Source organism: Roseburia faecis (assembly GCF_001406815.1).
GTDB classification, from domain to species: Bacteria; Bacillota; Clostridia; order Lachnospirales; family Lachnospiraceae; genus Roseburia; species Roseburia faecis.
This window is the reverse complement of the sequence record NZ_CVRR01000014.1, coordinates 1-44,268: the sequence shown is the minus strand read 5'-3', so window position 1 is coordinate 44,268 and position 44,268 is coordinate 1. Positions and strand designations below refer to the sequence as shown.

Annotated in this window: 46 protein-coding genes and 1 tRNA gene; 2 read left to right on the top strand and 45 right to left on the bottom strand. The window is 42.6% G+C overall.

Features of this window, described 5'->3' with window-relative positions; all coding sequences use genetic code 11:
* Positions 1-521: 521 nt before the first annotated feature.
* The 9 genes from M72_RS06445 to M72_RS06405 all read right to left on the bottom strand — a co-directional run bounded on the left by M72_RS06445 (position 522) and on the right by M72_RS06405 (position 9,305).
* Positions 522-1,226 carry a CvpA family protein gene (locus M72_RS06445; protein ID WP_055067630.1) on the bottom strand — a complete coding sequence of 235 codons (705 nt, stop codon included), beginning with the start codon at positions 1,224-1,226 and terminating at the stop codon, positions 522-524.
* The gene (locus tag M72_RS06440; RefSeq protein WP_055067629.1) at positions 1,223-2,419 is read right to left on the bottom strand and encodes a DUF5711 family protein; all 1,197 of its coding nucleotides are present in this window, start codon (positions 2,417-2,419) and stop codon (positions 1,223-1,225) included. The genes M72_RS06445 and M72_RS06440 overlap by 4 nt, the downstream gene beginning before the upstream one ends.
* 53 nt (positions 2,420-2,472) lie before the next feature.
* Positions 2,473-3,618, bottom strand: coding sequence for a LysM peptidoglycan-binding domain-containing protein (locus M72_RS06435; RefSeq protein WP_055067628.1), 1,146 nt, complete (start codon positions 3,616-3,618; stop codon positions 2,473-2,475).
* Positions 3,619-3,795: 177 nt separating this feature from the next.
* Entirely contained in the window at positions 3,796-4,737 is a 942-nt protein-coding gene (locus tag M72_RS06430; RefSeq protein WP_055067627.1) for a transketolase family protein, read from the bottom strand.
* A complete protein-coding gene (locus tag M72_RS06425; RefSeq protein WP_055067626.1) occupies positions 4,725-5,561 on the bottom strand; it encodes a transketolase in 837 nt (278 codons plus the stop codon). Before M72_RS06425 ends, M72_RS06430 begins: the two co-directional genes overlap by 13 nt.
* A 35-nt stretch (positions 5,562-5,596) precedes the next feature.
* Entirely contained in the window at positions 5,597-6,193 is a 597-nt protein-coding gene (gene recR, locus M72_RS06420) for a recombination mediator RecR (RefSeq protein ID WP_022044977.1), read from the bottom strand.
* A 2-nt stretch (positions 6,194-6,195) separates the two neighbouring features.
* The gene (locus tag M72_RS06415) at positions 6,196-6,540 is read right to left on the bottom strand and encodes a YbaB/EbfC family nucleoid-associated protein (protein ID WP_022044976.1); all 345 of its coding nucleotides are present in this window, start codon (positions 6,538-6,540) and stop codon (positions 6,196-6,198) included.
* A gap of 64 nt (positions 6,541-6,604) precedes the next feature.
* Entirely contained in the window at positions 6,605-8,191 is a 1,587-nt protein-coding gene (dnaX, locus tag M72_RS06410; RefSeq protein WP_055067625.1) for a DNA polymerase III subunit gamma/tau, read from the bottom strand.
* Positions 8,192-8,231: 40 nt separating this feature from the next.
* Positions 8,232-9,305: a 6-phosphofructokinase gene (locus tag M72_RS06405; protein ID WP_055067624.1), complete on the bottom strand. Its 1,074-nt coding sequence runs from the start codon at positions 9,303-9,305 to the stop codon at positions 8,232-8,234.
* 279 nt (positions 9,306-9,584) lie between these two features.
* On the opposite strand from M72_RS06405, the gene M72_RS06400 reads away from it, so the two are divergent.
* A tRNA-Ser gene (locus M72_RS06400) sits at positions 9,585-9,674 on the top strand.
* A 60-nt stretch (positions 9,675-9,734) separates the two neighbouring features.
* On the opposite strand, the gene M72_RS17565 is transcribed toward M72_RS06400, so the two are convergent.
* Both M72_RS17565 and M72_RS06390 read right to left on the bottom strand, forming a co-directional pair.
* Entirely contained in the window at positions 9,735-10,091 is a 357-nt protein-coding gene (locus tag M72_RS17565) for a hypothetical protein (RefSeq protein WP_242853375.1), read from the bottom strand.
* Position 10,092: 1 nt separating this feature from the next.
* Positions 10,093-10,383, bottom strand: coding sequence for a CarD family transcriptional regulator (locus M72_RS06390; protein ID WP_022046504.1), 291 nt, complete (start codon positions 10,381-10,383; stop codon positions 10,093-10,095).
* A gap of 100 nt (positions 10,384-10,483) precedes the next feature.
* Here M72_RS06390 and M72_RS06385 point away from each other — a divergent pair, with 100 nt between their 5' ends.
* On the top strand, positions 10,484-11,350 hold the full coding sequence (locus M72_RS06385; RefSeq protein WP_055067623.1) for an EamA family transporter: 867 nt from the start codon (positions 10,484-10,486) through the stop codon (positions 11,348-11,350).
* Positions 11,351-11,359: 9 nt separating this feature from the next.
* Here the strand turns inward: M72_RS06385 and M72_RS06380 are convergent, their stop codons facing one another.
* The 34 genes from M72_RS06380 to fabZ form a co-directional block, all read right to left on the bottom strand.
* Entirely contained in the window at positions 11,360-12,097 is a 738-nt protein-coding gene (locus M72_RS06380) for an SWIM zinc finger family protein (protein ID WP_055067622.1), read from the bottom strand.
* 5 nt (positions 12,098-12,102) lie between these two features.
* A complete protein-coding gene (locus M72_RS06375) occupies positions 12,103-14,103 on the bottom strand; it encodes a DEAD/DEAH box helicase (RefSeq protein WP_261291794.1) in 2,001 nt (666 codons plus the stop codon).
* The gene (locus M72_RS17330; RefSeq protein WP_055067620.1) at positions 13,985-14,542 is read right to left on the bottom strand and encodes a hypothetical protein; all 558 of its coding nucleotides are present in this window, start codon (positions 14,540-14,542) and stop codon (positions 13,985-13,987) included. The genes M72_RS06375 and M72_RS17330 overlap by 119 nt, the downstream gene beginning before the upstream one ends.
* 238 nt (positions 14,543-14,780) lie before the next feature.
* Complete coding sequence (locus M72_RS06365) at positions 14,781-15,962, bottom strand: LegC family aminotransferase (protein WP_055067619.1); 1,182 nt, start codon at positions 15,960-15,962, stop codon at positions 14,781-14,783.
* Positions 15,963-15,991: 29 nt separating this feature from the next.
* Positions 15,992-16,972: an NAD-dependent 4,6-dehydratase LegB gene (locus M72_RS06360; RefSeq protein WP_055067618.1), complete on the bottom strand. Its 981-nt coding sequence runs from the start codon at positions 16,970-16,972 to the stop codon at positions 15,992-15,994.
* Positions 16,973-17,002: 30 nt separating this feature from the next.
* Entirely contained in the window at positions 17,003-18,076 is a 1,074-nt protein-coding gene (locus tag M72_RS06355) for a nucleotidyltransferase family protein (RefSeq protein WP_055067617.1), read from the bottom strand.
* Positions 18,077-18,180: 104 nt separating this feature from the next.
* On the bottom strand, positions 18,181-18,867 hold the full coding sequence (locus M72_RS06350; RefSeq protein ID WP_055067616.1) for an acylneuraminate cytidylyltransferase family protein: 687 nt from the start codon (positions 18,865-18,867) through the stop codon (positions 18,181-18,183).
* An 8-nt stretch (positions 18,868-18,875) separates the two neighbouring features.
* Positions 18,876-19,535, bottom strand: a complete 660-nt coding sequence (locus M72_RS06345; protein WP_055067615.1) for a PIG-L deacetylase family protein — start codon at positions 19,533-19,535, stop codon at positions 18,876-18,878.
* Positions 19,536-19,548: 13 nt separating this feature from the next.
* A complete protein-coding gene (locus M72_RS06340; protein WP_055067614.1) occupies positions 19,549-20,433 on the bottom strand; it encodes a formyltransferase family protein in 885 nt (294 codons plus the stop codon).
* 1 nt (position 20,434) lies between these two features.
* Positions 20,435-21,595 (bottom strand): UDP-N-acetylglucosamine 2-epimerase, encoded by a 1,161-nt coding sequence (gene neuC, locus M72_RS06335; RefSeq protein WP_055067613.1) that lies wholly within the window; start codon positions 21,593-21,595, stop codon positions 20,435-20,437.
* Positions 21,592-22,593 carry an N-acetylneuraminate synthase gene (gene neuB / locus M72_RS06330; protein WP_055067612.1) on the bottom strand — a complete coding sequence of 334 codons (1,002 nt, stop codon included), beginning with the start codon at positions 22,591-22,593 and terminating at the stop codon, positions 21,592-21,594. The genes neuC and neuB overlap by 4 nt, the downstream gene beginning before the upstream one ends.
* 15 nt (positions 22,594-22,608) lie before the next feature.
* Positions 22,609-23,370, bottom strand: coding sequence for a hypothetical protein (locus M72_RS06325; RefSeq protein ID WP_141652706.1), 762 nt, complete (start codon positions 23,368-23,370; stop codon positions 22,609-22,611).
* 16 nt (positions 23,371-23,386) lie between these two features.
* Entirely contained in the window at positions 23,387-24,355 is a 969-nt protein-coding gene (locus M72_RS06320) for an AAA family ATPase (RefSeq protein ID WP_055067610.1), read from the bottom strand.
* Positions 24,330-25,499 (bottom strand): GmrSD restriction endonuclease domain-containing protein, encoded by a 1,170-nt coding sequence (locus M72_RS06315; RefSeq protein WP_055067609.1) that lies wholly within the window; start codon positions 25,497-25,499, stop codon positions 24,330-24,332. Before M72_RS06315 ends, M72_RS06320 begins: the two co-directional genes overlap by 26 nt.
* 81 nt (positions 25,500-25,580) lie before the next feature.
* A complete protein-coding gene (locus tag M72_RS06310; protein ID WP_055067608.1) occupies positions 25,581-26,207 on the bottom strand; it encodes a NeuD/PglB/VioB family sugar acetyltransferase in 627 nt (208 codons plus the stop codon).
* Positions 26,204-27,556: a lipopolysaccharide biosynthesis protein RfbH gene (gene rfbH / locus M72_RS06305; protein ID WP_334291987.1), complete on the bottom strand. Its 1,353-nt coding sequence runs from the start codon at positions 27,554-27,556 to the stop codon at positions 26,204-26,206. Before rfbH ends, M72_RS06310 begins: the two co-directional genes overlap by 4 nt.
* A 23-nt stretch (positions 27,557-27,579) precedes the next feature.
* Entirely contained in the window at positions 27,580-28,350 is a 771-nt protein-coding gene (gene rfbF, locus M72_RS06300; RefSeq protein ID WP_055067607.1) for a glucose-1-phosphate cytidylyltransferase, read from the bottom strand.
* A 1-nt stretch (position 28,351) separates the two neighbouring features.
* Complete coding sequence (gene rfbG, locus M72_RS06295; protein ID WP_176694769.1) at positions 28,352-29,425, bottom strand: CDP-glucose 4,6-dehydratase; 1,074 nt, start codon at positions 29,423-29,425, stop codon at positions 28,352-28,354.
* 48 nt (positions 29,426-29,473) lie between these two features.
* Entirely contained in the window at positions 29,474-30,253 is a 780-nt protein-coding gene (locus M72_RS06290) for a sugar phosphate nucleotidyltransferase (RefSeq protein ID WP_055067605.1), read from the bottom strand.
* Entirely contained in the window at positions 30,250-31,869 is a 1,620-nt protein-coding gene (locus M72_RS06285) for an aldolase catalytic domain-containing protein (protein WP_055067604.1), read from the bottom strand. The genes M72_RS06290 and M72_RS06285 overlap by 4 nt, the downstream gene beginning before the upstream one ends.
* A 55-nt stretch (positions 31,870-31,924) precedes the next feature.
* Complete coding sequence (locus M72_RS06280; RefSeq protein ID WP_055067603.1) at positions 31,925-33,007, bottom strand: FkbM family methyltransferase; 1,083 nt, start codon at positions 33,005-33,007, stop codon at positions 31,925-31,927.
* A gap of 11 nt (positions 33,008-33,018) precedes the next feature.
* Positions 33,019-34,146 carry a class I SAM-dependent methyltransferase gene (locus M72_RS06275; RefSeq protein ID WP_055067602.1) on the bottom strand — a complete coding sequence of 376 codons (1,128 nt, stop codon included), beginning with the start codon at positions 34,144-34,146 and terminating at the stop codon, positions 33,019-33,021.
* Between the two features lie 11 nt (positions 34,147-34,157).
* Entirely contained in the window at positions 34,158-35,270 is a 1,113-nt protein-coding gene (locus M72_RS06270) for a D-alanyl-lipoteichoic acid biosynthesis protein DltD (protein ID WP_055067601.1), read from the bottom strand.
* A 21-nt stretch (positions 35,271-35,291) separates the two neighbouring features.
* Positions 35,292-36,200, bottom strand: coding sequence for a TylF/MycF/NovP-related O-methyltransferase (locus tag M72_RS06265; protein ID WP_206541812.1), 909 nt, complete (start codon positions 36,198-36,200; stop codon positions 35,292-35,294).
* 76 nt (positions 36,201-36,276) lie between these two features.
* Positions 36,277-37,197 carry an NAD-dependent epimerase/dehydratase family protein gene (locus M72_RS06260; RefSeq protein WP_082413813.1) on the bottom strand — a complete coding sequence of 307 codons (921 nt, stop codon included), beginning with the start codon at positions 37,195-37,197 and terminating at the stop codon, positions 36,277-36,279.
* An 8-nt stretch (positions 37,198-37,205) separates the two neighbouring features.
* The gene (locus M72_RS06255) at positions 37,206-38,102 is read right to left on the bottom strand and encodes a transketolase C-terminal domain-containing protein (protein WP_055067598.1); all 897 of its coding nucleotides are present in this window, start codon (positions 38,100-38,102) and stop codon (positions 37,206-37,208) included.
* Between the two features lie 2 nt (positions 38,103-38,104).
* Entirely contained in the window at positions 38,105-38,872 is a 768-nt protein-coding gene (locus M72_RS06250; RefSeq protein ID WP_055067597.1) for a transketolase, read from the bottom strand.
* A complete protein-coding gene (locus M72_RS06245) occupies positions 38,865-39,839 on the bottom strand; it encodes a radical SAM/SPASM domain-containing protein (protein WP_082413812.1) in 975 nt (324 codons plus the stop codon). The genes M72_RS06250 and M72_RS06245 overlap by 8 nt, the downstream gene beginning before the upstream one ends.
* A gap of 31 nt (positions 39,840-39,870) precedes the next feature.
* The gene (locus tag M72_RS06240) at positions 39,871-40,110 is read right to left on the bottom strand and encodes an acyl carrier protein (protein ID WP_055067595.1); all 240 of its coding nucleotides are present in this window, start codon (positions 40,108-40,110) and stop codon (positions 39,871-39,873) included.
* Between the two features lie 17 nt (positions 40,111-40,127).
* Positions 40,128-41,159 (bottom strand): radical SAM protein, encoded by a 1,032-nt coding sequence (locus M72_RS06235; RefSeq protein WP_055067594.1) that lies wholly within the window; start codon positions 41,157-41,159, stop codon positions 40,128-40,130.
* Between the two features lie 9 nt (positions 41,160-41,168).
* Positions 41,169-41,915: an SDR family NAD(P)-dependent oxidoreductase gene (locus M72_RS06230; protein WP_055067632.1), complete on the bottom strand. Its 747-nt coding sequence runs from the start codon at positions 41,913-41,915 to the stop codon at positions 41,169-41,171.
* A complete protein-coding gene (locus M72_RS06225; protein ID WP_055067593.1) occupies positions 41,902-42,864 on the bottom strand; it encodes a transketolase family protein in 963 nt (320 codons plus the stop codon). The genes M72_RS06230 and M72_RS06225 overlap by 14 nt, the downstream gene beginning before the upstream one ends.
* A gap of 4 nt (positions 42,865-42,868) precedes the next feature.
* Entirely contained in the window at positions 42,869-43,675 is an 807-nt protein-coding gene (locus M72_RS06220) for a transketolase (protein WP_055067592.1), read from the bottom strand.
* 12 nt (positions 43,676-43,687) lie between these two features.
* Positions 43,688-44,155 carry a 3-hydroxyacyl-ACP dehydratase FabZ gene (gene fabZ, locus M72_RS06215; protein ID WP_206541811.1) on the bottom strand — a complete coding sequence of 156 codons (468 nt, stop codon included), beginning with the start codon at positions 44,153-44,155 and terminating at the stop codon, positions 43,688-43,690.
* Positions 44,156-44,268 lie beyond the last annotated feature (113 nt).

Here is a 44,268-nt window from a genome sequence, read left to right as displayed (position 1 = left end):
GCACGCCGCCAGCGTTCATCCTGAGCCAGGATCAAACTCTCATGTTAAAAAGTTTTGTCCTGCCAGAATTAAATCTGGCTTTAATCAGAAACAATGTCCTGATTTACTGTTTTAAGGTTGCTTCTTTATAGAAGCGTTCTTGAATTATTCTCAAAATCTTTCAAGGTTTTTCACTGTTCAGTTATCAATGTTCGTTGTTGTTATTTTCAACAGCTTGTATATTTTATCATATCTTCAAGTCGTTGTCAACAACTTTTTTATTTTCTTTGTTGTCTCTCAAACGCGACAACTCTGATATCTTATCATGTTTGTCATTGTTTGTCAACAACTTTTTTCATCATCATGACCACCAACCATCACTCAGCTTCCTGCCAGTGCCTGTATCAGTGTCCTCGTCACGAGTCAGCTTAGATATAATATCACGCAGACAACCTAAAGTCAACAAAAACTTTACATTTTATTTGCAAAAATATAAGCACCACAAGATATTGTTCCCTGGGTGCTTACAAACCACAATTCAATCATAAAAACGAAAGCAGAATCGTCAGTATTAAATTATTTTCGTATAGCCATTGCAGAATTTCCGACTGATATACCGCATCAATCACAACACTCCCGGCTTCTGTCGCTGCCCCCATTGCTGCAAACGCAAATACCAGCCATACCAGCAACAGTCCTTTGATCAATCCGGCAATTCCCCCAAGCATATGATTTACTTCTCCTATTATGGGCAGTTTTGCCACCAGATCAATCGCAGTGGCAATCAGATGAAAGGCGATCACCGTAATCAGCATAACAATAACAAATGCAATCGCTTTCATGGCAAGGGATGATGCTTTTGACGCAATCGTATTATACAGTCCGCTTTGTTCCATCCAGCCATCCGCAAGTTTATGTGTGTCCCCTATCTGGTTCCATACGTTTGCCGGCAGTTTCATTCCCAGACCGCTGAGATCTTTCTGCTCCTGCGTGTTTTGTTCTTCTGTACTTTTTTCTTCCCCTGCCACGGCATTTTGCAATTTCTCTTTGCAATTCTTTTCAATTCTGGTATCCAGACCTGTGTGTTCTGTCATCCAGTCTGCAACATACGGCGTTGCAAACGTAACAAAAAACAGAATCAGTATCCAGGCAGCCATTGAATAAACCACACGCAGGAAACCACGGAAGAATCCCCAGACAATATTTCCGGCAACAAGTAATACAACCAGTATCAATAACCAGTTCATTGTAATCGTACCTCTTCTATTTCTCCGTTTAATACCAATGTATAATTCTGACCATCCAATCCCGACAATACGTTATAAAGCTGCCGGTCAAACGTATAACGGAATTTACGGATGCTGTGTATGGTAAACAATTCACAGTTATAATCATCCCGGACACATATTTCATTATTATCGAGGAGCTCGATTCTGTTGTATGCGATCTCTGTATCATTCTCCATGACCGTTTTACCATTCATGTCATAGACTTTTATGTGCCAGCTGTTTTCTTTTTTGGTATCGCTGTATGAAATACCGACATATTTATTATTATAGAAGACACTCTGTATCTCCCGTTTAAACTTTATCTGTTTTTTCGGCGCAGGTTTTTGTGCTCCGTCAAACCAGATCAGTCCGGCATCGCTGATCGCGAGAAGTTTTCCGGATTCGGTATAAACCAGTTCCGATATCATCGTATTTTTGTAACTGTACGTTCCCACATTGTTGTCGATTTCATTCTGCCCAACCGAACCAAAGTTATAGAAAGTAACCGTGGAACAGGTTTTGCCCTTTGTCACGTCGAGCATATCTACTGCCAGTTTCTGCGCATCCGGAGCCAGCGCAATATCTACAGGAAAACTTCCTTTTTCCTGATAAAATTCACCACTGGCAAGTTCCTGTCCCTTTTTGTCATAAAGCCGTACATACGAGACATCATCCTCCTTCATCAGCACAGCCACCGTTCCCTGACGGGCAACACATACACGTTCAATCGGTGTTGCCGTTTCGATTTTCTTTACCAGTCCGCGTTCCGACATGATATAAATAAATGTCCCTCCACGATCATAAACTGCAAGATACTGTTCACACACGGAAAGTTCCGGCGCAGTCATTTCATAAGACTGGTTCCAGATCAGCCGGTCATCTGTATCGTGACACACGATTCCGTCATTATCATATTCCAGTATTTTTCCCTGGAACATCTTATATCCCGTTGCCGCACTGTCCTTTCTCTCCGCCGATGCCTGCACCTCAAATCCTGAATATGTGCGAAGTGCAGACCAAAGTTCTACAAAAATCACTGCTGCTACAACAGTAATGATCACAAGTGCCGTTCTGCGGGCTATTTTATGCCTGTGTCTCCTGATTTTTTCTTCCAGTTCCTCCAGGTCTTCCTGACTTGTCTCTACGGTTTTAAATTCCGTTTTTTCAGCCACCGATTTTTCTCCTTTTCGCTTACGTTTCTATCATTATAGCATTGCAGTCCCCGTTACGGAAGTAATAATTTCTGTCCAACCCTGATATCATCCGAATCTTCCAGATCATTCGCCTTTTCAAGCTCTTTTAATTTTTTCATTGATCCGTATGCCTGTTTACAGATTCCGCTCAACGTATCCCCCTGTTGTACCACATAATAATTTTGTGTATTTTCTACCGCCACAGGTTTTTCTTTTTCCTCGGCCGGCTGTGTGGAAGGAGCCGCTTCCTCTGCCTTTTTCACCGCTCCCGCCGGAACCTCCTCAATCGGTATCAGCTGCATGGGTTCACTGATGGTTTCCGTACTCTTTGCGCTCTCCGTCGGTTCTTCCACTATATTTTTTTCAGTTCCCACCAGGACTTCTGCCGGTTGTGACACATGGCGGATTTTTTCCCCTATCGTCTCCACGGTCTGCTCCAGGCCCGGAATATGAATTCGCTGCTGCCAGATTCCGACCCCGGCCAGAACTAAAAGCAACGCGATTGCGGCAGCCATCGCATACGACGTTGGTTTGCGTTCGCTCTTTGAACTGCTGCATTCTTCTTTTTCGTTCTCTTTTTTGCTCTCCGTCAGAATCTCCGGAAGCATCTGCCGGGTTCCACGTCTCGGCAGTTCAATCGTCACATCCGGGATCCGTATCTCATGCAGTTCCCTTGCATAATAGATATAAAACCCGTTTTTCGGTTGCAGCCGGTTGCCTTTATGCAGATAAAAGTATTCTTCCCCCTCCATACTGTCCATAAGGAAAAGAACCTGATGTGCACCTCCGAACTGTTCTCTGTGGATAGCTTCCAGTTCTGCTGTCAGGCGTGGTGGATATCCTTTACAATCCAACGCCCATCCGACAATAATGGAATTCTCATAAGATCTCTTAATCTCACGGAATACATCCGACCACGCATGTGTTCCCCATCTCGGTAGATTCTGTGAAAACTCCATATCCCTTACCGGAATGGCAGCCTCTACAAAGGTCATATATACACCCTGCTCGCACTCTGTATGCCCCATAAAGATAAACACTCTCCGCTCCTCATAAGTTTCTTCATGCACCCTGGCATACGCCGCATTTTCTATGTAAATCCGATCCCCCTCTGCCGGTGTTCCGATCTGTCTGATATTTTTCAGGTCACGTCCCGGTCCTTCTGCAATATCTATCATATCCTGCCTCCTTATCCGTTTTTCCAGAATATAGTATCACCACCATCCGGTAGAATTTTGGAAAAACCTGACAGGCATGAAAAAAATCGTACGACACTACCGGACATATTTCCAGACTTCAGGCAAAAAAAGACTGCCATATCCTTCGATACGACAGCCTCCTTTGTACTTGCTGTATTATTTTGCAAAAGCTTTTACTTTTTTGTAAATTCCTTCTGCGTCCAGTTCGTATTTATGAATCAGCTCAACCGCCGGTCCGGATTCTCCAAACCGGTCATTCACGCCGATACGCATCATCTTTGTCGGTGCCTTTTCACACAATACTTCCGCTACCGCGCTTCCAAGTCCACCGATTACGGAATGTTCCTCAACGGTTACGACTTTCTTCGTCTTTGTTGCAGATGCAACAACCAGTTCCTCGTCAATCGGCTTGATGGTATGGATATTGATTACTTCTGCAGAAATTCCATCTTTCTCCAGCATCTTTGCAGCTTCTAAGGACTCTGACACTTCCAGTCCTGTCGCAAAAATGGTTACATCCGTACCTTCTTTTAATACGATTCCTTTTCCGATCTCAAACTTGTAATCCGGTCTGTCATTGATCACCGGCACTGCCAGACGTCCAAACCGAAGATACACCGGTCCCACATAATCATATGCTGCATGTACTGCTGCGCGTGCTTCCACATCATCCGACGGGTTGATCACTACCATACCAGGGATCTCACGCATCAGAGCCAGATCCTCCAGACACTGATGGGTAGCTCCGTCTTCTCCGACCGAAATTCCTGCATGGGTAGCTCCGATCTTTACATTCAGATGTGGATAGCCAATGGAGTTGCGAACCTGCTCGTAGTTACGTCCGGCTGCAAACATTGCAAAAGAACTGATAAACGGAACTTTCCCACAGGTAGATAATCCTGCAGCAATACCTGTCATGTTGCACTCTGCGATACCGCAGTCCCAATGGCGCTCCGGAAATTCTTTCTGGAAAATACAGGTTTTGGTAGCACCTGCCAGATCTGCGTCGAGCACGATGAGATTCTCATGCTCTTTTCCAAGTTCTACCAATGCGTTTCCATAGCTGTCTCTGGTTGCAATTTTCTTTACTTCTGACATAATGCTTCACCTGCTTTCTCAAGATCTTTCATAGCGATTTCGTACTGCTCGTCATTCGGAGCTTTTCCATGCCATCCGGCTTCATTCTCCATAAAGGAAACTCCCTTTCCTTTGATGGTCTTTGCAATAATGGCAGTCGGCTGACCCTTGGTCTTCTTCGCTTCCTCAAATGCTGCACGGATCTGGTCGAAATCATTTCCGTCAATCACGATCGTGTGGAAATTAAATGCCTCAAACTTCTTATCAATCGGATACGGAGAACATACTTTGTCAATCTCCCCATCAATCTGCAGATTATTATTGTCTACAATCACTACCAGATTGTCCAGCTTCCTGTGTCCTGCCCACATAGCAGCCTCCCAGATCTGTCCCTCCTGAATCTCACCATCTCCGGTCAGGGTGTATACACGATAGTCCTTGTGATCAAATTTTCCGGCTGCTGCCATACCTACTGCAGCAGAAACTCCCTGCCCCAAAGATCCACTGGACATATCAACGCCAGGAATATGCTTCATATCCGGATGGCCCTGCAGATACGAACCTGTATGGCGCAGTGTCACAAGATCTTCCTTCGGGAAAAATCCGCGCTCTGCAAGTGTGGAATAATAAGCCGGTGCTACATGTCCTTTGGACAATACAAAACGGTCACGATCCTCCATCTTCGGGTTCTTTGGATCAATATTCATCTCTTCGAAATACAGATATGTAAAAATATCTGCCGAAGACAGCGATCCGCCCGGATGACCGGATTTTGCGCTGTGCACTGCAGTTACAATGCTCTTGCGGATTTCATTCGCAAGTTTTTCCAATTCTAAATTATTCATTATTTATTCTTTCCTCCTCTTAAAATGGTGGTGTATTATAATTCCGTTCTTCCCTGCAATGCCCGCAGGAGAGTCACTTCGTCAATATATTCCAGATCTCCGCCAACCGGTACTCCACTGGCAATCCGTGTCACTTTAATCCCGGTCGGCTTGATCAGTTTACTGATATACATGGCTGTCGTCTCGCCTTCTAAGCTGGAATTTGTAGCAATAATCACTTCATCCACATCCTGCTCCAGACGAACCATGAGTTCTTTTAAGCGGATATCGTTCGGTCCGATTCCAAGCATCGGGGAAATAGCACCGTGCAGCACATGATAGACTCCATTGTATTTTCCGGTCTTTTCATATGCAACCAGATCACGGGTATTCTCCACTACCATAATCGTCTTGTGATCTCTGGAAGTATCACTGCAGATCGGACAGATTTCCTGATCTGTCAGGTTAAAACAGCACTTACAGTATTTTACGTTTTTCTTTGCCGAAACAATCGCCGAGGCCAGTGCATCCACGTGGTCCTGCGGCATATTTAAAATATGAAATGCCAGCCGCTGCGCAGATTTGGCTCCGATTCCGGGAAGTGCAGACAATTCCTCAATCAATTTCGCAATCTCATGACTGTAATAATCCATATTTAGAACGGAAGTCCTCCGCCCAATGCACCGGTAATCTGTGACATGGACTGCTGGGAAGCTTCATCGATTTTGCGCATTGCCTCGTTGGTTGCCGCCATGATGAGATCCTCAAGCATCTCAATATCATCCGGATCTACGACTTCCTCTGCAAGTTTTACCTTTGTCACCTCATGCTTGCCGGAAACGGTCACTTCTACCGCTCCACCGCCTGCTGTGGCTGTCACTTCCTGCTCCTCTAAGTTCTTCTGCGCTTCTTCCATCTGCTTTTGCATCTTCTGCGCCTGCTTCATAATATTTGCCATATTTCCCGGCATACCGCCAGGGAATCCACCTCTTTTTGCCATGTGGGGGTCCTCCTGCTATTTCATTTTCTCTGATGATTCAGAGTTGTCTTGTATTATCATACCATTAGAAGTTTTCTTCCTCAATATCAAAATTGATTAATTGCCGCAAATCCGGTACCGTATTGGCTGCGCTGCGTCCTCCTTCATTTAAGCGGAGCTGCACTTCTACCTGCTTTGCACACCGCTGTGTGATCATTTCTTTCAAATGGTCAATACACCCTGCCTTATTGTCATTCAGATAGGCAAATGCATTGGCATCATCAAACATCAGAAGTAATTCTCCTGCGGGTCCGAGTGTCGGCACCGCCTGATTTAAATACTGTCTGGTGATACCACCCATCTCCGAGATAACCGATCTCCAGTTTTGCATCACCTGTTTAATATCTTCCGGAATCGCTTTGGGAAGCTCCGGCTTCTCCGGTGTCCCGGTTCCCGCCCCATCGGCACCGCTGCTCACCGGCGAGACGGTACTCTGTGGTGCTGCCGAAACAAATGCTCCGCTTTCCAGTTTCTGTTCGATATCGTCCATACGCTCATTGAGCGCCGACAGATCCTTTTCCATCTGTGGCCGGCACAGCTTAATAATCGCAATCTCAAGCAAAATACGCTTCTGCGCCGCATACCGGATCTGGCTGGACAGTTCCGAAAAAATCCGGATATACCGGATCAGTGTTTCCGGCTCCACCATCTGCGCTTCTTCCTTTAAAGCTGCCAGATGCTCCGCCGACATATCCAGCACATCCTCCATATCATCCGCGCTCTGGATAAGCAAAAGATTCCTCATGTACCAGGTAAAATCGTTCACCATCTGTCCCAGTTCCCGTCCCTGATCTACCAGTTGATCCACGGTGAGGATTGCACCTGTCACATCTTTTGCCAGCACCTGACGCAGCAATGCCGAGAATACTTCTGTATCCACCGCGCCGAGCACTTCCAGCACATTTTCATAGGTAAGTTTCTCACCCAGGTGAAAGGCAATACATTGATCGAGCAGACTCAGCGCATCTCGCATGGAGCCATCTCCTGCCTTTGCCACATAACGCAGGGCGCGCTCCTCGACGTCCACCTGCTCCGTGCGCATCAGCTCCGCCAGACGGTCAGTAATCGTATCGATGGAAATCCGGTGAAAATCATATCGCTGACAGCGGGATAAAATCGTAATCGGGATCTTGTGTGCTTCCGTGGTCGCAAGGATAAAAATTACATATGCCGGTGGTTCTTCCAAAGTCTTAAGCAACGCATTGAACGCACCTGCCGAGAGCATATGCACCTCGTCGATAATATAAACCTTGTATTTGCCTTCCGTCGGGCGATAAGATACTTCTTCCCGAATCTGACGGATATTGTCGACACCATTGTTGGAAGCCGCATCAATCTCTATGACATTCATAGAAGTCCCAGCGGCAATACCCTGACATGCAGGGCATTTTCCACAGGGACTTCCGTCTACCGGGTGTTCACAATTTACTGCTTTTGCAAAAATCTTTGCAACTGTGGTTTTTCCGGTACCCCGGGTACCACAAAACAGATAAGCATGTCCTATGCGATCGGCTTTGATCTGGTTCTTTAATGTTGTAACAATATGTTCCTGTCCCTTGACATCTTCAAATTCCTGGGGACGGAACTTACGGTATAAAGCCGTGTAAGACATTTTTCTTCTCCTTCTTATCGGATATCAGATAGCCGAACGATTAATCTCCAAAACTGATACCGATCCGTTTTGCCTCCTGAATCATCTGACTATCCGGATCTACCGTCTTTAATTTGCCGGCTACATCTTCCAATGGCACACATTTGGTCTTGTTGTTGATCATCGCGATCATGTAACCAAACTTTCCATCCATGATGGCTTTGGCTGCCGCGGAACCCAGCCGTGTACATAACACTCTGTCGTATGGGCACGGACTTCCTCCACGCTGTGTATGGCCCGGAACTGCCACCCGGACTTCCACACCACACTTCTCCTGAATCTGATCTGCAATCTCATAAGAAACCGACGGATACTTACGGGATGCTACCTTTGCCTTGTACTGTTTCTTGGAAAGCTCTGCATCTTCTTTGGAGATTGCGCCCTCCGCAACAGCAAGAATCGTAAAGCCCTTTCCGTCTTTGGTGCGCTTGTGAATGGCCTCTACAACCTTGTCGATGTCGTATGGGATCTCCGGAAGCAGAATGATATCTGCTCCGCCTGCCACACCGGCATACAACGTAAGCCATCCCACTTTGTGTCCCATGACTTCTACGATAAACACGCGATTGTGGGAAGCTGCTGTTGTATGGATACAGTCAATGGTTTCTGTAGCTATATTAATTGCACTCTGAAAACCGAATGTCACGTCTGTTCCGTAAATATCATTGTCAATCGTCTTCGGAAGATGAATGATATTGAGCCCTTCCTCACGAAGCAGATTGGCAGTCTTTTGCGTACCATTTCCGCCAAGGATCACCAGACAGTCCAATCCAAGCTTACGGTATGTGGATTTCATTGCCTCTACCTTGTCCAGTCCGTTCTCGTCCGGTACACGCATCTGTTTGAATGGCTGGCGGGAAGATCCGAGAATCGTTCCGCCTCTGGTAAGAATTCCGGAAAAATCTGAGGCTGTAAGAATTCTGTACTGTTCATAGATCAGCCCTTTGTACCCATTTTCAAATCCATAAATCTCCAGTTCGTCTACATTCGTAGTAAGTCCTTTTACAACACCACGCATGGCTGCATTTAAAGCCTGGCAGTCTCCGCCGCTGGTAAGCATTCCGATCTTCATCATGCACGTTTCCTCCTGCATATTCTCTTATTGTGTACCAAATGTTTCACATACACATTTGTATTATAGTATAATTTTTGTCCGTTCACAAGATAAGCGACTTGAAAAATGTATGTAAATTCTGTATACTATGTAAGGAGCACATCGCATGAGAGTTCCGCTCCGCGGAAGCGATGTACGTAGGAGATATAGCTTACGCTATACCTCAAGGAGCACATCGCATGAAAGTTCCGCTCCGCGGAAGCGATGTACGTAGGAAATTCATCGGAGATGAATTTCAAGGGAGAGTTGTCCGAGAGGTCGAAGGTGCCGCACTCGAAATGCGGTTTGCGTCGAATAGACGCAACGTGGGTTCGAATCCCATGCTCTCCGCTCACTTTTTAAACAAAAACAGCACCGCGGTCTTCACCTGCCCGGTGCTGTTTTTATATGTCAATGACGTCCCCGGTTATTTCCACGCCGATCCGTCATGTCACGCTTTTCGCGGAAATCACGGCTCCGATGCTCACGGGAATCGTTTGCTCTGTTTCCATCCGCACGGCTTCCATGATCCGCATCGCTGTTTTTGCCGGATAACGGTCTCTCTTTTTTGCGGCCGATATATACGTTCCATTTCATATAGGCTTCCTGCGCATTGCGGGATTTGTAGATTACGTTGCGTTCCTCCCCTACAATATCCGTAATGCTGTACCAGCCTTTGTCATACTGGAATTCCGCTGTCTTTCCTTCAAGTTCTTTATTTCCAAGTACAAATTTATGTATTGCCTGCTGTGGCTGCTGCTGTGCCATCCTATCCCTCCTTTTTTCCTAATACATACTCCACGGCCTGTCTCAGTTTTTCGTCTTTTTTCATTTCTTCCGTTCCCTGAAGTGCCTCTGCCTCTTCCCTGGTAAACAATTCCCGCAGTTTTACCTGATGGTTTTCTACCGGAATATAAGATACTCTGGATTTGTCGAATACCGGGCGCAGCACATAGTACGGAATTTTTCGCTCCCTGCGTGATGCGGAGAGCGAAACAATATTTTCTACCTGACAGACTCCCTGTGTTTCACTGTATATGATCTGTTTTTTTTCAAACATTCTGTCACCTCTGAAAAAGATAAAATTATCATATCACAAGAAAAAAGTTTTGACAAATGCCCCAAAACATTTTACGCTTGTCTCAGGGAGGAAATTGTATATGTGGATTCTATTTGCATTTGGGTCAGCTCTGTTCGCCGGACTGACTTCCATACTGGCGAAATGCGGTATCAAAAATACCGATTCCAATGCAGCTACGGCGATCCGTACCATTATTGTACTTATTTTTTCATGGATCATGGTATTTCTGGTCGGGGCACAACACGGCATCGGAAGTGTTTCTGCCAAAACCTGGACATTTCTGATCCTGTCCGGACTTGCTACCGGTGCTTCCTGGCTGTGCTACTTCCGTGCACTGCAGATCGGAGATGTGGATAAGGTGGTGCCTGTCGATAAATCGAGTGCCATCCTCTCCATTCTTCTCGCTTTTCTCTTCCTGCATGAGAGCATCAGCCCACTGAAACTTCTGTGCGTGGTGCTGATCGGCGCGGGAACCTACCTGATGATCACGAAAAAGGAAACCTCTTTTGAGAATTCCGGGAAAAAAGGCTGGAGCTGGTTCTTCTACGCGCTTGGCTCTGCCGTCTTTGCCAGCCTGACTTCTATTCTGGGAAAAGTCGGCATTGAAAACATTGATTCCAATCTGGGAACAGCCATCCGTACCATCGTTGTGCTGATCATGGCATGGATTGTCGTGTTTGTCACGAAAAAGCAGGACAGTGTGCGCACAATCGATCACAGGGAACTTGGCTTTATCTGCCTGTCCGGACTTGCCACCGGTGCTTCCTGGCTGTGCTATTACCGTGCGCTGCAGGATGGTCTGGCAAGTGTCGTTGTGCCGATCGATAAGCTGAGTATTCTGGTTACCATTCTGTTTTCTTATCTTGTTTTTCATGAGAAACTGGGGAAAAAAGAAGCCGGAGGGCTGGTGTTGATTGTGGTGGGAACGCTTGGGATGCTGGTGTAGTATCCCTTGCTATGCCCTCCCAAACACGCCAAACAGTTTCTGTGCCGCCTCTTCATCATCCATAATTCTTGCGCTTGGTTTCTGCGCATTCTCAAGCATCCGTTCCACACGATTGGCAAGTGCCACATCCACAAACCGTCCGATCTCGATTCCACGCAATTCAAAAAACAATGCCGGATTTGTGTCAAGCCGTGCCCCCACACCGTAAAGTGCTGCTGCCACATGTTTGCACATCAGTGCCCAGTCCGGACAGCTGCACTGAAAACTGATCTCACTTGGCTGTGGAAAAAGCCCATCCTCTCCCTGAAACAGTTCTTTCATATCATCTGGGAAATCACCGGACAGTAATCGTTCCAGAGTCTCAATCTTACCACACCGTTCAAGAATCGCTTCACACTTTTTCTCTGTGAGCGGGCTGATACGGATTTCCACACGGTAGGGAGTTTTTCTGGTTCCCTGCACTCTTGCAATGATTTTTCCTTTCTGGATTTTCAGATCAATTACCGTTCCGGTCCGCACATAACGCTTCCCACGCTCCAGCCGGCTTGCAAAATCCGCATAGCGCTCCAGATTGTCACACCAGGCTTTTCCCCACCAGCTTTTAGCAATTGCCCTGCCGGAAATAACAACCGGCTCCAGCTTATTTCCCTTTTCTTTTTGCTTTTTCACGCTCTCTTTTAGATTTTTCTTTAACAGAGATTCACTCGGCTGGGCAAATGTCTGATCAATTTCCCAATATCTTCGCATACCGTTTACTCCAATCGCAATAATGAGAACAATTCTTCGTTACTTAACTCCGTAATCCACTTTTCGGAGCCGCTTCCGATTACGTTTTCCGCCAGTTCCTTTTTCGATTCCAGCATCGCATCTATTTTTTCCTCAATCGTTCCCTGAGAGACAAATTTATGTACGATCACATCTTTTTTCTGCCCGATCCGGAATGCCCGGTCCGTTGCCTGATTTTCCACTGCCGGATTCCACCAGCGGTCAAAATGAATGACATGGTTTGCTTTCGTCAGGTTCAGTCCGGTTCCGGCTGCCTTTACAGACAGCACAATAAACGGTACATAGGCCTCTCCCTGAAAGGCATCCACAATTTCCGTCCGCTTCGCCACCGATGTTCCTCCGTGCAGCACATAGCCCTTAGCATGAAAAACGGTCTCCAGATACGCTGCCAGATCGTCCGCAATCTCCTTAAACTGCGTAAAAACCAGCACGCGCTCACGCTTTTCATAGATTGTCTCACAGATTTCTTTCAAAAGCTGAAATTTTCCGCTCTCTGATGGTGTATAGGCATCCTGTCCCAGATACTGGTCCGGATGGTTGCAGATCTGTTTTAACTTCATGATTGCCGTAAGCACAATCCCCTTTTTGGCAAACTGGGAAATGCTGTGTTCTGCCTCCATCTGCCGGACTTTCTGCTCCATATCCGAAACCACCTTGCGGTACAAAATGGTCTGTTTTCTGGTCAGCTGTGCAAAATCCGTCATTTCTACCTTTTCCGGAAGATCTGCAATAACGGTCTTGTCCGTCTTGACACGACGGAGCATAAACGGGGTAATCATGGACTTTAATTTTGCATATCCCTGTGGATTTTCTTCCAGTCCTTTCGTAAACTCATGGAACTCTTTGGATGTCCCAAGCAGACCATGATCTATAAAATCAAACAACGACCATAAATTGGTCAGGTCATTTTCAATCGGCGTACCCGTCATGGCAATCCGCATCTGTGCCTGTAGTTTTTTGATTTCGCGCGTCTGTTTCGTGCCCGGATTTTTGATTGCCTGTGCCTCATCGAGAATCACGCAGTCCCACATCGTTTCCTGAAATGCCTGGATGCGGGAAACCATGCCATATGTCGTTATCGTAAGAAATGCAGACCCTGCATCAAATTCTTGTGCAAGCTGCGCAGATGTCTTTCCGTGAATAACCTGAATCGTCATATCCGGGACAAACTTTGCTGCCTCCTTCTGCCAGTTTCCGATCAGGGATGCCGGAACGACCAAAAGCGTTTTTGCGCCTTTGTCTGATTTTCTCATCTTTTCGAGATAGCAGAGAACCTGAAGCGTTTTTCCAAGTCCCATATCGTCTGCCAGGCATGCACCAAATCCCAGTTTCTGCATATAATTCAGCCACGTATACCCATCCTTCTGATATGGACGAAGCGTTGCATGAACGGTTTTCGGCACTGCTGCCGAACGGATACCGGATGGTTTTCGCAAATTGCGCAACATTTTGGAAAGCCATGCCCCGTTGGTCACAAGCGCACCTACATCTGCAGAAATCTTTTTTCCATTTCCGATTTCCATCTGCAAAGCTTCCCGCAGTGTAATGCTGGTGTCCATGCCATCCATACGTTTCAGAAGTTCCCGCAGTTTTTTATGATTTACCTCTACCCACTTGCCTTTTAAAAATGCCAGCCCCTCCGTCTGCGCCAGCAGAAGTTCCACATCTTTTTTCGTAAGTGCCTCTCCGTCCACACACAGCTGTGGCTGCATCGAAATCAACGAATCAAATCCTACCATGGCAGGTTTCTTTTCGCCCAGCCGTATTTCTACCGAACACTCCATTGCACGCTTTCTCCACCAGTTCGGAATCCGGCAGAGAATCCCGGTCTGTTCGATTTTTTCCACATCACGCAGAAACTGATATGCCTCTTTCCCTGTAAAACGCAGAACATGGAACATCTCCCCGCTTTCTACCAGTTCTGCAATCAGATCCGATACCTCTGCCGCACGGTTCAGGCAGGACAACAATGACCAGATGCAGAAAGATCCTCTCCGGTACATGCAGCTTCTGATTCTGCTCTGTGAGGTACAATTCCACACTGCCTTTATAACCTGAAATTTCCCTCTGAAAAATCTGCTCCAGCTGCAAAAATACTCCGGCAATCCACTTACGGTCAATATATTCTGCCCCGATCGCATAAGGAACTGACGAAAGCAGATGCTCAAGATGTTCCTCGTCCGGCACCACATGTGTCGCTTCTCTTGTCAGTTCCAGTTCCGGCATTTCTGTAAGACACTGGAAAAATGCCTCTGACAGTTCATATAAAAACAACTCCGATGAAGACATTTCTTTTGACCTCCTGGAAAATCCCATGTGATATAAGGTTTCGTAGCGACCCTCCAAAATTTCTTTTTCCTGTGTATCCGGGTAAAATCCGGTTGGGGTAAATATATACTGGTTCATTTGTCTATTGTCTCCGTTTCTATCCTGCGGGTATAAGTTTTTTCAGCTTTCCTGTAATTAATTCCGACCAGAAACATTGCCTTAACAAATTGCTTTTTCAATAAAAAATCCTCCTGTAGGCGTATTTCTATTATACTTCTAAAGGAGAATTTTTGTAAATAACATTTATTGTTTTATAAAATACCCTATACACAGCGTATTGACCCAAACAAATACTTGTGAATGTCACCTGATCTGTTCAAATTCCAGATTTAAATACCACTTTTATTTGTTCCACCACAAAGCGAATATCATCATCTGTGATCTGTGTGCTGCTTGGAATATTTAAAATACAACTGCTATAGTACGGTGCTTTTTCCATCTCATAAGCAATCGCATCCTGATACGGAAGCTGCTCATGAATCAGTCCCCAGATTGCCCGGGTCTGCACACCGCGCTCCTGAAGCGTTGTAATCACATCTCTCATGTTTTTTCCCTGTAGTTTTTCCATATCCAGCTTCAAAGAATAAAACCACTGGTTCGAGGAAGTCCCCTCACGAAATGAAAGCAGTGTTCCACCTGAAAACTCCTGCAGCAATTGTTGATACAGCCCATAATTTTTCTGCTTACGGTGGATAAATTCCGGAAGTTCCTCCATCTGTGCCACACCAAGTGCCGCCTGTAAATTCGTCATGCGGTAATTGTATCCCACTTCGTTGTGAATATAAAAATGCGGATCATCCTTTGCCTGTGTGGAAAGATATTTCAGATGCTCCACTTCTGTTGGATCTTTTGCTGTCACAGCACCGCCGCCACCGGTTGTAATAATCTTGTTTCCATTAAAAGAATACGCCCCAAAATCGCCAATAGTTCCGGCAAATTTTCCGGCATAACGCCCCTTCGTATACTGTGTGCCGAGTGCTTCTGTCGCATCCTCGATCACTTTCAGGTGAAACTCCTGTGCGATATCCATGATGGCTTCCATATCTGCCATATTTCCAAACACATGCACAACTACGATGGCTTTTACGGTTTTTCCGGTAGCTCTATGCTTTAACTGTCCATCCTCTGTCACACACTCATTTTCGCAGAAACGGCGCAACTTCAGCGGATCCATGCACAAACTGTCATCACAGTCCATAAACACCGGCTCCGCGAACTGATAGCGCACCGGATTCACTGCCGCGATAAAGGTAAGCGTTGGAACAATCACCATATCTCCCGGCTGCACCCCACAGGCAATCAAAGACAGATGAAGAGCCGAAGTTCCGCTCTGCACTGCCGCTGTTTTCTTCACCTGTAAAAACTCTGCCAGTTTTTCTTCCAGCTCCGTGATGTATGCACCACCGGTGGAAACCCATCCCTGATCCAGTGCATCATCTACATATTTTCGCTCATTTCCCTCAAAATTCGGAATCGATAAAGGTACAAATCGTCCCATTTTGCTCCCTCTTTTCTTAAAATTACAACTTACACATTATAAATGTCTGTCTTATATGCATCCATATGCTGACGAATCCATGCAATCGTCTCTGCAATTCCCTGCTCGAATGTATACTGCTGCTTCCAGTCGGTCAACTCCTTGATTTTTGCGTTGCAGCCGAGCAAACGATTGACCTCACTCTTTTCCGGTCGAAGGCGCTGCTCGTCACACACAATATGTGCATTCGGATTGACCTGGGAAATAATCTCCTGTGCCAGATCTCCGATCGAAATCTCCTGCTGGGTAGCAATATTGATTTCCTGTCCAATTGTCTTGTCTGACTCTGCGATTGCAATAAAGCCTGCCGCGGTATCTTTTACATAGTTAAAATCGCGCGTTGGTGTCAGGGAACCAAGTTTAATCTCCTCTTTTCCTGCCAGAAGCTGTGAAATAATCGTTGGAATCACTGCACGCGCAGACTGTCTTGGACCATAAGTGTTGAACGGACGGACAATTGCAACCGGAAGATTAAAGCTGCGGTAAAAGCTTTCTGCCAGACGATCTGCTCCGATTTTTGTCGCAGAATACGGAGACTGTCCCTGAAATGGATGCTTTTCGTCAATCGGGACATATTGTGCGGTGCCATATACTTCCGAAGTCGATGTCACCATGATTTTTTCCGTGCCCAGATCGCGTGCCGCCTGCAGCACATTTAACGTTCCCTTGATGTTTGTATCCACATAGGAATCCGGCGAATGATAACTGAACGGAATCGCAATCAATGCTGCCAGATGAAAGACCTGATCCACACCCTTCATCGCAGTGCGCACACCGTTCGGATCCCGCACATCCCCGGCAAAAATTTCAATCTGGTCAAGTTTTTCCTTTGGCAGTGTATCCAGCCAGCCCCAGTTGTTGAACGAATTGTAATATACAAATGCTTTTACGTCATAGCCTTTTTCCACAAGGCTCTCGGTCAGATGGCTTCCGATAAAACCGTCTGCTCCGGTTACTAATACTTTTTTCATTGCTCTATATGTCCTTTCTGTTTCCAATTGTTACTCAGATTTCAAATTCAGTTTTTCTTCCATACGGTGCATTTCCTCAAACTCACCCATATCCAGAAAGGAATCCTCGCTGATCGGATACATTCCCACCCGGCGGTTTTCTGCCAAAAGCTTGTCTGCCAGATCCGTCATATGAAAAAAAGTATCCTCCGGGATCTCTTTTTTCAGTGCCGGATTTAAAATGTACATGCCGGTATTAACAAAATACGAAAGTTTCGGCTTTTCTTCCATGGACTGGACGGCTCCGTTTTCACTGGAATGAATAACCCCATACGGAACTTCGATATTTTTGAGTGCCGTGACAATCGTAAGTTCATTTCCCGCCTCTTTATGATAACGGTAAATATCTTCATAATCCGCATGAATCAAAATGTCACAGTTGGTCACAATAAACGGCCGGGAAAACTCCTCTTTGATCAACTGTAAACTTCCCGCTGTGCCAAGTGGTTTATCCTCCTCGACATATTCAAGAGAATAGTTTTTTGAAATCTCGGAGAAATAGGAGCGAATCATATTTTTGCGGTAATTGACTGTCGCATAAAACTGTGTCGTTCCAAACTCACAGAATTTCCCGATGATCCGCTCCATGATCGGGATATCTCCAATCGGGATCAGCGGTTTCGGAAGAATTTTGGTATACGGATATAAACGTGTCCCTTTTCCGCCCGCCATAATCACGACCGGAACCTCTTTTAAAATCCCCTGCGGCTTTTTCTTTTTTGCCACCTGCTCATCCCGGAACAAAATGTCAGATACCACGCCTTTTGTGGTGACAACCGGAAGCGCCGTGATGGAATGCTGCACCATAACCTCATGTGCTTTTGCATGCTCTTTCCTGGAAATTCTCTTAGGTTCGGTATTCATCAGACCGGATACCGGAGCTTTCAGTTCTCCCGTGCGGATCAGCCAGCGGCGGATATCTCCATCCGTGACAACACCAAGCAGTTTCTGCTGCTCATTGGTCACAAATAAAATACCCCTGGCATTACGGTCGATGCGCTGCATCGCTTCCACAACCGTACTGTCCGGGGATATTAAAAATAACGCTAACTGCTCTGTCTTCATATGGGAACCTCCATGTTTCTTCTTTCGTTTTCTCCAAGAAAACGTTCTCTTTTTCTATCTTCCATGATAGACCTGTTATATATATCGACCAGTGTGAAAAAATGTTAAGAGGATGCCCTCATAATTGTCTCCGCGATCCTAAAATCCAGTGCAGTGTCGATGTCGATGGAATGTTCCTGACTCATCACGCAGGCATAGGAATGTTCTCCGTACAGATCTCCCTGACTCATCAGAAGTTCCGTGGTCTGCAGATAAATGGCACCGTTCAACCGGTAATATGTTCCCATATCCTGCCGCCGGCCAACTTTCTGTAAATCAACAAATCCACACATGGACTGATCTTCTTTTAATGTATTGCAAAGCAGTGGTGAATGTTCTGCTTCACAGACACTGACCACCGACTGTGCGTTTTTCTTTTCAAAAATCTCAAATGCCATTTTGATATCTGCCGCATCGCGAAGCGGGGAAGTCGGCTGCAACAGGGTAATGGTGTCAAACTGCTGCCCGATTGCGGCATACTGCTGCACAACTGCTCTTAACACATCCCAGGTTCCTGCCGTGTCCGTGGCAAGTGCCGCGTCACGCAAAAACGGCACATCCGCTCCATATTTCCGCGCAATCTGCGCATATTTTTCGCTGTCGGTCGAGACATGAATGCAGTCAAATTTTCCGGACTGTCTGGCTGCCTCGATGGAGTAGACCAGAAGCGGTTTTCCTTCGAGTAATTTAATATTTTTGTCTTTTAATCCTTTTGAACCGCTGCGTGCGGTGATTACTGCCAAATGTTTCATTTGCACTCCTATTCTATCCATTTAATTATACGAAACGCCTCTGCATATTTTACTCCTGCACAAGCGCCCCGTAAAGTGCCCAATGCTTTTACACTATCTACACTTCTTGGAAATGGATGTTCTCCTAATTCTGTATCATATATTTCCAATGCCTGTATTTTACTTTTCATATAATCTGATATATTTACAAAATAATTTGGAACAAACGGATTATCTATCCGACCAAAATCTGTCTCAGACAAAATTTCCATTGTTGTAATTCTGTGAATATAGGGATACCGAAAAATTTTTGAACACGATATGCAACTTTCATATGTAATTTTATGATCTGAATGTGCATCATTTGGGTCTGGTAAAATAATCCATTCCGGCTCGACAGTCTGAAAACAGCTTCCAATTTTCTGAATTAATATGCTCTTTTCCAGCATTTCCAACTTTGCTGGTGGAAATTTCAAATTAAATGCATCATCAAATTCAAAAAAATCACACACTCTCTGTATTTGCTCTTTTCGCTGCTTTATAAATGATGCACTCCATCCATCTTTTTCTTTTGCATCTGTTATGTTTAGCCAATAAATTTGATGTCCTTCCTTTTTTAATCTTAATAAAGTTCCTCCAGCTCCTAATGTCTCATCATCTGGATGCGGAGACACAACCATCACCTTCATATTTTTCCCTTTCTTACAAATATTCTCCACATTTTAGTTCTACAGATTCATATTCAATTAGTCGAATCACATTATCTCCGGTTTTTATGTCAATATCTCCATTTTCATAAATGTCTAATATTTTTCCTGGCTCTATATTCTCATACTTATCGGTATCTATTTCACATACTTTCCAAACTTTTATCTCTTTTCCCTGATGTACAAAATGCGCTCCTACATAAGGTTTTGTCAAGCCTCTGACTAAATTATAAATGCTCCGTCCTGACATACGCCAGTCAATTTCACCATCCTTTTTCGACCGCTTTCTCCACGAATTTCCCTCTATTACATCCTGCTTAATTTTATTTGCAGTCCCATTCTGCAACTGCTCCCATAATTCAACTACTTGCTCACAAGCAATCGTCATAATCTTCTGATACAATGTTGCTGCATCATCTTCGTACGAAATCTTAACTATTTTTTGTGATACAATATCTCCAGTATCTGCTGAGGCATCTATCATGAAAAATGTAGAGGCTGTTTCCTGTAACCCCAACACCAATGCCCATATAATCGGATGGCGTCCCCTATTTTTGGGCAATGCAGCCGGATGAAATCCTATAATTCCCTGTGGAATTTTTTGAATAATATCATCTTTAATCAACTGTGACCAGCCGAAACAGAAGGCAATTTCTGGTTGTATATTCTCTATAAACTTATAAACTTTTTCTTCGTTTATATTTTCCACTAATTCATATGGAATTTCTTTTTTTTCGCATAGCGGAACTAAATCTCTAAAATCCGAATTATAATTTGATTCCTTTTTTGTAATTACACCAACAATATCTGCACCAGCTTCGATCAATTTTTCTAATAATAAATACGATGATTCCACACATCCAATATATAAAATCTTCACACTACACCTCTATATCATAAAATATCTTTTGTTTTCCCTGTACCTGATTTAAGTATTTTTTTATTTGCATGATAATTTGTTCCGATGTATTTTTCCCCTCATATGGATTTGTACTCTCCTGACATAAATCCTTAAACTTCTGATTCTGTGATTCTGTGAGTGCCTGCTCAATATCCCTTGTTTCATAACCACAATCAATAACCGTCTTTGCCCTGACACGTCCCTTTTGACGATCCCCTATATTTATCGTCGGAATATGAAATGATGGTGCTTCAATAATACCACTTGATGAATTTCCCAATACTGCACTACAATACTGGAGCGCACTTAAATATCCCAATTGTCCCATAGAAACAAAAGCTTTTGTATTTTTATGTTCCTGTGTATAAGATTCAATCATTTTATTAATAATCGCCCCATCTGTGTCTGCATTTGCATATGTAAAAATATAATGGTATTCCGGGTGATTTTCCACCACATTTAATAGTTTTTGAAACTGGATTCCTGCCGTGTGTTTTTCCAAAGTAACCGGATGATAGGTAACCATAATATAGTTATGCAAAAAAATATCTCCAAACTTTTGACACAGTTGTTCTCTTGACAAAAGTCGAATACTTTTGATATTTTCAATTCCCAATGCCCCCACACAAAATACCCTCTCTGGCTGTTCTCCCATCTGAATTACTCTTTGTGCATATTCACTTGTACTTGTAAAATGTAAATCACTCATTTTTGTCACAGAATGACGAATCGCATCATCCATCAGTCCCTGCGTCAATTCGCCTCCATGGATATGTGCAACTGGTATACGATACAGCATTGCCGCTACTGCTGCCATCTGAATTTCAAAACGATCTCCCAATAATACTAGCATATCCAGATCAGCCTCTTCAAATATATCCGCAAATCCAGCTAATTCTTTTCCCATGGATTTACATATTGCATAGGATGTATCTGACACAAGTTCCATATCATTTTTATAGTCAATTCTAAATCCATCTTTTTCAATTTCACGATATGTATACCCAAATTGTTCCGATAAATGCATCCCTGTAACTATCAGACATAAATTTAAATCTTTATCCTGCTCAACCTTCTGCATCACTGGTTTTAATAAACCATACTCCGCTCTTGTTCCTGTTAATATCCCTATATTTTTCATTTTACATCCTCAATACATTCATCCACATCATACTGTCTATCGGCAATTTTTCCAATTATCTCATGCCACCGCATAGGATTAATTCCTGTCCCCGGCCGTTTAACTGTCAGATTTTCCTCTGTAAAAAGTTCTCCCTGTTTAATTACCTGTTTAGCAACAATGCTCTTTCTTACTACTGCGCAGTTTTTTTCTTCCGATGCTGTGCGCTTTTTCTTTCCATTGCCAAGACTCTGCTCAATGTTCCGGATTGCGGCTACCATCTGCGCCAGTTCCTGTGGCTCCAGACTTGCCCGGTGATCCGGCCCCTCCATCTGCTTGTCCAGCGTAAAATGTTTCTCGATGACCGTTGCCCCCAAAGCAACTGCAGCGATTGGTACTTCAATACCGATCGTATGATCTGAGTATCCAACCGGTTTCTGTAACGTTTGACGCATCTGCTGCATGGCAAGCAGATTCACATCCGTATAGGGTGTCGGGTATTCCGTATTGCAATGCAACACGATAATCTTCCCTGCTCCACTTTTCTCCAAAATGGAAATTGCATCCTGAATTTCCTGCATATTACACATGCCGGTAGACATAACAATATCTCTTCCTGTTCGGCCGATTGCTTCCAGATATGGCAGATTTGTGATTTCGCCGGAAGGAAGCTTCCAGAAATCCATATCCAGTTTTTCCAAAAATGCAATGCTGTCCAGATCAAACGGTGTAGACAAAAAGCCGATCCCGACTGTTTTACAATACGCCTGTAGTTCTATAAAATCCTCCTGTGTCAGTGCCAGCTTCTGTAACATCTGAAGCTGCGACTCTGCCGCTCCGGTCGTTTCCTTCTGATATTCTGCTTTCTGGGCGAAACGGGAGACCAGCTTTTCCGGAACGAATGTCTGAAATTTTACGTAATCGGCTCCTGCCTGTTTTGCTTTTTCTACCATTTGCTTCGCAAGTGTCATGCTGCCGTTGTGGTTGACACCTGCTTCTGCGATGATTGTTGTGTGCATGTTTTGTACCTGCCTTTATGTACTTTCTTTTAAATCTGCCATACAATATATCGTTTTGCACAGCTTGATTGCTTTTTCCAGTTCATGTAAACTCACTAGCTTTTCTCTAAACAGATCTACAATAAGATTATTATAATCTATCCCAAGCATTAAAGATCTATTATCTATCACATTTTTACAATATTTCGCGATCTCATAATTTTTTCTTTCCGGACTGTTCAACGCAAATAACTCTATATGTTTCCTTATAACTTCTAATTCCTGCTCAGTGTAATGATATGATTTCATGGGAATATATTTACATTGTAATAAATCATACTGAATTCTTAAAACATTTCCGTTTTCTTCCAGTTTTGTTTCAAATGGTTGAATCATAATCTTTCCCTGTTTTACATATGCTCTTCGTATTTTTCGAAAAGAAGTACACATCTCTTTACATTCAAATGATGTACATTCTCCCTTTTCAAATTCACATATCTGTTCCTGTGAAAGTCTTCTCTTCTGTTCCCCTCGCTTCTTGTATTTCTGATTGCAATTTTCGCAGGAAATTCCGAGATTTGGCACACAATCCTGTAAACGTTTCATTGAATTCTTTTTTTCTATTCCATGTTCGATCTGTCCGCGTCTTTCTTGATTGATCCAAATGCGATCATAACAATACATACAATAGCCATGAGTTGTTTCTTTTAGTAAATCCCACAATTCATCTTTATAATTTGTCCACCCATATTTTTTATCCTTGTCGTACTCTGGCACAAATACAGGAATATCTACCACAAAGAAATCCTCCATTTTACCACTCCTTAATCTGTTTGAAAATCAATCTCTGATGTGGTTTCAAATCCTCCAAATTAATTTGTTCCAACTCTTCCTGCATTTTTTCATCCCACATACCTGCAACTTTACTGTTCAAATACTGACGTAATTGATTATCCATATCGTCATTATCAGACACATGAAGTTTTCGATTTTCAAAAAAGAGATTCGTAAAAATATCATTTGCCGAAACCGTGTCTCTCAGAAATTCGCTGGTATAGGTAGCATACGTACATTTGTTTATCACAATAATCGTTGCATTTTCGGTGGTTTCAACCAGATCAAGTGAATGTGTTGTTACTATAAAATGAATATTTGAAAATTCATCATGAAGGAAATTTAAAATTTCCGCACTATACTTTGGTGACAAATACTCATCTATTTCATCAATAACCACAATTCCTTTTTCCAGTCTCTGCACTTTCATACAGTCTGAAAAAAACAATATTTCACAAAAAATGCGAATAAGTGCCTGATAACCACTGGAAAGCGTCATTATCTCTCCATTGATCTTAACAACATTTTCCGGATTTCCGACCCCATCATCTTCGCGTTCTATAGTGAACTTTTTATCTAAAAACGATTCACAAAATTTTTCAATCTGCCTGCGATATTTAACATATAAATGTTCTATGCGGGATGCTGCTGCAAATGTATCCTGCAAATTAAAATTAAACGGATGAACTCTGACGGATGTAATCCCTTGAAAATCCGGTTTTATCTCTTTATACTTTTCACTAAAAAGTTCTACTTTTCCTGCATCAAAGGTTCTGTTTACTGAATCTATATAATAAACTGCTTCTCCCTTTTTTTTCTCAATGATTGTACGCAGTATTTCAGATTTTCCTGATGAATTGTCACCAATTAAAATAAAATTCTCCGTGTCATCGATATGCTCACATATCATTTCTGTGACGCGATTAACCATTTTGTGATAACTGTTCATATACACACCTTATCCTTTTTTCTATTTCAGATCTTGCCGAGGTTCCACTATTGTTCGTCTCCTTATATGCATCACTTCCAACAATCGCATCATATTTTTCCCTGGTGATAAACGGCTTTTCTTTCAGCCGATTCCATGCAACAAAGAAACTTGCCAATGCTACTCCTTTATTTTTCCCACTGACTTTTTCAATCGAATCTATAAATTCCAATAATTTTAATCGATATCCTTCAATTTGATTGTCACTAAACTCTCTTGCCCGTTCTGAAAAAGAGTCTAACAATGTAGAAATTTTTCCTTTGTATCCCGTCAATTCAAACTGGTTATCGGTTCCTTTTATATAATAATCAAACGCACACATTCTCAAAAGTGTCTCAACATCTTTGCTTTCTTTATTCACTTCTGTTATTTTATTATTATATAAAATTCTCCATTTTTTTGAATTATCATTAATGTCATATAACATTTCATAAAATTTACAGCCATAAATTCCATTTCTCAATTCCTGACTTGACAATGGAGTTCCACCAATATTTAAATTTGCAAATATTTTATGTAAGGTTCTTTCTTTGTATTCTTTACTATCTACATTAATTTCCACCAATGTAATTGGGGAAAAATCGATCTTGCGTTTTACCCGGTCACTGATGTTTTGATAGGTAATATCAATGATCTGCGTCTTTCCATTTTTCCCCTCAGACTCCATCTGATACTTCTTTTCTTTTAAATCACAGCTTTCCAGGTAATCCCGAAATTTTATTGATCCATCGTTTGCTTTTCTGACATCAATAAATGCATTTCTTTTCTTTCCTAAAAATTTCCCAATATAATAAAAATACAGACTCAGGACCCTCTGTTGTCCGTCTAAAATAACCACCTGCTGTTCTGCATTTCGGTAACCATAAATAGGCGGAATCGGCATTCCCCGAACCAGAGAAATCGCAAGCTGCTCTGCCTGTTCTTCTGTCCAATGATACATTCTCTGAAAATCCGGGATCACATAATCGCCTCTTTCCAGACCGAACATCAGCGAACTAAACGACAATTGTGTTGTTGCCGTCTGGATCATCACATTCTCTACTACTTCTATATCTTTTGCAGTCTCTATTGCCTCATCATATACTGTTTCTTTTTCTTCTTTCATACGAACCCCATCTAAAAAATCTCAAAAACAAAAAAGCTATGAATATTATAACCTATCCATAGCTCATTGAAAAGTCGATGTTTATTTTATCTTTCGCGCCGGCACACCAACAACCGTACCTGCTTCCTCCACATCCCGCACAACAACGGCTCCCGCACCGGTACGCACATGATCCGCAATCGTACTTCCCTGAATCACCTTTGTGCCAAGACCAATGTCACAGTGGCTTCCGATGTGTACCGCACCTGCCAGCTTCACATCCGGTGCCAGCGTGACATAATCGCCCAATCTGCCATCATGGCAAACCATTGCTCCGATATTTAAAAATACAAAATCTCCCATCCGGACATTGGTGGATACTCTTGCATCCATGCTGATGATACAGCCCTGTCCCAGTTTTACATCCGAACAGACCTCTGCTCCGTGGAGAATGAGGTTCGGGAAATGAATGTGGGGATTCGTTTGTAATTTCTGTGCAATCTTTTGTCGAAGCGCGGGATCTCCCACTGCAATTGCAACGTTAATATCTTTTGTCTGTTGCAACAAGAAGTCATCCTTTCCTAGATAAGGAATGATTCGGTCTCCTACTTTAATGGGATGCTCCGGTGGAGTTACATCTACATATCCTGAAATCTGCCAGTCCGGCATCTGCCATGCGAGTTCACGCATGCAGCCGCCGGAGCCGGTGAGAATGATTTGTGGTTTCATATTTTTTGCCCCCACACTGCCTCACATAAAACCTTCGCCATATAATCTAACTTTGCATCCGTCATCCCCGGATACACCCCGATCCAGAAACTGTTCTCCATAATATGATCCGTCACATGCAGATCCCCGACCACACGATAGCCTTCATGACTTTTACGCATCTCATCAAAACAAGGCTGTTTGATCAGATTACCGGAAAACAGCATGCGCGTCTGTACACCATGAGATTCCAAATACTGTACCACATGATTTTTATCCACACCCTCACGGCAGGTAATGAGAAAACCAAACCACGACGGTTTTGAATTTGGACAGGCTTCCGGCAGAATCAGCCGGTCCTGTACGGCTGATAACTGCGCTTTCAGCCGCTCAAAATTTTCCCGCCGACGCTCTACAAACTGTGGCAGTTTCTTAAGCTGTGCACACCCAATCGCTGCCTGCAAATCCGTTGCCTTTAAATTATAGCCAAAATGAGAGTATACATACTTGTGATCATATCCCAGTGGAAGTTCCCCATACTGCTTATCGAAACGATGACCACACAGATTGTCCTTTCCGGACGGACACATACAGTCCCGCCCCCAGTCGCGCAGGGAACGGATAATCTTATGCAACAAAGGGTTGTCGGTATAAACTGCACCGCCTTCGCCCATCGTCATGTGATGTGGCGGATAAAAACTCGACGTACCGATATCACCGATGCTTCCCGTCTTCCTCCACACTCCATCCATGCAATACTCACTTCCGAGGGCATCGCAGTTGTCCTCAATCAGCCAGAGTCCATGCGCATCGCAGAACGAACGGATTGCTTTCAGGTCAAACGGATTTCCAAGCGTATGTGCAATCATAACTGCCTTTGTCTTCTCACTCAACGCCTCTTCCAACTGGCTTACATCCAGATTATACTGTGGAATCGTCAGATCCAAAAAAACCGGAACTGCACCATATTGCAGATATGGAGTAACCGTGGTCGGAAAACCTGCCGCAACCGTGATGATTTCATCCCCACGCTTCACACGCCGCTCTCCCAAAAGTGGAGAAGTCAGCGCCATAAACGCCAGCAGATTTGCCGAAGAACCGGAATTAACAAGCGAACAAAAACGCACACCAATATAATCTGCAAGTTCCTTTTCAAACTGTTCTGTATATCTGCCGGAAGTCAACCAGAATTCCAACGCACTGTCCACAAGATTACACATCTCATCCTGATCGTATACCCGGGCAGCATACGAAATGCGGTCTCCTTCCCTAAAGTCTTCTTTTTTCGCATGAAACGCCCGATAATATCCTTCTACCATGGAAAGAATCTCTTTCCGTGCTTCTTCCTCTGTTTTATGTTCAAACATCACTTTTTCCTTTCCGTTCGTGGCAGTTACACCTTCCATGGTGCGTTTCCACTGTCCCAAAGCTTCTGTAAATATTCCCGGTCATGAATGTTATCCATCGGAGACCAGAAGCCCATATGCTTATATGCCGCCATCTGCCCATCTGCGGCAAGCCGTTCAAACGGCAACGTCTCTAACATGGTACTTCCATCGCCCAGATACGGATACACTGACGGCTCCATCACCATGAATCCGATATTCACCCACGCCTGATCCGCACGTGCCTTTTCTTTAAAACCGAGCACCTGACTGCCGGTATCGTCCAGACGCAATGCTCCGAAACGCCCTTCCGGCTGTGTTGTAGAAATCGTCACCGTCTTTCCCTGCTTTTTGTGAAATGCGATAAGCTCCCGGATGTTTACATCTGACACCCCATCGCCATAAGTCAGAAGAAACGGTTCCCCGCCGATGTAATCGCGCACCTTTAAAATACGCCCTGCGGTAAGTGTTTCCAATCCGGTATCCACCATGGTCACTTTCCATGGCTCGCTGTTCTTTTTTAAGACCTGCACCTGCTGATCCTTCAGGCGAATTTCCAACTGGCTGTTATTCTGATAATAATTGACAAAGTATTCCTTGATCATATGCCCTTTGTACCCACAGCATATGATAAACTCGTTAAATCCATAAGAGGCATACTGCCGCATAATATGCCACAAAATCGGTTTTCCGCCAATCTCAACCATCGGCTTTGGACGCAGCCGGGATTCTTCGCTGATGCGGGTGCCCTTGCCCCCTGCTAAAATCACTACTTTCATATCACATCTGCCCTTTTTCACTGGTCATCTCTAAAAATTCGTTGATCTGTGTCTCCATGCATGCGCGGATATCCCCATGCGCTGCATATACCCGCGTCCATTCCACGGTTTTTTCGATTGCCGTGCGGATATCCCAACACGGTTTCCAGTCCAATGCATACTTGATATGTGAGCAGTCCAGTTTCAGAAATTTTGCCTCGTGTGGTCCATCTTCACAGACATTTTTCCATTTCAGACCATCGCCCCATGCCTTGCAGAATAAACTCGCCAGCGTGCCTACTGTGACACAGTCAGACTCTTCCGGTCCCACATTGTAATATCCTGCTTTTTCGTGCTCTATTGCCTGTGCCGCCGCAATCTGCATATATGCTGCCAACGGTTCCAGCACATGTTGAAATGGCCGGATCGAGTATGGATTCCGGATGATAATTTCTTCTCCCTGCAATGCAGATCTCACACAGTCTGGAATAATGCGGTCACGCGAAAAATCTCCGCCGCCGATCACATTTCCTGCTCTTGCCGTCGAAACCGCAATTCCTTTTTCATCCAGAAATGATTTTCTATAACTGTGCGTCACCAGCTCGGAACAGGACTTGCTGTTGGAATAGGGATCAAAACCATCCAGCGGATCATTCTCACGATACCCCCACTCCCATTCTTTATTTTCGTATACTTTATCTGTAGTGACATTTAAAACGGACTGTACCCCTGGGGTGTTTCGCACGCATTCCAGCAGATTTACTGTCCCCATGACATTGGTCTCATATGTATATACCGGCTGCTCGTAGCTTGTCCGCACAATCGGCTGTGCCGCCAGATGAAATACGACCTGCGGCTGATACGTGTGAAAAACTTCCTGCAAGTGTGCCCGGTCACGAATGTCTCCCTCTACAGAAACCATCCGCTCTGCCGCACCGGAACAATCAAATAATACGGCATCTTTTTCCGGTGGCAGCGCATAGCCAACCACTTTTGCGCCTGCCATCTCCAGCATCACACATAGCCAGCTTCCCTTAAAACCGGTGTGGCCCGTCACCAGTACCGTTTTTCCTTTGTAATATTCCAACCACTTCATTTGTTTACCCTCCATGGTTCTCTCTGTCTCCATCTTCCCTGATGAAGCTTAATCTTCCCACACCTTCCACGGTGCTTTATGCTGTGCCCATAAGTTTTCCATCAATGTCTTGTCACGAATTGTCTCAACTGGTGACCAGAAGCCTTCGTGGCGATACGTCTGAACCGGCTCATGTGCTGCCAGACAATCCATAAGCGACAATGCAAAATGATTCTCCTGATTTTCCTTAAGATAATCAAATGCGCGTGCTTCCAATACCATACTGCAGGCATTTACCCAGGAATGTTTCTGCTTTTTTCCCTGCTTTGTGCCAGTATAACAGCCCTGCTCATTAAGCGCAAGAATCTCATTTCGGCCGGTCGGATGTGCAATTGCCACTGTAGCAAGCGACTGCTGCCTGCGATGACTTTCTACCATTTCCTGTATGTCAATGTCTGACAGACAATCTCCGTAAGCCACCAGAACCGGCTCATCTCCTGCCAGTTCACGCACCATGATTAGACGCTCCATCACCGAGGACTGCAGTCCGGTATCCACAATCGAAACCTTCCAGTCTTCTGTCTGTTTTCTATGTATTTCCACTTCATTGGTCTGTAAATCCACTGTGATGTCAGACTGGTAGATATAAAAGTTCATGAAGTAATCCTTAATCACTTCTCCTTTGTATCCGGTGCAAATGATAAAATCATTGTATCCATAATGCGCATACTGTTTCATAATGTGCCAGAGCATCGGCCGACCGCCAATCTCTGCCATCGGTTTTGGCATCTTTTCGTCCTCTTCGATGAGGGTACTTGGAAGACCTCCTGCTAAGATGATTACTTTCATATTGTCTGTTCTCCATGATCAAATATACTTTCCGTCAAAAAAGCAATCTTCATATTGGAAGAAGCCTTAAAATTCTGGAACATATCATTGATTTCCTCGTTTAATTCATCCCATTTATTATCCGGGTTGAGCGTCGGCAATGCCGCATCTGCATAACTTTCATTATACTTGTGTTTGAATCCATCAAAACCAGCCAGAGAAACTTTCTGTACATGAAGCTTGTCCAGCAGCCGAAGCGCATTGATTACCGCATTATCAAAATGCTCCCATCCGCGCTTAATCACACGGTTAAAATTGACAATCATTTCTTTTTCTTCCGGGCTCGTCTTGATATTGGATAACAAAATCTTCTGTACTTCGCCAAACTGTTTTGGATATACTTCTTTCGCATAATTATAGCGAACGGTATTCATCAGATACAAATAGTCAAAAGTATAATTTGGATTAATTGCATTGATTCCTATTACAATGGCATTGGTTCTCTGAATATATTCTGTAATCTGCTTCCAGTCTGTACTGCTGGTTTTTCCTGGTGCAATGAGAACTACTTCCCGATTTGCCAGTGCATGCTCTAACTGTTCCATTACCGCATCATCATCCACAATCCGGTTCTGATTCTCGAGATATTTTTCCTCCAGCAGATCATAATCATATTTCCGCCGTTCTTCCGGTGACAGGGATTCAATGATATTGCGCATATCAAGCGCATTCGTTCTATGATTTTTCAATAAATAAGCAATATTATTTACATGACAGCAATACATTCCTGCAATAAAATACGGTGTCGAATACCCCCATGTATAGTTTTCCTGAAAATACTGCATATACATGTCGATCGCATCCATAATCTGATTCATATCATAATCACCATGCTGCTTACGGTTTAAGTAATTTGCGACCAACTCTGTCGTTGCATTTCCTGCACCACGTCCCATGCCGCACAGACTAGAATCCACAATACAGCCTCTTTTAGAAGCCTTCAACAGTTCGACAAAATGCATCGTCAATGCAAAGGAAAGCTGCTGGTTATTATGAGAATGAAATCCCAGCTTGATCCCAGCATCCAGCTCACAGTCTAAGACTTGTACGATCCGCTCTAAATCTTCCTGATACATTGCACCAAAGGTGTCAACCACCGATACTGCAACCGGATGTACCTGATTCATCTCTCTTGCAAGATCGATCAAATCTTCCTCAGAATAGGCAAGTGTATTTGCTGCCTGAAAATAGACCTGATATCCCTTTTTTGCAATTTCTTTTCCTACCGTAATTCCTTCCTTATGCTTTCCATGTGGGAAAACAACCCGGATCGCATCTAAGGACTTTCCATCACACTGCGGCAGATAGGACAGGTCATATCTGTCCCAGTCGATCATTGCAACATAGGTCGTATGCGTTCTTCTCTTTAACAGATATTGTTCCAGATCCTCCGGCACATGGTAAAAGGAAGTGCCTTCCTCATGTGGTGCATTCTTCAGCCATCCACACTCGATAATATCCACTCCGGCATCCTGTAACTTCTTGATCATTCCCTTGATCGCCGGCACTCCGAACTTCGCATCTACGATATATGCTCCGTCACGCAGCGTACAATCCAGTAATTGCATTTTCTTCATATGGTATCCACCCCCTATAGAATCACAATCTCGTTTCTATATATCTGCCCAATTTCTAAACTTCTCTCCATGCATACAATACAGTTCCGGAAAGATCAGTCGCATGATGTCTGACGGCAAACTTATAATCCGGTACAATTTCTTTTACCAGTAATGGTACACTATAAAGATCAATCGAACTATGATAAATACAAATAGCTAACAGTGGTCTGTTTGCCTGAATACTCTTTTTAGCTCCCTGTAACATACGATATTCAAAGCTTTCAATATCTGCTTTCAAAAAGGTATATGGTTCTTTCAGATATTCATCCAGGCAGATAACATCACAGTCTCCTTCAGCTTCATAATTGGTAATCTTAGAGCCAATTCCATCATTGTTCTCATATCTGGAAAAAACAATTTTTCCCATTTTATCCGCAACTGCACAATTATGTATAACAATCTGGGAATCTGATAATCCATATTCATGATTCAGCCGTGCAATGTTCTTCTCTAACTTCTGGTAATTAATCCGGTCTGCTTCAAATGCAATAATCTTTTTAAAATTGTTACCTTTCACTTCACAATAACTTTCAATCGTATCTCCGACATAAGCTCCACAATCGACAAATATCTCATCTTTATTACTGCGTTTAAAAGAATCTAATACAAAGTAATCCTCTGTCATGTTAAGTGGATAGCGTGTCCTGCATCCTGTAACACGCCACTGTATAATCCCTGCATATACTTCTCTTGACTTTTCATCCCCGAGTGCATCATAGCAGGCTAAAACCTCATTTGCATGATTCTTTAAAATCACCTCATCCAGGTAATAGTTTTCAATCTTCCTTTTATCCAGTTCTGCTTTTACACTATGCAAAACTTCTTCACGGATACTGCAGATAAGAACACATACATCTTCTATATTGTATAATGCTTCCGGATCACAAATCTGTTTTGTTCCAATCGTATTTCCCTGTTTTTTCGGATCTGAATCCACATATCCTTCAATTACGAATCCTTCCTCTTCAATTCTCGATAGTCCCTGCTGGTATAAAACGGCCGTATCACCGGCACCCCAGATCCATAAGTGCTTATTCGAAAGCTCTCTCTTTTCTTCTGTCAGTAACTTTTCTATTGCTTTTCTATTCGTATCCATATAAATCCTCCCTATAAAATTACAATCTCGTTTTCGGTATGCATATCCTCTAACTGCTTTTTGATCTGCGTACTATAGAGCATCGAACAGATCACTACCGTACCATGCTTGTCCAATAAATACTCCGGTGCATAGATCAGACGTCCATACATCTCACGCCCCTGCTTGATCCGGTTGTTATCGACAAATCCAAGGATCTTACAATCGCCTAATGCCGTAGTCGCAAGAAGGCTCATCACATAAGAACCGGTTCCCAAAATGAATAACTCCTTCTCCTGCTTCTGTAACTGTCCGACCTTCGCTTCAATCTGTGCCTGACGTTCCTGCTGCCGGCTCAGATACTGTCTAACTGCTGCCTCTGTTTTCTCATCCCTCTTCCGCATGAGTTCTTCCGTCGTCTTCTTATAGACCTGTATCAGATCTGCTCCCAGCCTCTTTTGATCTACACGCTTTAACTGATACTGCGCCATCAGGGTGTCTAGGGAATCCTCGGAAAAATAATTGATATGCTCCAGATTAAAGTAATTCGGAATATTGCAGGTATCTTCCGCAATCAGCGAATAATCGGGAACACTTAGCATAAAATATCCACCCATCCGCAGTAACGCTGCGATATTCGCAATTCCTCTTTGCGGAAGAAGCAGATGCTCTGCTACCTCAAATAAGAATACTGCATCATATTTTCCCTGTTCGTCCGATGCAGGATCAGCATAAATATTCGTCACATAGGCATTCACACCTGCCTTCTGTAACCGCTCAACGATTTCCCCGGATGGATCGGTGGCAGTGATCCTAGCATATCCATTTCGTTTTAACGCTATGGCATATCTTCCGTTGCCGGCTCCTAATTCTAACATCACCGAATCCTTCGTCAGATACTTCTCTAACAGCTCTTCCATCCAGTCATAGCGTTCGCTGTTGTCATCCTTGCTGTCATCACCGTAGAAGTTGCAATGTGTATAATACCAGTCATAATCTTCCATAGATGCTGCCGTATCCGCATAGACCATTCCACAGTCTGCACACGCTACGACATCATATTGCACCGGAAGATGATAATCCTCCGGTACGTTCATTTTTATGTTCTGAATTACGGTCTGTTTTGTTCCATTACATACCGGACATGCTCTTTGCAGCATTTTATCCCCCCTTACATTTCCGCTAATGCCTGTACAATATTTAAAGTCAGTTTCTTAGCTCCTCTATCATTCAAATGATCTGTATCATTAAAATCCGCATCTACAAACTCTTTATTATCTGACAGATCCAAAAGATGAACAATTCCATTTACTTCATTAAGTACCCTGTAAAATTCAGACTTAAAATCGGGATCCAGATAGTCTAAGTAATAGGATGTAACCGGTGTTATAACAAATAAGACATTTATTTCTCTTTTTGAACAAAAATCCAGAAAATCTTGTAAAATAGTTACATTTTCGAAAAAGCTGGATTCTCTTTTTATACTCCGGTTATGTAATTCTGCACGCCTTTTACCGGCCTCTATTTTCTCCCTGGAACTCAACTCCGACCAACTTTTTGATTTATCATCCCATTCTTTTGCAGCAAAATCTTTTCTTTGTCTGTTCTGATTAAAAAATCCTTTTGTATATTCTCCCCAGGTATATAGGTCAAAAACTTTTTCAATATCAAATATATTGCTCTCATAAAGCATTTTATTACATGGTGGAAGTAATATACAATGATGCTCGTCATGAAGTAATGGCTTGTACACTTTTGATATCCTTAAAATTTCATCCTGATTCTGTGTTCTTGAAAGATCTGTAAAAAAATAATAATATCCAACACAAAACACTATATTTTTTATATTCAGGTTCGTCGCACACGCTCCCTTGACCAAGCTTGAAGAATAATACAAATCTTGTGAAATAGAGGATAGATTTACCGTATTCTCAATATATGATGGATCTATTCCCAAAACTCCATAAGATGCCCCTGAGATAAGTGTCGTTATATCCGATTCCTTCGCGCGTGAAAGAGCATTCTTTAAATAATAATAATCATGATTATAACAAAATTCCTGTATAATACTACTTGATACTTTTTCAAAAAAGTCCTCGTAGATCAATACATTGTTCATCGTTAACCTAATATCCGTATCTTCATCCCGATTTGACATGATTACTACATCATTTTCCCTCACATCCGCTTTTGACTTAAATGGTTGAACTGCAATTCCGTTTTTTATCCACGTCACTATGTCTTTTAATGAAACATATTGACATTCCTTCACATAAACAATCAAAATCTATTCTCCCTCTTCTGACTACTTTACTAATACTACCGTTCCTGCCACATCTGGAATTGGTACACATGCAACATGATGCTCATCACAAAATTCTGTAACTGCATTTTTTGTTTCTGTAAACGCAAGGTTATTATAATCATGTACCATAATATATCCCCCTTCACTTAAATGTGGATATAGAACTTCAAGTCCTCTTTTTGTAGATTCATAAAAATCCAGATCCAGACTGACCAGTGCCAATTCTCCCTGTAAATCAAATGTATCCGGAAATTTTCCCTGCTTTATCACACATCTGTCCCGGTAGGGCATGATCTCTAACACTTTTTCAACAGGCGTTCCTCTCTCTCCGAGCGCATAGAGTTTTTCTCCCCATCCCTGACTGACTGCTCTTGCTTTATCCTCTTCCGGCAGACCATTGTATGTATCAAACAGATATAAGGTTCTGTCCGGAAACAAGATATTCATCTTTCTTGCCAGAATACCTTGTGATACACCGATCTCTGCCACATTCCCCGGCACTTTCTTTCGTACGATCTCCTCTGCTAAAAGAGACAAGGTCTGCTCTCTTACATAATCTCTGGATATAACATTCTGATTTTCCTGAATATTCATCCCACACACATAGTATCTCTTCTGCGGCAGATCAAATAATTCTGGTATTCTTTCATCCGATAAACACTCATGAACAAGACGATCGCATTCCTTCTGCAAAAGATTCGTTTCATAATCCGATCCACTATATGCATAACCTACTATTTTCTCCGGTGGCACATTTTCCGCTTTCAGAACCTCGATTCCTTTGGGTGTATTTCCAAATGCTATAACAATATAGTCATACTCTATCGTCCGTAACTGATTCAATGGCAAGACTGTTTTACCATTTATATCATCTGCTCCATCCGAAGTCAGATATGCAATAATCTCCACATCACTTTTTAGGTGTTCTGTTAGATACTTACTAATAGATCCCGTTCCAAATATTATAATCCTTTTTTTCCCCATATTATATTTCCTTTTCCTGACCGACAAACTTCAAATATTCTACTTTTATATCTTCCACCATAGATTTCAAATCGTATCTTGTTTCATAATCTAAAATCTGCTTTGCTTTTTGCACATCCAGATGCCACTTCGTTCCTCCATCATCCTTTTCTGTCTGTAGACAGATTCCTGCCTGATTCAAAAAAATTCTACAGAATTCCTGCGCAATTTCAAGATTTGTTAAAACAGCACCTCTTCCAATATGAAAAATTCCTGACACATCCTTTGCTTTTAATCCCACATCCAGAGCCCTAATTACATCTTTGATATAAATAAGATCTCGTCCACCTGCACCCGTTCCATAGATTGGAATCGGTTGATTAGCTACTGATAATTCCAATAGGTTTTTCCAAAATATATGTGTCATGCCCTTTTTAAGGTCTAATCCACATACCTCTCCCATTCGATATGACTTTATATGCATGCCATAGGTGCGATTATAATAATCTGCTAATGTTTCAACACACAATTTACTCAATCCGTACATATTATCCGGTTTTGGGGTTTCGACTTCATTTATACTCTCTCCTGCAGAAAACCTTTCATTCCCCCAGACAGCCCGGGAAGACACATTAATAATATTGCCTATTTGAAGTTCTTTACAGGCTTCAAATACATTACTGCTGAACTGTATATTTTCCATACATTGTGTCTGCGTTGATAAATTTTTCTGACCAGCCAGATGAATGACAGCCTCACATCCAGAAAAAATCTGCATCAGACTATGAAACGAATAATCGCTTTTCAGATAGGTTATATTCCCCGCTTTTTTGAGCATCTTACTAGTATCCCTCACAGGTACAACACACTCATATGCACTTCCATAATCCCGTATAAAATACTGTCCTATAAATCCACTACCACCTGTAACCGCAATTCGCATTGTCTCACCTACTTTATCAGTTCCTGATATCTGCTTTTTACCTGTTCTACTGTCAACCCATATCTTGATGCATTATCTGCTACATAACCATGATTTGTAATAAATTCTAATGGATAGCCTACCAAATCCATTTTCATCATGTTTCCATGTAAAGCCTTTGCAATCTGTGGCAACATTCCACCCTGATATGCTGGTTCCATTACCAGCAATCTATCATTCACAAGATTTGCCTGCAAAGTCTTCTCATCAAAGGGAACAATGGTCGTATAATAAAGGATTGTTACATCTTCGTCTTTAAACGCCTGCATTGCAAGTTCAAGCATTGGACCTACCGCCAGCACAGTTGCTTTGCATCCCTTTTTCACTATATTAGCCTTACCAAACATTACCGGTTTATTATACGAGTTACAATAACGAGTAATCCTGTAATAAGTCGGGTGATTGTCTGCATACGCCTCTAGAAATAAGGTATGATATTCATCCGGCCGCCCCGGGACAACAATTTCCATTCCCGGGATCATACCTAATACTGCAAGATCAGCCGGGCAGCAATGTGTAGCTCCGTAAATTGCATTTTCTGTACTAGCACCAAAGCCAACAAAATTTCCTCCAAGCTGCTGATAACCAAAATCCACTTTAATCTGTTCATATGCTCTTTCAATAATAAACGGAGACTGCCCATATATAATCGGTATCATTCCTGCAATTGACATTCCAGCCGCAATACTAACCATAGACTGTTCCATAATGCCAACATCCACTGCCTCTACAAACTTCTGTGGATATTTCCTTTTTAGGTCTGGAAAAAGAAATGCTCCAGACGCAGCCATCAATACAACTGCTCTGTCATCCATTTCCAAAACAGCTTTTGATGTCTGATAAAATTGTGAAATCATTAAGTTCATTCTTATAGATCCTCTAATATCATTGCATATTCTTCATCTGAAATACCCTTAAAATGCCAAATATCCGGTTCTCTTTCAAACAAAGAAATACCATGTCCCTTAATCGTATCTGCTAAAACAGCATATGGTTTTTCTTCTGTTCTTTGTGATAGTGCTTTGCGAAGACCTTCTTCATCATGTCCATTTACCTCTACGACATCCCAGCCAAATGAGTGAAATTTTCCAGAAATATCCGGCATATATTCTGTAGACTTATTATCATCTATAATGCAACAGATATTATCCAGCTTCATCCTTGCTGCAAAAATCATGCTCTCCCAGATACTGCCCTCATTCAATTCCCCATCGCCTACTGTTACAAAGATCCTGTTTTCTTTTCCTTTTATTTTCCATGCATATGCCAGCCCAACAGCATTTGCCAGTCCATGTCCTAATGATCCGGTCGAAATTACCATCCCCGGTGTATGATGGCGATCGGGATGTATTGCAATTCTGGTATCCCGCTTTCCAAACGTATAGAACTCTTCTTTTGAAAGAATTCCGATACTCTCATATACGGCATATAAGCCAAGTGCTATATGACCATTACTTAGCACCAGCCTGTCACTGCGCTCATCATCAATGCCATTTTCAATATTCATTATATCCCGTAATAGAACATTAAATATTTCCATCATTGCCATTGCCGGTGATAAATGTGCTTCTATCCTGTTTGCATGCACCATCTCAACAATATTCCGTTTTTGCTGCTCAATCTCTTTCTCATACATACTTCTTCCGCAATTCCTCCCGATACGGATCCAAATTCACGCTTGCACCCGAATTAGGATATTCACACTCCCTGCATGCTTTATAAGGATTTATTGTTCCTTCTAAAAAACTGACCAACATGTCATTTCTCTTTTTCGAGTTCCATATCTGTTTCAATGTCATATCCATAATTGAACCTAATGTCTCATTCTGGATCTGCCAATCCACAGAACATGGGCTCACAGTACCATTACTGTGTATCGTCAGTTCATAAAAACATAGGGCACAAATTGTACACTGATCTGTTTCTTCCATTGTATTATACTGTCTGCCCCCCTGTGTCATTTCCAGACCAGACCAATGATTTGTCAGTCCATCAATATTGATCGTATCTGCATGCTCGCCTATCTTTTCTATGAAATACTTCTGCTCCTCTTTACTAAAATAATCTCCAATTATTTTGATATGAACATGACAACTGCCTCTTCGTTCATAAAGGTACTTCAGATTATCATACATCTGATCAAACTTTACATTCGCAGCAGCAATTCGTTTAAAATCTTCATCCTTTAACCCATTTAAAGAAATAGATATTTCATCTAGACCAGCTTCTAAAATTCCATCGATCATCTCCGGTGATAACAGGCTTCCATTTGTCGTTGTTTTTACTTCCTTTGCAACGCCCTCCTCCTTTAATCTCCGAATGAATAATGGCATATTTTTATTGATAAACGGTTCGCCAAGAGCATACAGATGCACCACATTGATTGGTTCTGCAAATTCTTTTAACTGGTCTACTACACGTTCAAACATATCCGTAGTCATAATGCTGCCTTTAAATCCAGTATCTTTGCATTGAAAGCAAAAATCACATTTAAAGTTACATATATCACATGGATCTATATTCACACGAAGCGGCTGCTTTAGTGGAAGCAAATCCTGCAATGGCTTTCGATCTTTTCTAATAGGAGGTGTTAGTTTTTTCATTTATCTTCACCTTTCGTATGATTCTTAATTATTAGATCTCTACATTGTACTTCTTGAGGATCTTGATTCCTGTATTGTAAGAATTAAAATCTACAATATCGTCTGTTTCCATCTCAATATCAAATGCGTCCTCTAACTCTGAAATCAGTCCCATATGACCAACGGAATCCCATTCCGGAACAGACTGATATTCCAGTTTTGAATTCACAACATCTTCCTCTACTCCAAGTCCCTCTACAAATGCATTTACATACTTTTCTAAATTAGTCATCTCTTTCTTCTCCTTTTCTATTTGTCGTTCTTTTCTAAAACTTTTTCAATATCAATTGGATCTAGTATGGACATATCGTTCATGCAATACTTCTCCATAAACTCCGGATCTTCTCCAGCATAACAGCATTCGTGCGGATTTCCAAAGCATGGATATGAGAATCCATATTCCATAATCTCCTTTAATGGCTTTTCCTTAATGTTTCCAAGCTTCATATGTAAGTAGGAACATGGCAGGACATCTCCATATGGATTAATGTATGGCCGATTTACCGCTATACAGCCGCTCACCTTTACTTTCTTATTTGGTAATGGCGGCCAGATGTCCCTCCAGAAGTGCTTATATATTGTTCTTAATTTTTCCAGATAAGCCGTATCTTCCGGAGTCAGCATAACATCAAACTTAGCTTTCCAGTTTCCGGTCGGTGTTGCCGGTACAATCGAAAAATGATAATCATTTTTCTGACAGAATTCCGCTATTTCTTCTATCTCACCGGAATGAATATTATAATGCCCCACCAAAAAATTAACCGATGCCTGCATACCTGCATTTTTTGCATTTTCTAATGCCTGTATCGCATGCTCATAAGCCCCCTTGACACCTCGGTATCTGTCATGGATCTCGGCTTTTGTACTGTCCAGACTGATTGACACCCTGGACATACCTGCCGCTTTTAATCTTTGTGCAACCGCCTTCGTAAGAAGATAGCCATTCGAAGTCATCTCAATATAAAACCGGTCTGCGCCAAAAATTCGAATAATATCATATAGGTCTTTACAGACCAGTGGTTCTCCCCCCTCAATCAGGACTTCATACATTCCCAGTTCATCTGCCTCATCTGCCAGCTTTCTGATATCATCTAAGGTAAGTGTCCCACATACCGGTCTGCTCGGAGACTGTGTGAAACACTGCTGGCATTTAAAATTACAAGCATTACTGTAATTGAGTAAGATTCCTCTTGGTGCAGTACCGACATTTCCATTTTTACTGATATATTTGTCAAACGCCCTCATTTTTTGAAGAACCCTTTTGTTATCTTTTAATTCCATCTGTCCTCCTTATGGGTGCAGGCCGCCATCTACACGAATTGTCTGACCAGTCATGTAACTGCTTTGATCAGATAATAGGAATGTAACCTGTTTTGCTACCTCTTCTGGTGTTCCCATCCGTCCCATTGCTGTATTACGGATGGTTGCTTCCTGTAATTCTGTTTTCATTTCAGCGACCATATCTGTCTTAGTCACACCTGGCGCAACCGCATTTGCCCGGATACCATAAATCCCTAATTCATTCGCCCATTTTCTTGTTGCTCCAAGAATTGCTGCCTTACTGGAAACATACTCAAACTGGGCCGGATCTCCATCAAGTGCTGCTGCTGAACTGATGCTGACAATAGATCCTGCTTTATTTTTGATCATATTCTTTAAAAGGCGTTGCGTAAAAAATACCGGTCCAAAGAAATTCACTTCAAATGTCTTGCGGATTTCTTCCATTGATGTCATCAAAAACAGATTTTTAGCACCTACCATTCCGGCATTGTTTACAATCCCGTAAATCGGAACTTTATACTTTAAAATCTGGGAAGCTGCCTCTTTAATCTGTTTTTCATCACTCAGATCAAAGCAAATCGGATAAATACTGACATTATATTCCTTTGCTATGTTCCGCAGTTCAGCTTCCTTCTCATCACTACATGTACGCATACATGCGAACACATTTGCACCATTTGCTGCACATTCTTTTAAAATGGCAGCTCCAATTCCACGACTACTGCCCGTAATAACAATATTTTTATCTCTCAGCATATACATTCATTACTCTTTCTGCAATTTTTCCCGGTGTCAGTCCACATTCCTCTAACAGATATCCATAACTTCCCGGATGAGGATAAAAATCTTCGATTCCTATAATAAGCTGTCTAGGTCTTTGTGCACTGCATGCATAATATTCTGCCACTGCACTTCCTAATCCACCAATGACAGTATGCTCCTCTACGGTAACAACAAGTTCATATTCTTTCAACGCATCTAACCTCTCAGTATCCAGAGGCTTTACCGTATGCATATCCATCACTGTGCAGTCAATTCCATGATCTTTCAGAATTTCTGCTGCCTGTAATGTCTGTGAAACAATAGATCCTGTTGCTGCCAGTGCCACTTTTTCCCCTTGTTGAAGTATAATAGATTTTCCGATCTCATAGTGGAAATCTTCCCCATAAATGATATCCGATCCACCGGATAAGCGGATATAAACAGGACCATTATACCGCCTGGCTGCCTCAATACATTTCACAATCTGTAACCCATCCGATGGACAAAGGATTGTCATTCCCGGTATCGTACGCATTACTGCTATATCCTCTAATCCAAAATGCGAAGATCCAAGCGTATTCATCGCCAGTCCGCTTCCAATTCCAACCGCCTTCACATTTAAGTGCATATATCCCATATTCATTCGGATCTGTTCACTGGCTCTCATCGAAATAAACGGAGCAAAAGAGGTCGCAAATACCGGTGTTCCATCTTTTGCCAGACCAGACGCAACACCAATCAGATTCTGTTCTGCAATTCCAACATTCACAAATGCTTCCGGGTACTTTGTATAGAATCTGGCAAGTCCGGATGAACTTCCGAGATCTGCTGACATTACAAAGAAATCCGGTTCTTCTTCATATAATTTTAAAATTCCCATTCCGAAGGCAGCTCTTGATCCCATCGTTGCCCATCTTTTGATTTCTGATTTTTTTATCTCCATATACTTATTCTTCCAATTCTTTCATTGCCTGTTCGTAATACTTTTGTGTCAAACGATTATGATGCCAGCTATTGTCGTTTTCCATAAAAGAGATTCCGCATCCCTTAACTGTATTTGCTACGATTGCTCTTGGCTTATCCTCGATGTGCGGCGTATGCAGAGCCTGTACAATCTCTGGAATATGATTTCCATTTATCTCTATCACATCAAAGCCAAATGCCGCAAAACGTTCCTTATAATTCGGGTAATACAGAATCTGTTCACTTGCGCCATCGTTCTGAAACTTATTATCATCCAGAATCACCGTTAAATTATCTAACTGAAACTGTGATGCGGATGCAATGGCTTCCCACACCAATCCTTCATCACTTTCTCCATTTCCAACAATCGTAAAAATCTGATCTGTTCTTTGCTTACGCTTAGAAGAAAGTGCCATACCAACTGCCATGGAAATCCCCTGTCCAAGACTTCCGTTGGAAGATTCGATTCCTATTTCCGGTTCCATTACCGGATGGGCACATAAGTTACTGCCATCTGCCAGATACGTATGTAAACGTTCCTCACAAATCATCCCCTTTTCTCCCAATGTTGCAAATAAAGCCAGTGCTCCATGTCCCTTACTAAGAATAAACTTGTCACGTTCGTCATAAGAACCACCTGCATTGCGTAAGACATCCCCATACAAAACAGCAAGTATATCCACCATAGACAATGCACCACCTAAATGAGCATTGCAGTTACACTCATATGCCATTTTTATAATTCTCTTTCGTATTGCTAAAGCAAACACTTCTAATTCTTTATCTGTCATTCTTATAGTCCTTTATCTTGGTTTATATCTATTTAGTACATCAGGAATTGCAACCACCAGCTTTGCCGAGCATGCTGCTTCTCCATCTACAAAACTTTCCACATGACCCTTCGCCACTCCTCTGTTAAAGGAATCCAACGTCGCATAAATATCCAGACGATCCCCCGGTACAATCTTTCTCTTAAATTTTGTCTTATCAATATTAACAAACGCTGTCTTCATTCCCTGATATTCTTCTACACATAGGAATGTCATTAGAAAGGTCTGTGCCAGAGCCTCTACCTGAACAAATCCCGGAACATTTGGTTCATCATCAAAATGAGCCGGAAAAAACCACTCGTTATACGAAAAATTCTTGATTGCATGTGCACGTTCCATCGGAACAGCTTCTTCTACCCTATCAATAAACAATAATGGATATCTGTTTCTCTGACACTTCTGGATACCCATCGTGTCAAATTTTAATATTTCTTTTTCCACTGGCGATCTCCTCCCTTTTGTATCCTTGTTATTAGGCGTTTGCGAAACGCCACAGCCCGCATAAATACGGCATTTTTTGTTACCAAATTAAAATAACTCCTCACCGGATATGG

Coding starts and splice junctions, on each gene's coding strand:
- M72_RS06445 (WP_055067630.1), bottom strand. CDS start 1,226: ATGAACTGGTTATTGATACTGGTTGTATTACTTGTTGCCGGAAATATT.
- M72_RS06435 (WP_055067628.1), bottom strand. CDS start 3,618: ATGATAGATATTGCAGAAGGACCGGGACGTGACCTGAAAAATATCAGA.
- M72_RS06430 (WP_055067627.1), bottom strand. CDS start 4,737: ATGTCAGAAGTAAAGAAAATTGCAACCAGAGACAGCTATGGAAACGCA.
- M72_RS06425 (WP_055067626.1), bottom strand. CDS start 5,561: ATGAATAATTTAGAATTGGAAAAACTTGCGAATGAAATCCGCAAGAGC.
- recR (WP_022044977.1), bottom strand. CDS start 6,193: ATGGATTATTACAGTCATGAGATTGCGAAATTGATTGAGGAATTGTCT.
- M72_RS06415 (WP_022044976.1), bottom strand. CDS start 6,540: ATGGCAAAAAGAGGTGGATTCCCTGGCGGTATGCCGGGAAATATGGCA.
- dnaX (WP_055067625.1), bottom strand. CDS start 8,191: ATGTCTTACACGGCTTTATACCGTAAGTTCCGTCCCCAGGAATTTGAA.
- M72_RS06405 (WP_055067624.1), bottom strand. CDS start 9,305: ATGATGAAGATCGGAATGCTTACCAGCGGCGGAGACTGCCAGGCTTTA.
- M72_RS17565 (WP_242853375.1), bottom strand. CDS start 10,091: ATGGCACAGCAGCAGCCACAGCAGGCAATACATAAATTTGTACTTGGA.
- M72_RS06390 (WP_022046504.1), bottom strand. CDS start 10,383: ATGTTTGAAAAAAAACAGATCATATACAGTGAAACACAGGGAGTCTGT.
- M72_RS06385 (WP_055067623.1), top strand. CDS start 10,484: ATGTGGATTCTATTTGCATTTGGGTCAGCTCTGTTCGCCGGACTGACT.
- M72_RS06380 (WP_055067622.1), bottom strand. CDS start 12,097: ATGCGAAGATATTGGGAAATTGATCAGACATTTGCCCAGCCGAGTGAA.
- M72_RS17330 (WP_055067620.1), bottom strand. CDS start 14,542: ATGAACCAGTATATATTTACCCCAACCGGATTTTACCCGGATACACAG.
- M72_RS06365 (WP_055067619.1), bottom strand. CDS start 15,962: ATGGGACGATTTGTACCTTTATCGATTCCGAATTTTGAGGGAAATGAG.
- M72_RS06360 (WP_055067618.1), bottom strand. CDS start 16,972: ATGAAAAAAGTATTAGTAACCGGAGCAGACGGTTTTATCGGAAGCCAT.
- M72_RS06355 (WP_055067617.1), bottom strand. CDS start 18,076: ATGAAGACAGAGCAGTTAGCGTTATTTTTAATATCCCCGGACAGTACG.
- M72_RS06350 (WP_055067616.1), bottom strand. CDS start 18,867: ATGAAACATTTGGCAGTAATCACCGCACGCAGCGGTTCAAAAGGATTA.
- M72_RS06345 (WP_055067615.1), bottom strand. CDS start 19,535: ATGAAGGTGATGGTTGTGTCTCCGCATCCAGATGATGAGACATTAGGA.
- neuC (WP_055067613.1), bottom strand. CDS start 21,595: ATGAAAAATATAGGGATATTAACAGGAACAAGAGCGGAGTATGGTTTA.
- neuB (WP_055067612.1), bottom strand. CDS start 22,593: ATGCACACAACAATCATCGCAGAAGCAGGTGTCAACCACAACGGCAGC.
- M72_RS06320 (WP_055067610.1), bottom strand. CDS start 24,355: ATGAACAGTTATCACAAAATGGTTAATCGCGTCACAGAAATGATATGT.
- M72_RS06315 (WP_055067609.1), bottom strand. CDS start 25,499: ATGAAAGAAGAAAAAGAAACAGTATATGATGAGGCAATAGAGACTGCA.
- M72_RS06310 (WP_055067608.1), bottom strand. CDS start 26,207: ATGAAACCACAAATCATTCTCACCGGCTCCGGCGGCTGCATGCGTGAA.
- rfbF (WP_055067607.1), bottom strand. CDS start 28,350: ATGAAAGTAGTGATTTTAGCAGGGGGCAAGGGCACCCGCATCAGCGAA.
- rfbG (WP_176694769.1), bottom strand. CDS start 29,425: ATGAAGTGGTTGGAATATTACAAAGGAAAAACGGTACTGGTGACGGGC.
- M72_RS06290 (WP_055067605.1), bottom strand. CDS start 30,253: ATGAAAGTAATCATCTTAGCAGGAGGTCTTCCAAGTACCCTCATCGAA.
- M72_RS06285 (WP_055067604.1), bottom strand. CDS start 31,869: ATGAAGAAAATGCAATTACTGGATTGTACGCTGCGTGACGGAGCATAT.
- M72_RS06280 (WP_055067603.1), bottom strand. CDS start 33,007: ATGGATACGAATAGAAAAGCAATAGAAAAGTTACTGACAGAAGAAAAG.
- M72_RS06275 (WP_055067602.1), bottom strand. CDS start 34,146: ATGCTGCAAAGAGCATGTCCGGTATGTAATGGAACAAAACAGACCGTA.
- M72_RS06260 (WP_082413813.1), bottom strand. CDS start 37,197: ATGCGAATTGCGGTTACAGGTGGTAGTGGATTTATAGGACAGTATTTT.
- M72_RS06255 (WP_055067598.1), bottom strand. CDS start 38,102: ATGAACTTAATGATTTCACAATTTTATCAGACATCAAAAGCTGTTTTG.
- M72_RS06250 (WP_055067597.1), bottom strand. CDS start 38,872: ATGTATGAGAAAGAGATTGAGCAGCAAAAACGGAATATTGTTGAGATG.
- M72_RS06245 (WP_082413812.1), bottom strand. CDS start 39,839: ATGAAAAAACTAACACCTCCTATTAGAAAAGATCGAAAGCCATTGCAG.
- M72_RS06240 (WP_055067595.1), bottom strand. CDS start 40,110: ATGACTAATTTAGAAAAGTATGTAAATGCATTTGTAGAGGGACTTGGA.
- M72_RS06235 (WP_055067594.1), bottom strand. CDS start 41,159: ATGGAATTAAAAGATAACAAAAGGGTTCTTCAAAAAATGAGGGCGTTT.
- M72_RS06230 (WP_055067632.1), bottom strand. CDS start 41,915: ATGCTGAGAGATAAAAATATTGTTATTACGGGCAGTAGTCGTGGAATT.
- M72_RS06225 (WP_055067593.1), bottom strand. CDS start 42,864: ATGGAGATAAAAAAATCAGAAATCAAAAGATGGGCAACGATGGGATCA.
- M72_RS06220 (WP_055067592.1), bottom strand. CDS start 43,675: ATGACAGATAAAGAATTAGAAGTGTTTGCTTTAGCAATACGAAAGAGA.